Origin of the sequence: uncultured Ilumatobacter sp. (genome assembly GCF_963980585.1) — a bacterium.
Taxonomy (GTDB): domain Bacteria; phylum Actinomycetota; class Acidimicrobiia; order Acidimicrobiales; family Ilumatobacteraceae; genus Ilumatobacter_A.
The window spans coordinates 1-57671 of the sequence record NZ_CAXCAM010000018.1; the positions used below are offsets into that span (position 1 = coordinate 1).

Sequence of the window (57671 nt, forward strand, 5' to 3'; positions counted from 1 at the left end):
GATATCCCGTCGACTGTTGGCGGTTCTATCGAGATGGTTTCGTTGCGCTCAACGAATACATCGGCGGCGAACTCGTCGACGCATTCACGGATTGGGGCAATCTTGATTGGGAAGACTCGATCCTCATCCTCCGCAAGCCGAACTGGGACGCTGACGGCCGCGATCGCTTTCACCGTCGGTCGGCACTCCAACGAGCACTGCTCAATGACTCGCTGTTGGACCTGCCCACCCTCGAACAGCAGTGGTCAGATACAACCTCGAACGACGGAGCCGTGAGCGCGCTCTCCACCGTAAAGGCCGGCGCCCTGACCACCGAGCTCGAGGCACGCCGCGCGAAACGCATGGCCGCTGAAGCGTCGGCGGCCATGAACCAGCAGGCCGCGGCGACAGCGCTTGAGGCCCAGGCCGAAGAGCTCGCTGCGCTCCGGGCGCACGTGGATGCATTACACAATGCTCCTGGGCCGGCCCAACAACTCTACGGAAGCGCTCGACGCCGGATCGCTGCACTGGCCGGCACGCGCGGCCGCCACGTCTACAAACGGATGCTCGGACGGACCGACTGAATCCTCGCCGTCGTTCCACGGCACGCAACGGGTGATCGGATGCGCACCTGCTGTCAAACCTGAGCGCCAACCAGAACGACAAGCGAGAGCCCGAGCGATTCTCGGCGCGCTGCGCCCAGCAATTCGCCCCATTCTTCGCCGAGTTCGCGACAAAGGACGACGCGACAGGGGCTACGGGACGCGCATCAGACGGAACGTGTCGGTCGACGCAGCGGAGATCCCCGCCACGACCCCGATCAGATCCCCGCTGGCAACGTGGCGCTCGCGCTTTGCCTGCAACACCGCAAGGCGCACACGCTCTTCGTACTCAGCAGTCGCACCTTCGAAATACACCGGGGTGACACCCCAACTTGACGCAAGCTGACGCACCGTTGCGTGCGAGCCACTGAAGCCGAGAATCTTGGCGCTCGGACGAAAGCGCGCCATCGAACGAACGGTGAACCCACTCGCCGAGATGCAGAGCAGCGCACGAACTCGTAGCTCCTGCGCAGCCCGAGCGGCCGAGATCGTGACCGCATCGGTGATCGCGGCTTCGCTGTGATCCTGGTCGGCCATGCGCAGCGCAGCGACGCGTTCGGCCCAGCTGCCGTGGTTGAACGAATCGTCAGAGCGTTCGGCAATGCGCGACATCGTCTCGACAACGAGAGCCGGGTGGTCGCCAATCGCCGTCTCAGCTGAGAGCATCACCGCCGAGGTGCCGTCGAACACTGCGTTGGCGATGTCGGTTGCTTCCGCGCGGGTCGGCGCCTGCGCAGTGACCATCGAGTCGAGCATTTGCGTGGAGGTGATCACCGGCAGGCCGCCCGCGATGCAGTCGCGGATCACTTGCTTCTGCAGGTGCGGCAGCTCCTCGAGTTCGGCCTCGCGGCCGAGCGCACCTCGCGCCACAAGAATCCCGGCGGCGTCTTCGATGATGCTGGGCAGGTTCTCGACCGCTGCCAACGTTTCGATCTTGGCGATGACCATCGGTCCGCGAGGGTGCGGCTCGACAGTGAGCTGACGCAGGTCGCGTCCGGCATTGACGCTCATCGCCACCATGTCGACGCCCACCTCGACGAACGCGGCAAGTGCGGCGCGGTCCTCATCGGACAGCGGACGGTATTCGGCGGACCCGAACGGAATGAAGACGCCAGCGCGTCCACTCAGCGTTCCGCCGGACACGACCCTTGCCACAACCTCGTCGCTCTTGACCTGCAGGACCGAGACGACGACAGACCCGGCAAAGGTGATCTCATCGCCCACGTGGCAGTCATCAACCAGGTGGGCGTAGTCGATCTCGATCCGATCGGCCGTGCTCACTTCGTGGCCAACGACCAAGCTGACCGTGTCGCCGATCTCGAAGTCCAGACCCTCGACCGCGACGCGCCCGATTCTGATCTTCGAACCGGGCAGATCAACCAGCGTGCCGACCGTCCTGCCCATGCGTGCAGCGACGTCGCGGACACGTTGGTGCCGTGTCAAGGCCTCGTCGAGCGGCGTGTGAGCGAGGGCGATGCGCGCCACGTCCATGCCTGCTTCGATCATGGCCTCGAGCGTTGCTTCGTCCTCCGAGGCCGGGCCGATGGTTGCGATGATCTTCGTGCGACGTGCCACGTGCCGAACAGTACCGGGCGAATTGGCCGAGCGGCGGCTGGCAGAATGCTCACATGACATCGAACGTGAGCAGCACCCTGCACTGGTCCGACGCCGACACCGAAGTGCACAAGGTCGTCGTGGGGCCGTATGAGAACAACGTGTTCGTCGTGCGCTGCAAAGCCACCGGCGAGGGCGTGCTCCTCGACGCAGCCGACGAGCACGATCAGCTCCTCGCACTGTGCGATGCACTCGGAGTGAAGCGGGTACTTGAAACACACGGACACTGGGATCACATCCAAGCCATCCCTGCCATGCGCGAAGCCGGCTACGAGGTGGCAGTGACCAAACTCGACGCCCCGATGCTCGCCGAAGTGGGCTACGACGTGTTCCTTGACGACACCGAGGTGATTGAAGTCGGCAAGCTGCGCTTGCATTCGATCCACAACCCCGGCCACACGCCGGGTTCGATCTCGTTTGCCTTGGAGAACACCCCGCTGCTCTTCACCGGCGACACGCTCTTTCCCGGTGGGCCCGGCAACACCAAGTCAGACATCGGTGACTTCGACACGATCATCCGCTCGATCACCGACCGCCTGTTCACCTTCGACGACAAGACGATCGTCCTGCCAGGGCACGGCGACAACACCACGATCGGCGCCGAGCGCCCCCATCTCGAAGCGTGGATCGAACGCGGCTGGTAGCCGTGAAGTACAACGAGCGGCCCGCCGACCACACACCAATCCGTACCACCGACCTGCCGCCGACACCGGTCCGTGACCGCAACATCATGGCCACGGCCTGGATCGAAGCCCCAGCATCTCTGCTCGCGCTCGGTGACGATCTCGCTGGCCAACCGACGGCCGAATACAAGCGCCGCATCGGGCCCTGGATCCTGTGGCGTGCTGGCCCGGCCAAACACGGCGACGCTCGCTACTGGGCCGCACACTCAGATGACCTCACCCGGGCATTCACCCTGCGCCTCTTCCCTGACGGGTCAGCACAAGGTGCCGGCCCCAGCGGTGAGAAACACGATCGCTTCCGCGCCTGGAAAGAAGACCTTCGGGACCACGACTGACGGCCAGCACCCGGTGCCCTACGATCATCGGTGATGAACACACCATTCTTTGACGTCGACCCCATTCTCTTCGAGGGGCCGGACTCCGACAATCCGCTCGCCTTCCGCTGGTACGACGCCGACCGAACAGTCCTGGGTAAGACCATGGCGGAGCACCTTCGCTTCGGTGTCTGCTACTGGCACAGCTTTGCCTGGGACGGATCCGACATCTTCGGCGCCGGCACGCTCGACCGTCCATGGAACCCGGCCTCTCGGACGGGCGACGCCGCGATGGATCCCATGGCGGCCGCCAAGCTCAAGATGAGTGCGGCATTCGAGTTCATCGACAAGCTGGGCGCCCCGTTCTTTTCATTCCACGACATCGACATCGCACCCGCTGGCGGCTCATTCGCCGAAACATGCCGCTTCTTCGACGAGATGGCCGACGAGGCCGCTGGCCACATGGAACGGACTGGCATCGAGTTGCTGTGGGGGACCACCAACGCCTTTTCCCATCCGCGCTTCATGGCCGGGGCTGCAACCAACCCGGACCCTGACATGTTCGCCTACGCCGCGGCGCAGGTCGCGCATTGCATGAACGCCACCCATCGCCTCGGGGGCTCGAACTACGTGCTGTGGGGTGGGCGTGAGGGCTACGAGACCTTGCTCAACACCGACATGAAGCGCGAGCTCGACCAGCTGGGCCGATTCATGAACATGGTCGTGGAGCACAAGTACGCGATTGGTTTCGAGGGCACGCTCTTGATCGAACCGAAGCCGATGGAGCCGACCAAGCACCAGTACGACTACGACGTTGCCACCGTGCACAGCTTTCTCCAGACGTACGGACTTGCCGACGAGATCAAGGTCAACATCGAGGTCAACCACGCGACGTTGTCCGGGCATGACTTCCATCACGAGGTCGCTACCGCGGTCAACGCAGGGATCTTCGGTTCGATCGATGCCAATGCCGGCGACGATCGGCTCGGCTGGGACCTCGACCTGTTCCCCAAGTCGGTCGAGCAGATGACGCTCGGCATGCTCGAAATTCTGCGGGGCGGCGGATTCACCACCGGTGGCCTGATGTTCGACACCAAGCTGCGCCGCCAGTCGATCGCCCGCGACGACCTCTTTCTCGGCCACATCGGCGGGATGGACACGATGGCCCGCTCACTGCTTGCCGCGGCCTCGATCATCGAAGACGGCGAGATCGATCGCCGCCGCGCCGACCGCTACGCCGGCTGGTCCAACGAGCAGCGCATTCTCGATGGCGAGGTCACGCTGCAAGCGCTGCATGACGCCGTCCTCGGCGACGAGACCTTCGACCCGCAGCCGGTGAGCGGTCGCCAAGAAGCGATCGAGCACGTCGTGGCTCGCCACATCGAACGCATCCGATAGCCGCTCCCCGTTTGCGTCGCGATTACTGCCGGCCAGCGGCCCCTGGTGGGTACGCAAACAAAATGCTCGCGAGATCACCGCAATTTGCACTACGGCGGTAGGAGTAATTGCCGACGGCGCGTAGAATCAAGCCCGTGACCGCTCCCCTCTTTCGAGTTGACGACCTCCACGCACAGCCTGCCGAGTCCCCCACAAGCAGCGCAGAAGACGCACTCCTGCGTGGGCTCAACCTGACCGTCAGAGCTGGTGAGGTGCACGCCATCACGGGGCCGAATGGACCAGGTACGTCAGCGCTCGGCGCAACCCTGATGGGATCCAACCAGTACAAGGTCACCAGCGGCACGATCGAGTTCAAGGGCGACGACATCACGCAGTGGCCGGTCGACGAGCGAGCCAAGGCTGGCATGTTCCTCGCGTTCCACGACCCCCAGGTGATCCCCGGCGTCTCGGTCATCCAGTTCCTCCGCCAGGCCATGTCGACTCGCACGGGCATGGACCTCTCGGTACCCGAACTGCGCCTCGCCACAACTGATTGGATCGAGCGCCTCGGCATCGACCCAGCCTTCGCTGATCGACATCTGAACGAAGGGTTCTCCCCCGTCGAATCGGCGAACAATGAGATCATCCAGATGGCCATCCTCAAACCCGAGGTCGCAATCCTCGACGCGACCGCTGCGGGGTTGGACATCGACGTCCTACGGATCGCCGCACAGGGAATCCGCAACGTCCGCACCGACCAGCCCGACATGGGTGTCGTGCTGATCACGCACGACCCGCAACTGCTCAGCGAGGTCACTCCCGACCACATTCACATCCTCGTCGACGGCCACATCGCGGCCAGCGGCGGGATGGAACTTGCTACTCAACTTGAGCAAGACGGGTACGACGCCTTCCGTCTGGCGAGCGCGGTGCAGGCGTGAGTGACACGGCAATGGCCTTCGACCAGGACGCCATCAACGAGCAGTTCCCAATCTTGTCGAGAGAGATCGATGGTGCACCCCTCGTGTATCTCGATTCGGGCAACACGTCCCAGAAGCCACGCCGCGTCATCGACGCGATGTCGAGCTTCATGGAGAACACCTACGCACCGATCAACCGCAGCTCATACCGGCTCGCCGGCGAAGCCACTGAGGCATACGAACAGGGCCGAATCGCGATTGCTCGACTGGTCAACGCGAACTCACCCGACGAAGTGGTCTTCACCAAGAACGCCACCGAGTCGATGAACCTCATTGCCATGGCCTGGGGCCGCGCCAACCTCGACAAAGGCGACGTCGTGGTCCTCACCGAGATGGAGCACCACGCCAACATCGTGCCCTGGATGATGCTCGTTCAGGAGCGCGGCATCCAGATCCGCTGGGTCCCGCTCACCGCCGACGGCCAACTTGACCTGACCGACATCGACACCATCCTCGACGGTGCCAAGGTCTTCTCGTTCACCGCAATGAGCAACGTGCTCGGCACGATTACACCGATCACTCTCCTGTGCAACAAGGCTCATGCCGCCGGCGCGCTTGCCGTCGTCGACGCCTGCCAGTTCGTCCCCCACAACGTCACCGACGTGCAATCTTGGAACGCCGACCTCGTCGCGTTCTCCAGTCACAAAATGTGTGGACCGTCCGGCATCGGGATGTTGTGGGGACGCATGGAGATCCTTGACGCGATGCCCCCGTTCCTCGGTGGCGGCAACATGATCGACACCGTCACGTTCGACGGATTCACCACCGCACCGGTTCCGGCGAAGTTCGAGGCCGGTACACCCCCGATCGTCGAAGCTGTCGGCCTCGCTGCCGCTGTCGAGTTTCTCGAGTCGGTCGGCATGGCCAACATCCGGCAGCACGAGATGGACCTCAGCCGCTACACCCTCGACACGCTCAACGAGCGCTTCGGCGACGACATCACGATCTACGGGCCCGCCAACGTCGAGCAGCGCGGCGGCGTCTTCAGCTTCGCGTTCCGCGATCTCCATCCCCACGATGTGAGTCAGGTCCTCGACGAACGCAACGTGTGCGTACGCGCCGGACACCATTGCGCCAAGCCCCTCATGAAGACCCTGGGAGTCAACGCGACGACCCGGGCAAGTGTGTACCTGTACAACACGACTGACGACATCGATGCACTGGCCGACGCCCTCGACAGTGCCACCGATATCTTCGGGTTCTAGACCGACACTCCGGGAGCGACAGATGCCAGGCCTCGAAGACCTCTACCGAGAAATCATCCTCGACCACTACCGCACCCCACGCAATCGTGGCGAACTCGAACCACCAGCGATCAAGGCCGACGGCCACAACCCGCTGTGCGGCGACGACATCACCGTCTACCTCGACCTCGACACGTCAGCGGGCACAGGCGACGACGCCGTCATCCGCGACATCAAGATCGGCGGCCAAGGCTGCTCGATTTCACAGTCCTCAGCCTCGATGATGAGCCAGGCGATGCTCGGCAAGTCCGTCGGCGACGTGAACGCCCGGATCCGCCGATTCAAGACAATGATGGGGATCGAAGGACTCGATGAGATCGAGAGCGATGCCGACATCGACCTCGGCGACCTCGAAGCGCTGCAGGGCGTCGTGAAGTTCCCGGTTCGCATCAAGTGTGCGGTCCTCAGCTGGAACACCCTGGCCCAAGCCCTCACCCAAGCCGAATAGATACAGGGCCGGAGCCCGGCGACCCCTACGCGGGGTCGGTGGCGGTGGCCGGGCCAGCCAGTGAGAGAATTCCTACACCCACCGTGCAGCACGCCGCAGCAGCGAGATAAGGAAGTCGGTACGAGCCCGACACGTCGTAGAGCCAACCGAGCAGCAGCGGGCCGCCGGCGACACCGACCAGCGCGACGAACTGTGATCGGCTGTAGATGCGCGGATAGTCGCGCACACCAAATCGCTCGGCCAGCAGCAACGGCTGCATCATCAACAGATTGCCGATCGTCAAGCCGAACAGGATGATCGACGCGAAGATCAGTACCGTCGAACTGACGAACGCAAGCATCACCAGCGCCACGGACTGAACCCCCGCGATGACGACGGTGAACCGCATCATTGGCATCACCTGAACAGCACGGCCACCCACGAGTCGGGCCACCACGGATGTGGCCGCCAACGCGGTGACCGCAAACCGGGCCGTCGCCGGATCGGTTCGTTCTTCCACCAGCTTCACCAACTGCTGAATCCCGCCCACCTGGGAACCCAGGGCGAAGATATAGCCGACGGCAACAGCTCGATAGAACGTGGTCTTCACGGCGTCTTCGAACGTCGTGCCGCCGACTGCGGGAGCCACTTCGCCGACGGCGCGACGCTGTCCGTCAGGCGCCCAACCGATCGCTTCTGGATCGGGTTTGACCATGAACCAAGCAACAGGCACCGTGACCGCGACGAAGACCAAGCCCAACCAGGGCGTGGTCGCGGACAGTCCGTATTCGTCGATGAACCGCTTTGCAAACGGCGTGATCACGATGCCGCCCACGGACAGGCCGGTCGACGCGACCGAAAGAGCGACGGCCCGTTTGCTATGGAACCAGCGCGTCACGACGGTCGTTGCGGGCACAAGACCTGCCGCTGCGTAGCCCACGGCGAACACGGCGTACACCAGGAACATCTGCCACTGCGTCTCGACCTGACCGAGCAAAGCGAGCGACCCTCCGGCGATCACGCCGCCGGCCATCATGATGTAGCGCACGTCGAAGCGGGCGATCAGTCGGGCAATCCAGAGCCCGACGACACCGCCGACCACGAAGAAGACCGTGACGCCGAACGAGATGGTGCCGAGCGCCCAACCCTTTTCGTTACTGAAGGCGTTCAGGTAGACGGCGAGGCCGTAGAACGCGAGACCTGAGTTGACCAGCAGGACCGTGAAACAGCCGGCGACCACCCACCAACCCGGAAACCGGCCGGAACGGTGATCGACCGCGTCGGGAACGGTCATCTCGGAGTCAGGAAGTGATGTCATCGATGGCCGCTGCCATGGTGCGATCAACGTCGGTGACCGCGTTGCCCGCGTCATGCGTCGTCAACGAGATCGAGACCCGGTTGTACGTGTTCGACCAGTCGGGATGATGGCCGTGTACTTCAGCGAGCAGCGCAACACGCGTCATGAACCCAAACGCTTCGGAGAAGTCGCCGAATTCGAAGTCCCGCTGCAATCGCCCGTCGGCTTCGACCCAGCGCTGCGACGGGTCAGGAGGAGGGCTCATTCCCCAGAACCTAGGGCGGGCAGGCGCCACCGAGTGCACTGGCCGAAGCGTCGGCGACATCAACGGTCTCGTCGGCGAACAAACGCGACGAGACCAACAAGCTGCGGGCCGGCCCGAGGGTGATGCGCGTCAGCGCTTCTTGCGGAACAGGCGAGAGAACACACCCGGCTTGGTCTGCGCTGCCGCGCGCTCGGCGTCAACCTCGGCCTTGACGTCATCACCGATGGCGTTCAAGATTTCCTCTGCCGCGTCAAGGACTGCGGCAGCCGATCCATCTTCAAGACCAGCAGGCTCAGGCGGCGTCGGCGGGACGACCAGCGTTCCATGCGTCCACGCGGCATCAGCCAATCGTCGCTCGTACCCCGAGCAATTCTCGGGACATCGCCAGGGCGCATCAGGCGCCAAATCAATGTTGCATTTTCTGACCGTGTCGCCGTTTGGATACGACCGGCTCTCGAAGTTCTTGCACTCCGTCCGCATCGGCATCGGGCCAGGATAGGGGTTCGAACAGCCAAGGACCGCGCAGCATGCAGCGGGACTATCCGACCGAACCCTCCATCTGCAGCTCGATGAGACGACTCCATTCAACCGCGTACTCCATCGGCAGCGTCTTCGTCACCGGCTCGATGAAGCCATTGACGATCATGCCCATTGACTGCTCTTCGGAGAGGCCATGCGACATCAGGTAAAAAAGTTGCTCGTTGGCAATTTTTGAGACCTTCGTCTCATGACTGATCTGTGCATCATCCTCCAGAATCTCCAGGTGCGGGAGGTTCAGCGAGGCCGACTGCTCGTCGAGTAGCAGCGCCTCGCACGAAAGAACGCTCGCAGCTCCCGTGGCACCTTCGTCAACGCTGACCAAACCGCGACAGGTGGTTGTGCCGCCGTCCTGACTCATCGACTTGGAGACAATCTTCGAGGTGGTGTTCGGGGCGGCGTGCACCATCTTGGCCCCCGTGTCCTGATGCTGGCCCTTGCCGGCGTAGGCAACCGAGCGCACTTCGCCACTTGCGCCGTCGCCGACCAAGTAGATAGCGGGATACTTCACGGTGAGCTTCGAGCCAATGTTGACATCAACGAACTCCATGTGGCCGTCAGCTTCGACACGAGCTCGATTGGTGACGAGATTGTCGACGTTGTGCGACCAGTTCTGCATGGTCGTGTAGCTGACCCAGGCATTCGGCTTCACCACGATCTCGACAACGGCGCAGCGCAGCGCGTCCTGGGTGTACACCGGTGCCGAGCACCCTTCGATGTAGCGGACCTTCGAGCCCTCGTCAGCAATGATCAGCGTGCGCTGAAATTGGCCTCCGGTTTCGGAATTGGGCCGAATGTCGGACTGCAGCGGCATCGCAACTTCGACGCCCGGCGGAACGTAGACGAACGAGCCACCCGACCACGCCGAGGTGTTGAGGTCAGCAAACTTGTCGTCGCCAGGCGGGATGATCGTGCCGAAGTACTCCTGCACCATGCGCGGGTACTCGCGCACGGCAGTGTCCATGTCACAAAAGAGAACGCCCTGCTCTTCGAGGTCCGCACGACGCTCTGGGCCGACGGCCTCAGAACCGGGCAGTGCGGTGTTGCCTGCGAGGTCGCGCCGTGCGTCCCCTGGTTGCAGTGCCTCATCGATGTCCTGGAAATCGATGTCGGGCATATTGACCGCGAACCATTCGGCCATCGGCTGCTCGCCGAACAGGCCCAGCGAACGAAGCCGGAGCTGCTCCATCCACTCGGGTTCGGCCTTGGACAAAGAGATCTGCCCGACGACGCGGGCGTTGATGCCCTTCACGCCGCGGCGCTGTCTCCGGCGTTCTCGCTTCCCAGCTCGGCGACCGGGAGATCGACCTCGATGAAAATGCACTCACCCGGGCAGGCCTCAGCGGCGTGGACAACGTCCGCGACGTTGCGGCTGGTCACCCATGCGAGGCTGCCGGAGCCGCCGGGATCGTTGAGGGGAGCGCCGTTCTCAGCGACGTAGGCAATGCCGTCTTCGAGTTGAACGAACACGTCGGGGCAGTGGTCAATGCAAATTCCGTCGCCGGTGCAGAGGTCCTGGTCGATCCAGACACGCATGATGAGACTGAACGGTACCGCTGAGTGCGTACATTGGCTCGACCGTGATGAGCAAGAGTGACAAACCCCACAGCAACGCAGCCGAGCCGACTGCTCCACCGGTGGCGCCGACCCGACCACACACGTGGGATCGCCCGACCGGGACGGTCGACGACCCCTACGCGTGGATGCGCGACGTCGACGACCCGGAGTTTCTCCAATATCTCCAGGCAGAGAACGACTACAGCGACCAACACTTCGCGCCACAGGCCGACCTGATCGAGACAATTTTCGGTGAGGTCAAGTCGCGAGTGCAGGAGACCGACATGTCAACGCCCGTCCGCAACGGGCCCTGGTGGTACGTCAGTCGCACCGAGGAAGGCCTGAGCTACCCGCTCCATCAACGCGGGCCAAGCCTCGACAGCGCCGACCGCTTCGTATTGCTCGACGAAAACATCGAGGCCGAGGGCCACGAATACTTCGACCTCGGTGCCCTCGATGCTTCCCACGACCACACGATGTTCGCCTGGTCGATTGACACGTCAGGCGACGAGCGCTACACGCTCCGCGTTCGCCGCTTCGACGAAGACGGAGCAGCCTCGTCGACCGAGGACCTGATCGAAGGCATCGCCAATGCCGGGACCGGCTGGTCATCTGATGGGCAGTGGCTGTTCTATGTGCGAGCCGACGATCAAGAACGCCCCTCCCAGGTGTGGCGCCACCGAGTCGACACCAGCTCGACCGAAGACGACGAACTGATTTTCGAAGAGCTCGACGAACGGTTCTTCGTGGCGATTGGCGAGACCCGCTCGAACGAGTGGATCGTGATTCACACCGCAAGTAAGACGAGCAGCGAAGTACGCCTGGCGCCGTCTGACCTTTCCCAGCCCTTCACCGTCGTGCAACCCCGGCGCGACGACGTCGAGTACCAAGTCGACCACTGGGGTGACCGGTTCGTGATGACCACGAACGACGGCGCTGTCGACTTCCGCGTCCTCACCGCACCGGTCGACAGCGACTGGTCAGACGAGAACGCCTGGTTCGAGCTCATCCCACATGTTCCAGGCCGGCGCATCACCGGAACCGAACCGTTCGCAGCGTTCCTGGTCGTTCATGAATGGGCCGAAGCACAACCGCGGGTACGCATTTTGTTCCGCGATGACGCGTTGCCCGAGCGGTCGATTGACCTCGGCAGCGACCCGCACGACGTCGACCTCTCCTCCAACCCCGAATGGGAGAGCGACACCATTCGTTTCGTCACCTCCTCGATGGTCACACCGCCAACCCTGTTCGAAGAGCACGTCGAGACAGGCGAGCGCGTCCAGCTGCGCCAGATGCCCACCCCCAACGTCGACCTCACGAAGTACACGACCAGCCGACGCTGGGCACCGAGCGGTGCCGACGGCGAGCAGGTGCTGGTCCCGCTCGACATCGTCCACCATGTCGACACACCGCTCGACGGCACCGCCGCCGCGGTGCTGTACGGCTACGGGTCATACGAGACATCACTCCCCCCGTGGTTCTCGGTCGCGCGGCTCTCGCTCCTCGACCGCGGCCTGGTCTTTGCCATTGCGCACACGCGTGGCGGCGGCGAGCTGGGCCGTCAGTGGTACCTCGACGGCAAGCTGCTGACCAAGCAGCGCACGTTCGACGACATGATTGCGTGCTCTGAGCATCTGATCGCAGAAGGCGTGGTCGCGCCCGACCGCTTGGCAATTCGTGGTGGCTCTGCCGGCGGGCTCCTCGTCGGTGCGTGCATGACCCAACGCCCAGACCTGTACGCCAGCGTGATCGCCGAGGTGCCGTTCGTCGACATCGTGTCGACGATGAGCGATCCGACCTTGCCGCTCACAGTGACCGAATGGGAGGAATGGGGCGACCCACGCTCCGAACCCTTCGCCAGCGTGATGGGTCGATACTCCCCCTACGACAACACCGTGGCGGCGGACTACCCAGCGCTGTACGTGACCGCTGGGCTGAACGATCCACGAGTCAGCGTGCATGAGCCGGCCAAGTGGGTGGCGCGCCTGCGGTCAGTCGGAACCGGGACCAAACCACTGGTGATGCGCACGGAGATGGGCGCCGGTCATGGCGGACCGACGGGCCGGTACGACGCGTGGCGTGACGAGGCGCGAAACCTCGCCTTCATCCTGACGACGACCTGACGGGTCGACACCACGTCAGAACAGTGCCAGAACGCTCAGTGCGATGAGCGCGACGTTGCGCGCTACGTGCCGGGCACCGAGCGGTTTGGCAGACCATGCCCCGAAGCAGGCGCACGGCGGGTGCCGGCCCTGTGCCAGCTGCATCAGGATCAACACCGAGAACACAACCAGCATCGCGGTTGCTGCGAGCGCCGCTGGCTGACGTGCCACCTGGACCACCAGAACAGCGCCAATCGCGATTTCGACCCACGGCACCAGCGGAATGGTGATGGACGGAGCACCCAGTCCGCGGGCTTGCACGGGCCACTCAGCACCGGCGGCGATTTTCGACGCACCCGCAACGAGGAACACGACGCCGACGACGATCGATGCTGTGAGGGGGATCCAGTCAGCCACGCCAGGTTGCTGCAATGCCGTCGGGGTTGAGCACTCGAGGCGGCCGCTCAGACTTCGATGGTGCGGCCTTCGCGCGCTGCAAAGACCTCGACGCCGAATTCTCGACCGCACTTGGCTGCTTCTTCGGCAAGCCGATCGAGCGTGTCATCATCGTGCGAGGGGTCGTGGTGGAACAGCGCGAGCCGCTTGGCCCCTGATTCAGCAGCAATCCAGACGGCGTACTCGATCGTGCAATGCCCCCAGTTGCTCTTGAGCGCGAACTCGCTCGGCGTGTACTGAGCGTCGTGGATGATCAGATCGGCGCCTGCACACAACTCGCGCGCCCCTGGTGACATCGCAGGCGTTCCGTCCACCGGCATCTGATGATCGCTGAGGTAAGCGACCGAACGGCCGTGGGCAGTGACGCGGTAACCGAGCGTGTTGCCGACGTGCGGAATCGGCCGGCTCATGACGTCGACGTGCGTGCTCGTTGTCGTCACCTGGAAGCTGGACTCCCAGCAATCGACGAAGTCGATATCACCGGGCAGCATCGCAAGTTCAACGGGAAACAGCGGCGGACAGATGGTGTCGGCAAACACCGAAGCGAGTGTCGCGTCACCCTCCTGGCGAGGCCCGTACATCGTGACATCAGAACCTTCTTGCAGCAACGGCGCAAAGAACGGCAACCCCTGGATGTGGTCCCAATGCAGGTGACTCAGCAGGCAGGTGCCAACAAACCGGGCTCCGGGCGAAAGAGTGTTGCCGAAGTAGCGCAGTCCGGTGCCGAGATCGAACAGGATCGGATCGGCGCCCTCGATGTCGAGCGACACGCATGAGGTGTTGCCGCCGTAGCGAACGAGTTCGGGCGCATGACAAGGAGTTGACCCCCGGACGCCGTGAAAGGTCACGGCAAAACCGTCACCACGCGCAGTCGTGTTCATTCCCCGTTCCCCAATACTTCATGACGATAGAGGTTTGTGTGCTTGCGCTTCCAAACTCTGCGCTGGTGACGTGTGTAACAGGCCACCGCGGTACCTTCGACTCGTGAGCGCTTTTGCCAACCACACCGTCATCCTGCCTGATGTCGAGCTGACCTGCCTGACATCACCGTCGATTGATGATCACGATCGCCCGCTGGTCATCTGCATCCACGGCTTCCCCGACAGCGCCTACTCGTGGCGCCATCTGATGCCTGCGCTCGAAGACGCTGGATTCCGTGTCGCCGCTCCGTTCATTCGCGGTTACGCGCCGAGCACGGTCTCCGGCTCAGGCGCCTATCAGACCGGCGCCTCGGCTCTTGACGCGTGTGCGCTCCACGAGCACTTCGGCGGCGATCACCGTGCCGTCCTGATCGGGCACGACTGGGGCGCCCCGATCGTCTACGGCGCAGCGTCGATCGAGCCCACCCGTTGGGCGAAGGTGATTGCGATGGCGGTTCCGCCCGGCGGTTCGATGGGCCTCGCCTTCGTCACCAACACCGATCAGCTCAAACGGAGCTGGTACATGTTCTTCTTCCAAAACGGGCTCGCTGACATGGTGGTGCCAGCCAACGACATGGCGTTCATCGACATGATCTGGGAGGACTGGTCGCCCGGATACGACGCGACCGATGACCTCCTGCACGTGAAAGACGCGCTGCGCGAACCCGAACACTTGGCTGCGGCCCTGGGCTACTACCGGGCGGCGCTGGGCGACGCGTTTCGCGACCCGGCACACATCGAGGCGCAGAACGCCACACAGGCTGTGCCAGAGCAACCGACGCTGTACCTGCACGGCGTCAATGACGGGTGCATCGGACCCGAGGTCGCCGAGTCGGCCCGGACAATGGTCGGCGACCACGTCGAGATCCGACTCATCGACGGCGTCGGGCACTTTCTGCACCTCGAAGCACCCGACGTCATCAACCCACAGATCCTGGAGTTTCTCTCATGACCGGCAACGCCGACACAGCCCCTGCGCCAACGCTGCCCGACGGCATCGTCATCATCGTCAAAGAAGAGTGCGAGACGTGCCAGACCGTCGTGCCGGTTCTGCAACAGCTCCACGCTGCAACCGAGCTGACGGTCTACACGCAGGACAACGCGTCGTTCCCCTCAGCGCCGACCGCGGCACACGACGCCGATCTGGCGGTGAGCTGGCATCATGAGATCGAGACCGTCCCCACCGTCATCGTCGTCCGCAACGGTGTTGAAGTCGAACGAACGGTGGGCTGGATGCGGCCCGAATGGGAACGCCTCACCGGTGTCGACGGCCTGGGTGAAGGCCTGCCCGTCATGCGCCCCGGGTGCGGCTCGATGAGCGTCGACCCAGATCTTGTCGACATGCTGCGTGTTCGTTTCGGGGCATCAGAGTTGGCCGCTCGCCGCGTCGACGTGGCCGATGCCGAAGACGTCATGGAAATGATGTTCAACCGCGGCTGGACGGACGGGTTGCCCGTCGTTCCCCCGACCGAGCAACGAGTGATGGCGATGCTCGCCGGAACCAGTCGCGCCGGATCCGAGATCGTGGCGACCGTGCCACCCGACCTTGTCGACATCTCCGTCGAAAAAGTCGCGATCGCCGCTGTCATGGCCGGATGTAAACCCGAGTATCTGCCATGGGTACTGACCGCGGTCGAAGCTGCGTGCACCGATGAGTTCAACATGCACGGTCTGCTTGCCACCACCATGCCGGTCGGTCCGGTCATCGTGTGCAGTGGACCCGGCACCCGGGCCATCGGCATGAACTCGGGCGGCAACGCGTTGGGTCAGGGCAATCGCGCCAACCTCACGATCGGACGTGCCTTGCAGTTGGTCATCCGCAACTTCGGCGGCGGTCGGCCCGGCGAGGTCGATCGTGCGGCGCACGGCAGCCCGGCAAAGATCAGCTTCTGCTTCGCTGAGGCCGACGACACGTCGCCGTACGGACGGCTCGCCGGCGAGCTCGGCATTGACGACGGCGTCGATGCGCTGACGTTGTTCGCTGGTGAGGGGCCGCACTGTCTCGTCGATCAGTTGTCGCGGACACCCGAGTCATTGGTCCGTTCATTCGCGCTCAAGCTGCAAACGGTCAACCACCCGAAGTTGATCATGATGTTCGACGCGATCTTGGTGATGGGACCCGAACACGCTCGGGTCTTTGCAGATGCTGGCTGGGATCGCGAACAGATCGTTGCAGGGATCAGCGAGCACCTCAATCGGTCAGGTGCAGAATTGGTGCGCGGCGCCGACGGAATTGCGGAGGGCGTACCCGAAGCATTCGGCGACGCCGAGTCGCTCCCGAAATTCCGCCCTGGCGGGCTGATGCTCACCTATGCGGGCGGCGGAGCCGGCCTGTTCAGCCAGATCATCGGCGGATGGGTCAACGGTGACAAGGGCTCCAAGCCGGTCACACGCGCCGTGGCGTACTAGAACTGTGTCATGACAGCGCTCCTCGATCCGACCAGCGAACAAACACTCGTCGAACGCGAACGTCTCGCGCGACCGTCGACCCTCGAAGGTCTCACCGTTGGCTTGCTCGACATCTCCAAACCGCGTGGCGACGTCTTCCTCGATCGCATCGAAGAGCGATTGGTTGGCATCGGAGCCAACGTCAAGCGCTACGCCAAGCCCACGTTCGCTAAGCCGGCGCCGGTCGACCTCCGCCATCAGATCGCGACGGAGTGTCAGGTGGTCATCGAGGCCTTGGCGGATTGAGGCAGTTGCACGTCGTGCAGTGTGCACGACATCAACGATCTTGAACTGCGTGGCATCCCGTCGATGTTCATCGCCTCCGACCAATTCGTCGACGCTGCAGAGGCCCAGTCGACGGCACTCGGTTTTCCGGCCGTCTCGCGTGTATTCACCCCGCACCCGATTCAAGACCGCACCGACGACGAGATGCTCACCTACGCCGACGTGGCGTTCGACCAGATCCTGGACGCACTGACGCTCTGACCCCAACTTCGAAACACGAGGGACTCCGATGAACCCACCAACCGCGACGGACCAACAGACCAGCACCGAGTTGAGTGAGTACAACCGCATCGCCATCGAAAATGCGGCCAAGCTGCACGAGTTCCGCGCAGCGACCCATCAAGCTGACAAGACGGATCTGCCGATCGAGCAGTTGGTCGCTTCGTTCAACTCGACGGCTGCCGGGGCGTACCGCGAGTACGAGCAGATGGGCGACCGCCCAGTCTCAGAGCACTTGGAGCAGCGCGCTGCCGACCACGGCATCGAGTTCGAACATCTCGGTCTCACACTCGGCACGGTGCTGCACAACGTCGACCTGACCGTGACGCCAACGTCGGAGCTCACGCAGCTCATCCGTGACACTCTGCTTGAACGCAAGGTGATCTTCTTTCGCGATCAACACCTCGACGAAGACCAGCAGACAGCGTTCGGCAGACAGTTCGGCGGTCTTGATGCCTTCCCGTTCGGCACGCCGGGCGACAATCCGTTCATCTTGAAGATTGTCCACGGCCCGGGCAGCCCCGGTACCGAGAACGGCTGGCACACCGACGTCACCTGGATGGAGCAGCCGTCACTCGGCTCGATAGCGCAGTGCGTCGTGACTCCGCCGTACGGCGGCGACACACTCTTCGCAGACAGTCACGCTGCTTACCTCGGCCTGCCGAGTGCGTTGCGCGAGCGGATCAACCACCTGAGCGGCATCAACGACTACCGCATCTTCATCCAGGGACGCGGCCAAGGCGCGATGCCCGACGCCTTGGTCGCCGAGGTGAAGGAACGCATTCCGTTTGGAGTCACACATCCACTCGTACGCACCCATCCCGAAACAGGCAAGCCGGCGCTCTATCTCCACGGCGGGTTTCTCCGCCACGAGTCCCTGTTCGACCGTCGCACGGGCGACACGCTCGATCCGAACGAGTCGAAGCAGATCGTCACCGCACTACTCGCTCAACACGGGCGGCCCGAGTACATCTGTCGATTCCCCTGGCAGGCCGGCTCGATCGCCTTCTGGGACAACCGGGCCGTGCAGCACTACGCCGCAAGCGACTACTACCCACACAAGCGAGTACTGCGCCGCGTCACCATCAGCGGTGACCGCCCCTACAACAACCTCGACTGAGTGACGTCGGGGTCGGGAGCAGGCGTCACTCGGTGACGGCGGGGTCGGGACCAGACGTCACTACCGCAACGCGGTGATGGCGGCTGACGTGGCAAGCACACGGCGGGCACTGTCAACGTGAAGGTTCTCGATCATGCGACCATCGACAGTCACGACACCCTTGCCCTCGGCAACAGCCTCGTCGAATGCAGCGATGACTCGCTGCGCGTACTCGACTTCGTCGGCACTCGGCGCCCACACGTCGTTGGCCGGCTCGACCTGGCTGGGATGAATCAGCGTCTTTCCGTCAAAGCCCATCTCCATGCCCTGCCGACACTCAGCGGCGAAGCCATCTGGATCCTTCACGTCGTTGTAGACACCGTCGAGGATGACCTTGCCTGCCTCGCGAGCAGCGAGCAGTGCGGTGGCGAGGTGCGGCACGAGCGGATGACGGCCTGCCACGATGGGCGAACGCAGCTCTTTCGCGAGGTCATTGGTGCCCATCACGAGCACAGCGACACGCGGATGCGCCGCAATCGAACGGACGTTGAACATCGCTGTCGGGGTTTCAATCATCGGCCAGATCAACGTGCTCTCAGATGCTCCCGCTGCGTCGAGTTGTGCCGACACTGCGTCCACCTGCTCGACGGTGTCAACTTTGGGGATCACGACTGCTGACGGCGACGCGGCGCCGGCGGCTGCGATGTCGCTGGCACCCCACTCGGTGTCAAGACCGTTGCAGCGAATGGTCAACTCGCGGTTGCCGTACTCGCCCGACCGGACAGCGGCAACCGCCTGAGCGCGCGCTGCAGGCTTGGCATCGGGGGCCACCGCATCTTCGAGGTCGAAGATGATCGCATCAGCCGGAATGGCCTTCGCTTTTTCGATCGCTCGCTCGTTGGCTGCGGGCATGTAGAGCACCGAACGGCGGGGGCGAAGATCTGGCATTGAGCTGGTGGGCATCGTCGTCTCTTTCAGAATCCGTAACTGGCGGCGAGTTCAGGGTCGCTGGCAGACAGGGCCTTGGCGAGTTCGACGACGACGTGGCACTGCTTGACCGAAGCGTCGTCTTCCATCTTGCCGTCGAGCATCAGCGCCCCGGTGCCGTCGCCCATTGCCGCGATCACGCGCTGGGCATGTGCGACGTCGGTCGGGTCAGGGCTGAAGACTTTCTTGGCCACATCGATCTGGACGGGGTGGAGGCTCCAGGCGCCAACGCAGCCGAGCAGGTAGGCGTTGCGGAACTGGTCTTCGCAAGCAACCGTGTCCTTGATGTCGCCGAACGGCCCGTAGAACGGGAGGATGCCGTTCATCACGCAGGCATCGACCATGCGCGCAATGGTGTAGTGCCACAGATCCTGTTGATACGTGGTTCGATCGGCGTTGATATCGGTCTCGACCGTTCCGTCTTCCTGAGTCGCCAATGGTGGGTCGGTGCGCACCAGGTAGCCGGGATGACCTCCGCCAACACGGGTGGTCTTCATGCGACGGTTGGCCGCGAGATCGGCCGGACCGAGTGACAGGCCCTGCATGCGTGGCGACGCTGCGCAGATTTCTTCAACATTTGCCATACCCCGTGCGGTCTCCAGGATGGCGTGCACAAGGATCGGCTTCGTCAGCCCCGCCTTGGCCTCGAGCTGAGCGAGCAGGCGGTCGACATAGTGGATGTCCTCCGGCCCCTCCACCTTCGGGATCATGATGACGTCGAGTGCCTCACCAGCTTCGAGCACCGCGGCGGTCAGGTCATCCAGGCCCCAAGGCGAATCGAGACTGTTGACTCGGGTCCAAAACTGAGTGGCCCCGAAGTCGACGGTCTGGGCGACTTCGACCAACCCGGCGCGGGCGGCCTCTTTCTGGTCCGCAGGCACCCCGTCTTCGAGGTTGGCGAGCAAAATGTCGACCGTCGGCGCGATCTGCGGCACCTTCGAACGCATCTTCTCGTTCGCCGCCGGGAAGAAGTGAATCATCCGACTCGGAGGGAACGGGATCTCGCGGACGGGCGCTGGGGCACCGACGGCAAGGGGACGGAAGAAGTCTTTGGCGGGACGCATCAACTCCGACGATAGATCGGTCGGCTGGCCGGGCAGGAATTCACTCGGGCAGGCGGACCGTGTCATCCGACACGATGACGAGCCCGTCGGCAACGAGCCCGGCGATGATCCGGTCGTCGAAGTCGGCTGCGGGTCGGGCCTCGGCACCGACTGCGGCGAGGACCTTGCCGCGCGCTTGTCGGTCGCTGCCTTCGAACCGGGCTTGCTTGCCGCTCACCCCTGCTGATCCGGTCGCGGGGTCAGGGTGCGGGTGGCCTGCGAGGTGCCAGTCACACGATCCCGCAAGCGGACATGGAGTGCACGTCGGGGTCGGGCGGCACAGTGTGGCCCCGAGGTCCATCACCACCTGGTTCCAAACCCAACCCTGGCCAGCAGGAACGGCCTCATCAGCACGCTCCTGGGCTCGTTTGGGAGTCAGCCGCTCCCCTGCTGTGCGCGCCAAGATGCGCGCAATGTTCGTGTCGACCACCGCGACATCGCGTTCAAAGGCAAAGGCCAGCACGGCGCGAGCGGTGTACGGGCCAATCCCCGGAAGGGCGAGCAGACCGTCGAGATCATCGGGCAACTTGCCGCCGTGCAGGTCGACAACAACAACGGCCGCTGCCTGCAGGTTGCGTGCACGTCGCGGATATCCGAGACCCTGCCACAGCCGCAGCACATCGCCGAGCGACGCGGTGGCACAATCAGCAGGCGTCGGGAACGCTGCGAGGAACGCGTTCCACTTCGGGATCACTCGCTCGACCTGGGTCTGCTGCAACATCACCTCGCTGACGAGAATTCGCCACGGATCGCGCTCGGCGCGCCATGGCAGGTCACGCATCGTCGGCACTCCCCACCCGAGCACCGCGCCGGCGTCAAGCGGACCGCTTGGTCGTTGACTCACGCTGGAGTGGCCGCGACGAGTGGTGACCAGATTGTTGTGGTTCGGTACGGGTACGAGATCGTCTCGACATCGCTACCGAGATGTCGCTCGATCGCTTGGCGCGTGCGGGTCAGCACGGTGAGCTGTTCGTCGGGCGGCAGCACGCTGACGTAGCTCCGTGACAACATGTCCGCCAGCACGCCTTCAACGCTGGTGAGATGCTCCCAGCGGCACTCGAAGGTCTCAGCCGGCCCGAAGCCAGAGTTCGCGTCGATGATCTCGACAACCGGATGCTCTCCGATGACGGTCGATGCGGCGGTCGCTCGCTTCTCGTCGACCACGTCGGCGAGCCATGGCGCCGCGTCGACATCATCTTCATTCCAGATCATTCCGACACCGCCGCCTGGCTTGAGTACCCGAGCGATCTCGTCGAGAGCGACCTGGTGATCAAACCAGTGGAAAGCCTGACCCACGAGGACTGCGTCGAACGTGCCGGGGGGAAACGGGATCTGCTCGGCCGTTCCATCGAGTACCTCGACATCAGGCACCGCTCGGCTGAACTCGGCACGCATCTGGGCGAGGGGCTCGACCGCATGCAAGTTGCAGATCATGGGCAGCAACCGCGTCAACTTGCCGGTTCCCGCAGCAAGATCGAGGATGACGTTGTCCCGCTCGAAAGCGCCACAGTCGTCCCAGAAGGTCAGTGCCTCATCGGGGTACTCGGGCCGGCCAAGCTCGTAAGCCGCTGCTGTTGCGCCGAACGACTGCGCCAGCCGGACCCGATCAGGGCCGGAGAATTCAGGTTCAGTCGGCCCAGACATCGGTGCCGTCGTACGGCCGAGCACGATCGGGCGCGGCGTCCTTCTTCCAGATCAGCACCTTGCGCTTGAAGTAGCAGACTTCCTTGCCATCCTGGTTGAAGCCCTTGGTCTCGACCGTGACGATGCCGCGGTCGGGCTTCGACTTCGACTCCTTCACCTCGAGCACGCGGGTCTCGGCATGGATGGTGTCGCCATGGAACGTCGGAAACTTGTGCTGAAGGGTCTCGACTTCGAGATTCGCGATGGCGGCGCCGCTCACATCGGGGACACTCATGCCGAGCACCAGGCTGTAAACAAGGTTGCCGACGACGACGTTGCGCCCCTGCACCGACTCCGCCGCAAACCAGTCGTTGGTGTGCAGCGGGTGATGGTTCATCGTGATCATGCAGAAGAGATGATCGTCGTACTCTGTGATGGTCTTGCCGGGCCAGTGGCGAAGGATGTCGCCAGGGGCGAAGTCTTCGAGGCATCGACCAAAGGGGCGCTCATGTGTCGTCATGAACGGGCAACGTATCGCCCGGGTCGCCCTCTGATCCAATACCAGCGTCGCTGTCCCCCTGACCGTCGTCATCCGTACGAGCCTCGGCGAGGGCCGCGAGGTCGACGTGACTCAGGTCGACGTTGTCGACAAATTCGACACCGTCGGTCGCTGCGATCAAATCAGCGACCGGGGCGCGGCGACCCCACCGGAGCGCAAAATCGATCTTGGTCTCGCCCTTTGCCGCCTCGGTCCGAGCCAGATCGCGAAGATTTGCCAGTCGGTCGCGCTTCTCGATCTTCCACGGGCCGACGCGCAAGGATGCGTACGACACAGCCCCGAGGAAGATCGGAAAGAAGAACTGTGCGAATCGATAGGCGGCGACGCCGAGCGTTGCAACGTTCTCGGTGAGCCCGAACGAAATGAACAGCCCGACGTAGGCGATGTCGACGTAGCCCAGCCCACCCGGAGTGATCGGAACTGCAGCCAGGAGGTTGGCGAACCCGAACGCAACGATCAGGGCATCGATGTCGAGCGAACCGCCGAACGCGCGCAGGAACACCCAGAGGGCGGCAGCATCGAAGAGCCAGTTCAGCAGCGCGAAGATCACGACCCGCTTGAGCAGGGCACGATCGCTGATCAGTTCCTCGAGGCGTTCAGCAATCTGGTGCAGTGCACCAGCAAGGCGGTCTTCGTTCATTCGAAGCTTGCGCGCAATCCACCGGATGAACTGCTCGGCACGCCCCTGCCCCTCCATGATTCCGATCACGAGGAACGCGGCAATGCCGATGACGATGATGCCGGTCAACGCTGCCGTTCCGTACACCGGGTTGACGCCACGCCGGGGAATCGACACGATGAGCCCGAGCCAGAACACCAGGTTGAGCACCACTGCTGAACCAATGCCGGCGGTCGCCAGCGCGAAGCCGGCATCCGGACCCTTGATTCCGGACAGGGTGAGCAGTCGGTAGCCAAGCGCCGAGCCCGCCGCATTGCCACCTGGCACGACATTGGTCAGCGCCCTGGTTGAGAGCTGGATGCGGAACATGCGCATCCCCGACAGGGACGCGCCGGCCTCGCCGAGCGCGGCGCGAGTAAGCAGCGAGTAGAAGTAGAGCGCGATGATTTCCAGCGCAAACCCAACAGCGAGCAGAACTGGGCTGACGTTACGAAGTTCGCTGGCGGCCTGAACGAACTTGGGCAACAAGCCGATGGCGAACCAGACGACGAGTGCGAACAGCGCCATCCTCACGCCGAACCGGATCGGACGGATGCGTGGCTTCAACTTGACGTCGAGCTGCGGCAATGCGGCCAGCTCACCGGTTGGCAAGACCTCACGATCCATCTCGTGGGTCTTGTCGTGGGCGTCCGGCGCCCCCGATTCAAGCTCGTCCGGCTCGCCCGGCGCGTCCGGCTCACCCGGCTCAACAGTCACGAGTACTTCCTACATGATCAGCGGGCATGACACGACGCATTGTGGCGTGAACGGTGGCGTGAACGGTGGCGTGAACGGTGGCGTGAACGGTGGCGTGAACGATGGCGTGAACGGTTGGCTCATTGCTCCGCGCACAGCCAATCGGTTGCGGCGTGATCAGCTGAGTGTCCGGAGCATCGCGTTGAGCCGCGTGCGTAGTGCCGGCGCGACGGAAATGTCCGTCTGCCCAAGATGGACGAGCACGATCTCGGCATTCGGGACGACCACGATGAACTGGCCTGCGTAGCCGTGACATGAGTAGCTCCCTGGGAAATCGGGCCACGACCACCAGTGTCGTCCGTAGCCGAATCCGGTCTCGTCGTCGGTGGCGATCTGGTGCGCCGCATGCGCCGTCCAGCCAGGTGGAAGAATGCGCTCGCCCGCTCCGAGGTCGGCCACTCCGTCGTGACGGTAGAGCTCGCCGAACCGCATGAAGTCGCGAGCCGATGCGTAGACGTAGGACGATCCGACAAAGTCGCCTGCACCGTCGAACTTCGGTTCGGCCGATGCCATGCCGGCGGGGCCGAAGAGCCGGTCAGTGAGGAAGGCGCGCATCGAGGCCTCACGCTCGGCTGGGTCGCCACCGGCCGAACCGTTGACGATGTCCCCGATGATGCGAGCGACAATATTCGACGTTCCCGACGAGTAGCTCCACACCGTGCCAGGTTCATGAACCAGCGGTTGGCCTGCTGCGTATTCGGCGTGGCTCGGCCCACTCTCGCCGAAGAGCATTTCGAGGCAGTTCGAAGTCTCCCCGTCGACGTAGTCCTCGATGAAGTGAAGGCCCGAGCGCATCTCGAGCAGTTGCAGCGTGGTGATTTCAGCCTTCGGCGTACCCGCCCACGCAGCCACCGGTGCCGGTGCATCGACGTCAAGGAGACCGTCAGCGACCAGGATCCCGACCGCGGCGTGGGTGACCGACTTGGCCATGCTCCAAGAGATCAGCGTCGAGTCGGCGTCGAGATTCGATGCCGGCTGAAAATCGTTGGCGGGCTGAGTGCCGTACTGCTCGGCGATCACCTCACCATGCTGCTGAATCAGCAATGCGAGTGACCGACCCTCGCTTTCTGGGCGCGAGAAAAGCGCATCGACAAGGGAGGCGACTTCGGACATCTGCGCACCGTAGCTTGGCGCGCCGAGAACAAATTGGCCTGCAGCCAACCGGAGCGTCAGACGAGGCGAGCAGAGAGGTCGATGAGACCGGGGACGTCGTGGATGTCGACCTCGAGCAGCGGCAGCTCGATGATGGGGGCGTCGCCCGCCAGCACCTCGAGTTCGACCAGTTCGGCGCGCTCGGCCACAGCAAGGTGGGTCAGTTCCGCGTGCCAAGCGACGTGGTCAGCAAGGGGACCGTCGTCGAGATCGGCGAGCAGCAGTGCATCTTCGTCGGCGAGGGGCTCGGGCATCGGGTGGATCAGGTTGACCACGAGACCAGCGAAGGGGAACCTCTTCTCATGCAGCGCGTCGAGCAAATGTTTGGCTTCGCCGACGGCCTCGGACCGCGGGCTCGATACGACGATGAATGCGGTGTTCTCATCGCGCAGCAACGCAGAGACTTCCTTGGCGCGCTTGCGGAGACCGCCTTCGATGTTCGCGAGCGACCGGAAGAACCCGATGGTGTCTTCGACGATCTGCGGGCCGGCGAGTCGCTTCACTGCCCACAGAAACATGGAGGCGGCGGTGTCGGTAATCTTCGCGAATGCCCGCTGGCCGGCAGTGAGCGCACGGTAGACGGGGTGGCCGAGGAAGCCGACGAGCCGGTCAGGAGCTTCGAGTAAGTCGATGGCATGACGGCTCGGCGGGGTATCAACAATGACCAGATCCCACTCACCACTCGAGTGCAGTTGGTGCAGCCGTTCGATGGCCATGTACTCCTGCGCACCCGACAGAGATCCAGATATTGCCTGGTAGACGGGGTTGTTCAGGACCGCATCGGCTTGCTTCTTGTTGCTCGACTGATCGCGGACGAGACGGTCGAAGGTCTGCTCGGCATCAAGCATGAGCGCCCAGAGTTCACCATCGTTGGCGCCAGTGGTGATCCCGGGGACCTGGTGCGGCTCGTCGGCTTCGGCATCATCGCCAAGCCCAAGTGCGTCTGCGAGACGCCGGGCAGGATCGACGGTGACCACGACGGTTCGTCGACCTGCCTGCGCCGCAGCGACGCCCAGCGCGGCGGCCGTGGTCGTCTTGCCCACTCCTCCCGGGCCACAGGTGAGCATCAGCTTGGCCTCGGTGACGGCGACTTCGAGCGAGGTCACTGCGTCGCACCGATCGGAACAGCGCTGGCAAGCGCATCGGCGAGAAGCTCGAGATCGGCGGCATCAAGTCGCGGAGTGGCAAGACGAGGCAGCGTAAAGATCGGCTCGGCGCGAGCAGTAGCGAGTCGCTCGATCTGCTCGCGCTGTTGGGCCAGGCGGCTTCGGCCGAACGCCGCAGCGGACTCGAGCGAGGACTTGGCCGCTGCCGACAGCTTGATCTTGTGCGAGCGTGCGGCCATCGCCGGTGACTTGTCGAGGCCGGGACGGTCGGGCCAGCATGCGTTGACGACGAGCGGCAGGAGCGAGATGCCCAGGTCATCGCCGAGTTCGTTGGCCAGTTCGATCATTTCGGTGATCGGGGTCTCCTCGGGCAACGCAACGAGCAGTGCCATGCAGCGGGCAGGGTCGGCAAGCATCTCGCTCACCTCTTGGGCCTGATCGAGTACGGGACCGGACTTCACGACGTCGGAGAGCCCCGAGGCCGACCGGAGGAAGGGTGCGGCATGACCGGCGGGCGGAGCGTCGACGATGATCAGGTCAGCGGTCTTGTCCCGTTCGAGTTCTTTGATCTTGCCCAGCACCAGCAAATGTTCGAGCCCGGGCGTGGCCGCAGCAATCATCGGGAGCGAGGCGGCCGATGCGGCACGGCGCAGCAGTCCACCGACGCCCTTCAGCTCGAGATAATCGCCAAAGGCCTGCTCAGCGGGGATGCTACGAGCGCGGATCGTGCCGCCGCCAGGGCCGCCAACCTTGCGTTGCAGCACGTGGTCACGATCATTGATCTCGCGGCCGCCGAGCAGCTCACCCATGCCGGGTCGACCGTCGACGGCAATGAACAGGACGTCGGCGCCCTGCTGTGCTGCCGCGAGCGCGTGCGCTGCGGCGACCGTGGACGAGCCAACGCCACCCTTACCGGCAACGACGACGACGCTGCTCTGCGTGAGCCAGTCCGTCATCGACAGATCGATTCGTCAGCAGCGGCCATCGATGTCACGGTATCTGCAGAAATTGCCTCGTTAGGCGACCTCGGCCGACTCCGCGAACCGGGGTCCCGCAACACCGACATGGCTGGCCACTGGCCGGCCAACGGCACCGCATGCCAACGCCGCGGCATCGATCAGGCCCGATACTGAGCAGCCGGTGTCAACGCCCATGGCTTCGAGCGCGTGTGCAACGTCTTCGATGGCGACGTTTCCACTCGCTCCCGGGGCAAACGGGCAGCCCCCAAGACCGCCAACGGCAGCGTCGATGCGGTTGGCTCCGGCAGCAAGCGCTGCCAGACCGTTGGCGACTGCCAGCCCCCGCGTGTCGTGCATGTGGGCTCCGATCGACACGTCGACAGCTGACGTGACGTGCTCGACCAGGAACGTCACCTCGGGCGGCACGGCCACACCGATGGTGTCGGCAAGGCCGATCGAGGACGCACCGGCGTCGACCACCCGGCGGGCGACGTCAACCACGCGGGCCGGATCGATCCGCTGCTCGTACGGGCAGCCGAATGCTGTCGACAGCGTCATCTCGATCACCGCACCCTGATCGATCATTGGCGCGGCGAGCGCTTCGAATGCGGCAATGGCATCATCGGTCCCAGCGCCTGCGTTGTGGCGGCTGTGGGTGTCGCTGACCGAAACGACGTATTGCAGATGCGTGAGGCCCGCTGCCATGGCACGTTCCGCGCCCCGACGGTTGAGCACGAGGCCCCACCGCACGACCTCGGAGCCAGCGGTCGCGGCGCACAATTCGTCGGCGTCGGCCATGGCGGGCACTCGGTCGGGTCGCACGAAGCTCGTGAGTTCGAGTTCGCGGACGCCGGCCGCGACCAGGGCTTCGAAAAGTGCCAGTTTCGTTTCGGTCGGGACGGGGGCTTCGTCTTGCAGACCGTCACGCATCGAGACGTCGCGCAGGATGATGCTGGAAGGAAGATCGTTCACCTACACAGTCTTGCCGAACCCGATCACGCCAACCGCTCTCGCGTGAACGAGCGTCTATGACGAGCGCCACACAACTGCCGATTGGCCTCGGCGAGCGCGCACCGGTCGAATACGGTTGAGTTGTCCAGCGTCGTCCTGACCACTCGACAAATCAGCTCGTACCACCACGGAGTCACCACGTGCTCAGATCAACGTCGATGAAACTGTCCACTGCCTTCATCTCAGCAGCGCTGCTGTTTGCAGCATGCGGGTCCGACAGTGACGATGACGTCGCAGACGCATCGACCGAGTTCGACGCCGAATACGAGTACGACGACGAGTTCGGCGACGAGTACGACGATGAGTACGGCGACGAGTACGAGGGCGACGCTGCGGGAGCGGCCGGCACCGTTGACATGTCGCTCACTCGCGATGACGTCGATTGCTCTGCGGAGGGACTCGGCGAGGACGAGACGTCGACATTCACGACCGCCCACTACGTGGTCGGCGGTGCACTTGGCGCCGCATGCTTCGGCGACGACGACCCCACATTGACTCAGGCCTGGGAAGCGCTCTCGGCCATCACTCCATCACTCCAGCTCGCTGACCTTGGAGTGTTCGGCTCCTTCGAAAGCACCGAGGGCGGCGATGAAGTCACGTTGGCGTTTGTCAACACGCTCGACGACGACGGCACCTTGTTCCAGATGTCCATCAACCTCGAGTCCTACGAGGAAGATCCAAATGAAGCTCTGCTCACGATGGCGCACGAGTTCAGCCACGTGTTCACCGCACTGCCCTCGCAGATCGACCGGAGTGCTGAGTCGGAAGACAACTGCGCAACGTACGACAATGGCGAAGGCTGCTACCTCCCCGACTCGCTGATGGCACAGTGGGTCGCACTGTTCTGGGACGACGGTCTGATCGACGAGATCGATCCGAGTGAGGAGGCAAGCGGCAGCGCTGGCGAAGATCGGTGCAGCATCAACCCCGGATTCCTCGGTCCCTACGCCGCCAGCAGTCCGGAAGAAGATTTCGCAGAATCTTTCAGCGCGTATGTCTTCCAGTTGGATGCCGGCACCGATGCGGTGCAGGCCAAGCTCGATTGGATGAATGACCAACCGGGTCTGGTCGAGTTCCGCGACCGGGCGGTGACCGCAGGCATCGGCCCGCTTGAGAACAACTTCGAACCGTGCGGTGAAGGCTGATCTGAGGCGCGAGGAGCTGGACGCGTCACAATGGAGCCGTGAGCGCTGACACTGATGGCCCCCTGAGTGGCGTCCGCGTCCTCGAACTCGGCAATTTCATCGCGGGACCGTTCGCTGGTCAACTCTTCGGTGACTACGGCGCCGAGGTGATCAAGATCGAGTCGCCCGACGGCGGCGACCCGATGCGCCGCTGGGGTGTCACTGTCGACAGCGGGAGCCTCTGGTGGCCGACCATTGCACGCAACAAGCAGTCGGTCGTCGCCGATCTCAGGGATGCTGACGACCTTGCCATGGTGCAACAGCTGGGTACCGAGTGCGATGTCGTGCTCGAAAACTTTCGGCCTGGCACGCTCGCCAAATTCGGTCTTGACTATTCGACCCTCACGGTGGCGAATCCGGGAGTCATCGTCACCCACGTGTCGGGCTTCGGCCAGACCGGACCGCGTTCATCGGAGGCTGGTTTCGGCTCGATCGGCGAGGCCATCGGCGGCATCCGCCACACCACCGGTGACGCCGACCGGGCTCCAGCCCGCTGCGGCATCAGCCTTGGTGACTCACTTGCGGCGATGTTCGCCGTGATCGGCACATTGGCCGCCCTGCACGAGCGGGCAGTCAGCGGGAAAGGCCAGGAAGTCGACGTCGCGATCTACGAGGCAGTCGCCGCGCTGATGGAGTCGTCGATGGCCGACTATGACGTGGCCGGAGTGCTCCGCTCCAGGTCAGGCGGAACGTTGCGGGGTGTGGCGCCGGCAAATGCCTACCCCACCCGCGACGGCTCAGAGGTACTGATCGCCGGGAATGCCGACGCCGTGTTCGCCCGACTGTGTACTGCGATGGACCAGCCCGAGATGGCCAGTGACCCGATGTGGGCAACGCATGGCGCCCGCGGCGAGCGTGAGCATCAGCTTGACGGAATCATCGCTGACTGGACCAAGACCATCGACAGCGACGATCTGCTCGGCTTGTTGCGTGAGCACAGCGTCCCGGCCGGCCGCGTCTATACCGCAGCCGACATGCTGACCGACGAGCACTACCTCGCTCGCGAGATGGTGCAGCGGTTCACCTCTCGCGCCGGTATCGACACCGCCATGTTGGGCGTGGTCCCGAAGTTCAGCCGAACGCCGGGATCAATCCGCGACGTCGGCCCCGTCCTCGGCGAACACACAAACCTGTATCGCTGAGAGGTATCAGACCGACGGCGTTCGGACTAGAAGTCCTCGTCGAAGCTGACGTCGCCTTCGATGCCGGTCTGGTAGCTCGACACGGTTCGCTCGAAGAAGTTCGAGAGTCCTTGCACATCCTGCAGCTCCATGAAGCTGAACGGGTTTTTCGATCCGAACTCGGCGGAGTAGCCGAGCAGCGCAAGGCGGGTGTCCGCAACGTACTGGAGGTACTCGCGAGTGTCTCCGAGGCTCATGCCCGGCACGCCGTCGGCGAGCACGTCGGCGGCGAACTGGTGTTCACACTCGACGGCATCACGCAACATCTCGCGAATGTCAGCTTCGAGCTGGTCGTCGAACAGGTCCGGCTCTTCGTTGCGAACGGTGTTGACCACTTCGAGGGCGAAGTTCATGTGGCATGACTCGTCGCGGAACACCCAGTTGGTGCCGTCGGCGAGCCCGTTGAGCAGGCCCTTCGAACGCAGGAAGTAGACGTAAGCAAATGCTGCAAAGAAGAACAGGCCTTCAATGCACGTTGCGAAGCAGATCAGGTTCATCAGGAACTGCTTGCGCTGCTCCTTGGTCTCAACCACTTGGACGTCTTGGATCTGATTCATCCACTTGAAGCAGAAGTCGGCCTTGGCCTTGATCGACGGAATGTTCTCGACGGCGGCAAACGCGGCTTCGCGCTCTTTCATGTCCGGGATGTAGTTGTCGAGCAGCGTCAAATAGAACTGGACGTGCAAGGCCTCTTCATACAACTGCCGCGAGAGGTACATCCGTGCCTCGGGGCTGTTGATGTGGCTATACAAGTTGAGCACCAGATTGTTCGAGACGATCGAATCGCCGGTTGCGAAGAACGCAACGAGGCGGCTGACCATGTGCTTCTCGGCTGGCATCAACTTGCGGTCAAGGTCGACGAGGTCGTCGGAGAAGTCGATCTCGTCAACGGTCCAGGTGTTCTTGATGGCGTCCTTGTACATGTCGAAGAACACCGGATAGCGCATCGGCCGCAGCGTCAGGTCGAATCCGGGGTCGAGGATATGTTTCGCTCGCTCATTCGGCGTGTGAGTGGGCACCGGCGCCTCGGCCAACAGGCCGTGGTGCTCAGACGGGTCGGAGATAATCGGGTCGATAAGTGCCATCAGTTGCATGCCTCGCAGGATTCAGGGTTCTCAAGGCTGCATGCGAGTGCTTCCTCTTCAGTGAACGTCTTGGTGGGTTCGGGGTCTCGTCCACCACTGGGACCGCTCGGCGGGGTTGTGGCCGCTGCGGCTGTGGTGGACTTGTTGATCTTCGTCGCTGGACGACTGCGCAGGTAGTAGGTGGTCTTCAGACCCGACTTCCACGCGTGCAGGTACATCGAGGAGAGCTTGCCGATGGTCGGCGTCTCCATGAAGAGGTTGAGCGACTGGCTCTGATCGATGAAGGCGCCACGTTCGGCGCCCATGTCGATCAACTGGCGCTGCGGGATCTCCCAGGCCGTGCGATACACCTCGCGCAGTTCAGCGGGGATGCGATCGACGTCTTGGACCGAGCCTTCGGCCTGCTTGATCTCGTTGATCATCTGCTCGTCCCACAGGCCACGACGCTGCAGCTCGGTGACGAGGTAGCGGTTGATCTGCATGAACTCGCCCGACAGCGTTTCGCGCTTGAACAGGTTGGAGACCTGCGGCTCGATGCACTCGTAGCAACCGGCAATCGAAGCGATCGTGGCGGTAGGCGCAATGGCGATGACCAAGCTGTTGCGCAGCCCGTGCTCTTTGACCCGGCCACGCAGAGTGTCCCAGTCGAGCTCGGCCGGCGGGATGACTTTGACGCCGCTCTTGCGACCGCCTTCGTCCCACAGATCGAACTGCAAGTCGCCCTGTGCGGCACGAGTACCAGCGAACGACTCATGCGGGCCGCTCTCGACGGCCAGTTCGGTCGAGGCCCACAGCGCATGGAAGTAAATGTGTGCGCTGATCCGCTTGCTGAGTTCCTTGGCGGCAGGTGAATCGAACGGGAGGCCCTTCTTGAAGAAGACATCCTGCAGGCCCATCATGCCGAGGCCGACTGGGCGCCACTTGTTGTTCGAGTACTTGGCCTCAGGCGTCGGGTAGTAGTTGATGTCGATGACCCGGTCGAGGAATGGCACGACTTGGCGGACGACACGACCGAGGCGGTCGAAGTCAAACTCGCCGTCGGCGGAGACGTAGCTGCCGAGGTTGAGCGAACCGAGGTTGCAGACTGCGGTGTTTGCTTGGTCGGTGACTTCGAGGATCTCGGTGCACAGGTTGGAGAGGTGCACCACCCGAGGCGTGCCATCATCGTTGAGCGCACCGGTCTGGTTGCACTTTTCGTTCGATGCGTCCTTGAAGGTCATCCAGCCGTTGCCGGTCTGGGCCAGAGTACGCATCATCTTCGAGTACAGCGTGCGGGCCGAGACCTGTCGCTCGTAGAGGCCGGCCTCTTCGGCCGCGGTGTAGGCACGTTCGAAGTCTTCGCCGAACTTGTCGGTGAGATCGGGGACCTTCTTCGGATCGAAGAGGCTCCACTGCCAGTCCTTCTCGACGCGTTCCATGAAGAGATCGGGGACCCAGTTGGCGATGTTGAGATTGTGTGTACGTCGAGCGTGGTCGCCGGTGTTGTCACGCAGTTCGAGGAAGTCTTCGACATCGGCGTGCCATGACTCGAGGTAGACGCATGCTGCGCCCTTGCGGCGGCCGCCTTGATTGACCGCGGCGACCGAGGAGTCGAGCGTGCGAAGCCAGGGGACGATGCCGTTGGACAGGCCGTTGGTGCCCTGGATGAGACTGTTCTTTGCACGCACTCGGTGCCAGGCGACGCCGATGCCGCCAGCAAACTTCGAGAGCTTGGCGATGTCGGTGTACCGCTTGTAAATGCCTTCAAGGCTGTCCTCGGGAGAGTCGAGCAGGTAGCAGCTCGACATCTGGCTGTGGGTGGTTCCCGAGTTGAACAGCGTGGGGCTTGACGGCAGGTAGCCGAGCGACGACATCAAGTCGTAGAACTTGACCGCGGCGTCGACTCCGCCGGGCAGCTCGCCAGTTTCGGCGTCTCCGGCAACGAGGCCGCACGCAACGCGGAGCATGAAGTACTGCGGGGTCTCAATGACGTCGCGGCGTTCGGGGTGGCGCAGCAGGTACCGGTCGTAGACCGTGCGTAAACCGAAGAACTCGAACAGACGGTCACGGTCGGAGTTGATCGCCGCATTCAGTTCCGGTGCGTTTGCCTCGACGAATGCAAGCACTTCGTCGGAAACAATGCCTTGCTCGTGGGAAATCTTGATCGATTCGGAGAACCACGGGATGTTCTGGTTACGGACTTCTTTATCGATGACTGTGGCCAGCAGACGTGCAGCGAGCTTGGAGTAGTTGGGCTCTTCGACAATGAGGCCCGCAGCCGTGCGGATCGACAGGTTGTCGAGTTCTCCTGTGCTGGCGCCGTCGGCGAGGGCCGAGATGGTGCGGGTGGCGACGCGCATCGGATCAACACCGAGCAGCCCTTCCGAGGCTCGAGCAATGGCGTTGACAATCTTGTTCAGATCGACCGGTTCCAGGTGACCGTTGCGCTTCATGACCCGCATGCCACCGCCGGTGACCACTGGCGCCTCAGATGGCGCAGATTTCGCTGCGTCAGTCAACGTCGGGGCCTGCTCGGCACCCGTTTCGTCGGCGGCCGGCTCACCCTTTGTGTTCCCAACATTCTCTTCAATCAGCGTCACCGGCTACTCCATCTCAGTTCATCGCGTCGTGTATCTCGCGTTGTGCGTGTGTTCTTCAGGCTTTTCGGTGGCTGGCCGCTACCACCAGATGTCGTGGCCAGCTGTTCAGATTTCCCCCACCTGACACCACATGTCGTGTAATCACACGTGGGCGGGTTGGTAAATACAACAGTGAAATTACGGAGGTGTCAACGGTAGGGAGGGCGAATCCACAAGTTTCCGACAACGAATCGCGAAGTCCCTGCTCAGGCGCTTGCGACTTTCAAGAAATCTCGATCGCTCAGTCGTGACCGCGACTGCAGTCGTGACCAAGCGCGCGATTCCGACCGCGCAGAGGCGCTGATCACGACACCATCGCGCTCGGCTTCGGCCGTCCAGAACGGTTCGACGTCGATCAGCTGCCCATCGCCGAGCCGAACGTGATTTTCGCGAAACTCGAGGGTGGTTCGCCACCCCGCCCGCTCCAAAGCTCGCCGATCAAACTGTCGCAGCGTCGAACGATGCCGACGGCGCCGCGGTGCCGACGTTCTGCTGGAAATGAAGGGGCGGGCCATGTCTCCACTGTGCGGGCTGATGGCTGTGCGTAACAAGACCCACAACCATGTGTCTTTCGTGTGGCTTACTGCCCAATTCCTGTGCGTGACGCTGTGTACGGCATGTGGGCGGCTGTGGACAATCTGCCCGCCGGCCCGCCAGCCCAGTCAGAGACCGGGAATGAACTCTTGGCAAACGCCAAACGCCATGACGACAGCGGGGTCGGTGATGTCGATCGAATCGAGCACCTTCTCAAGCGTCGGGTCGCTCAGGATGTCAGCCACCGAGATGTCGGGCAGGCCGGCGCCTGCGTCACGAGCACAATCGAAGAATGCGATGAGTTGGTCGATCTCGCCGTCTCCTTCCGGGATGAAGAAGTCGGCGTCGGTATTGTCCGAGCACGTCGAGCCGTCGACCGGCACCGTCAGACCAATCAGATAGGCGTCGATGTCCGCCTGAACGCAGTCGATGATGCCGTAGGCCGTGTGGCCCTCAGCTTCAACGGTGTACAGGACGGCGGCGTCGAGAGAGTCGGCAAGTTCCCGCGACCACTCGTACGGAGTCGCAGGGTCACCGGTGTTGCCGATCACGACGATTGGTGCGGAGCCGGCGGCAGGGCCGATCACCAGCGGGTCGGTTGCCGCCTCGATCCCGAGGCAACCCGTCGAGGCCCGGAGCAAGTCGGCAAAGTAGGTCGACATGTCAGCAGCTTCCGTGGCGAGGATGCGTTGCTCATCAGCGTTCGGCCGGGCGGCATCATCGGCGCAGTTGATGAAACTGTTGGCCACCTGGGAATTGTCATAGGTGCCGTCAGATTGACGGCCGACGAGGGAGTCGCCGAGGACTTGCAGCAGGCTCCCGTCTTGCTCGATCGCTGCCGTAAAGAGCGCAGATGCGAGGAATGGCCACGACTCCTTGCTGTAGAGGGCAGCAGCGATACCGAGGTTGAGCTCGCCAGGCGTGAGCACCCGATCGGGGTCCTCGGTCGGGAACGATCCGACTTCGGCGATCTCGATTTCGAGCGCATCGATCACCTCGAGGGTCGGACCGATTTCCTGCAGCACACAGTCGGTATCGGCGTCACACGCCGCCGCGAAGTTCTCGAGTGCTCGATCAAAGCCAGCACCCTGCTCACGGTCGAGTTCAGCGGAGTCACGCGTCGGCTTGACGGCGGCGTCGAGCACGAGCGCACGGACGTTGTCGGGGAAGAGTTCGGCGTACGTGGCCCCGAGACGGGTGCCGTAGGAGTAGCCGACGTAGCTCAGGCCGTCGTCACCGAGTGCCGCGCGCAGCAGATCCAAGTCGCGCGCCGCGTTGTTCGTGCCAACGTGCGTGGCGAGCGCATTCGTCTCCGCCGTGCACGTGTCGAGCTGGGCAGCCGTGTCGTCGACCAACTCCTGCCACCCGATGTCGTCGCCGTCGGCGAGCAACGTCACCTGATCGTCGAGGTCGTTGTCGCACGTGAGTGCGGTGCTGGCACCAACGCCGCGCGGATCAAAACTGACCAGGTCGAAACGTTGCAGGATCTCGGGCGACATGGTGAGCGGGATGAAGCCGAGCGAGTCGATGCCTGAGCCACCCGGGCCTCCTGGGTTGAAGACGAGCGAGCCCACTCGGTCGGCCGCCGGGCCGACCGCGGCTGACCGGGCAACGGCGATATTGATCTGCTTGCCGTTCGGATCGTCGTAATCGAGCGGCGCCTTGAGGGTGGCGCACTCCAGCGAAACGGCGGTGTTCCCAGCATCGGAACACGAACTCCACTCGAGGGTGCCGGTATTGCCCAGCACGTCATCTGCCTGCACGTCGCCAGTTTCGCTGACGGTTGACTGGTCGGCCCGCTCTGACTGCACGCCCGATGAACTGCTCGTGCAGGCCGACGCAATCACTGCGCCTGCAGCGATGACTGCGACGACCTTCGTGCCAACGATGTGACGGCGCACGGCAATCATGCTGCGAAGGTACCGCTGTCCTTGGCACGGATGGGTCCACCCCGAGGGCGAATCCGGCTGCGTGACCGTGTTGACCATGAGCGCGTCAGCCGACCCACTTGCGAGTGAACGAAGGCGCCGGGCCCGCGGCAATGGCCACGGCTTCGATTGGGTCGGTGGCCCGCTGCGCCAGATCACCGTGCTCGGGCTTCATGAATCCAGCAGCCACAGCGCCGTCGATGAAGTCGAACAGTGAAGCGAAGAAGCTCTGACCATTCACGTCGACGTCGAGGAAGACAATCGGCGCCGCGACAATCCCGAGCTGATTCCACGTCAGCACCTCGAATGCCTCTTCGTACGTGCCAAAGCCGCCTGGCAGCACCACGACTCCGTCAGAGAGCTCTGCCATCCGGGCCTTACGGGCGTGCATGTCGGGCAGGACCTCAAGGTTCGTGAGATTGACGTGACCAACCTCGAGAGCAAGCAGCTGCTCGGTGATGACGCCTGTCACCTCGGCGCCTGCATCGAGAACCGCATCGGCCACGATGCCCATCAACCCGACGTCACCGCCGCCGTAGACGAGGCCATGATCGGATGCAGCGATGGCCGCACCCAACTCGACAGCAGCTGCCCGGAAGGCAGGATCGGTCCCGCTGCTCGAACCACAAAAGACACAGATGTTTGACACGAGTCACATCGTGGCAGCAGCGCACAGATTCACCTCACTCGGTGACCCATGGGTACTCTCGCCTCTCATGGGAATCGCCACTCCTGACCTGCCCGCTTGCGCTGATGCCATCGACCTCGCTGATCGGGTGGTGGGCAAAGCTGTCCGTCGCTTGTCGGCACTCGACGGTGGCGCCGACACCAACCAGGTGTTGGCCTACGACATTGCGCACGCCGCTTCTGCAGTCGCCACCGCCAAGTCGTTGATCGACTACGGCAACAAGGGCGAGACCGAAGCAAAGATCTGCTGCGCGTTCGCCGCAGACATGCTCCATGACCTTGCTGGCAAGGTGCTCGGACGCGAGGACGACTGGGGTGTGGATCGCGACCCGCTCGCCAACGCTCACGCGTTCATCGCCCAGTTCCGTGCTGCGGAGTTCTTGGCGTCGCTGGCCGACCAGGCCGGCCCGAGTCACCTGTCAAGCGACATGGAGATGGTGGCTGACACCTTCGATGCGTTTGCCCAGAACGTCATCGCCCCTCACGCAGAGCACGTGCATCGCACCAACGCTGACGTACCTGAAGAAATCATTACCGGCATGGCCGAACTCGGAGCGTTCGGCCTCAGCGTGCCCACCGAGTACGGCGGCTACTCAGAGGGCGGCGACGAGGAGTACATCGCCATGGTCGCTGCGACCGAGGCGCTGTCGAAGGCCAGCCTGGGTATCGGCGGCTCACTGATCACACGACCCGAGATTCTGACCCGGGCGCTTGTCAAGGGCGGGACCGAGGAGCAGAAACACAAGTGGCTGCCGCTCCTGGCGACCGCCGAGGTGATGCCCGCTGTTGCGGTGACCGAGCCCGACTACGGCTCCGACGTGGCCGGCATCAAGGTCATGGCCACACCGGCCGAGGGCCCGAACGGCGAAGCCGGCTGGGTCATCAACGGCGTGAAGACATGGTGCACGTTCGGCGCTCGCGCTGACGCACTGACGCTGCTGGCCCGCACCGACCCCGATCGCTCGAAGACCCACCGCGGACTCTCGCTCTTCATCGTTCCGAAGCCGCGCGGCGACGCCCACGGGTTCGAGCTGACCCAGGACATTGACGGCACGCCGACCGGCGGCAAGATGGAAGGTCGCCCGATCGACACGATCGGCTACCGCGGCATGCACTCCTATGAAATTGCGCTCGAGGACTGGTGGGTGCCCGCCGAGAATCAGATCGGAATGGAAGAAGGTCTCGGTAAGGGCTTCTACTACCAGATGGCCGGTTTCGAGAACGGCCGGCTGCAGACCGCGGCCCGGGCCGTCGGCGTCATGCAGGCCGCCTACGAGCTCGGCCTCGACTATGCCGAGAACCGCAAGGTGTTCGGTGAGTCGATCCTTGATTACCAACTGATCCGCGCCAAGCTCGGTCGGATCGCTGTCCTCACTCAAGCCGGTCGCCAATTCAGCTACGCCGTCGCGACGCTCATGGCCAAGGGCCAGGGCCAGATGGAAGCATCGATGGTCAAGGCCTACGTCTGCAAGGCAGCCGAGTGGGTGACCCGCGAGTCAATGCAGATCCACGGCGGTATGGGCTACGCCGAAGAATACGAAGTGAGTCGCCTGTTCGTCGATGCGCGCGTGTTGAGCATCTTCGAAGGCGCCGACGAAACCCTTTGCCTCAAGGTCATCGCCCGTCAGCTCATCGCCAGCAGCGAAGCCTGACCGGACAACCGCTCGCTCACTCAGAGACATCCTCGAGCGGAAGCCCGTACGGGCTCGCCACCGTCACGTAGGGCTCAGCATCGCCGGTCCAGTCCATCGACAGAATTTGTGCCGCACTTCGTCGTCCGCTGAACGCCCGCAGCAGATCAAACGCAGATCCCGTCAACACCGCGACCGGTTCACCATCGCCCGACTGCCACACCTGCGGACCCGCTTCGACCCGCACCACGGGCAGCCCAGCATGCTCGGCACGTTCGCAGAAGAACGGGCCATAACGTTCGAGTCCCATTCGCACCGCGGCCGTGTCGCGGTCACCTTGTCGCCCCAACGCCTGAAGGACGTCGTGGTAGTGCGTGATGAGGTCGGCACCCGCGCGCATTGGCATCACCGGGTTGACCTCACCCAGTGCGTCGAACCCAGGCGCCAGCGCACTCCATTCGTCACAGATCTGATCCAGCGTCTTGTCGGCCCGACTGCTGACGTGGACCTCAGTCCAGCTGTCGGCGCCAATGTCGGCCAAATTGTCCGAGAGGATGTCGTCGACGATGCCGACCACGTGCGCAATCACATCTCGGATCGCCCAGGCAGGCGACTGCGGAACCCGCAGTTCGGCTTCGGCAGCCGTCAGGCTGCGTCCCAAAGCAATCATCTCCGTCCGGAGATCGGCGTAGACGTCAGTATTCGCTGGCCGGTTCATCATGGAGGCGAGTATCACAGCGAGGACGATGCCGCGTGGCCTCGGACAACGATGCCACCACGGTCACCAGGCCAACAATGAGATCCAACATCCCTCTGCACTCTCCGCTCCGAACACTCTGTGTGATGATTTTCGAGTTCGACCCAGAACGCCGCGGATCGACAGACCGTGACCGACGTCGCCACACCTCGCGCTCGGTGCAGCGTCTGTTCGGCGCCGTTGGCCTGGCATTTGCCATCGCCGGCTGCGGAAGTGATGCCCCGGCCGCATCGGTGCAGGGCCCAACCACGCCCCCCATCGCAACCGCTGCGCCGAGCACCGAACCGGAACCTGTGCCCTTGACCGAGCCCACCACCGTCGAGCCCGAGCCGGCCGACACGATGCCAGAGACCACGCTCGCAGCGCCGTCCGAAGCGCCGGCGCGTCCATGTCGCCGACTGACCGACTTCGATGACGGCCAAGGTTGGGTCATCGTCAACGACGGCGTCATGGGCGGCCGCTCCAACGGCGCCGTCGAGTTCGCTGACTCGGCGATGCAGTTCACCGGCGACGTCGTGACGGCGGGCGGCGGCTTCACGTCAGTTCGCCTGCCGTTGGCCGGCGATGAGCTCACCGACTCCGAGTCACTCGTGCTGCGTGTTCGAGCGGATGAACGCACCTACGGACTGACGCTGGCAGACAGCGCTCAAGCCGGCCGCCGGGCAATCTCGCACGGAGCCGGCCTGACCACCGATGGACCGACCGATGCCGACGGATGGCAGACGGCCGAACTCTCGTATGCCGAGTTGCAGCCATCGGTGTTCGGCCAACCCCTCGACGCTCCGCCGTTCGAGCCCAACCTCGCGATCGAGATCGGCATCATCATCTCTGACGGCATTGACGGCCCGTTCGCCCTCGAGGTCGACTGGATCGATGCCTGCAGAGGCCAGTAGACGCACAGCGGACAATCACCGCGATCTCGCCCCGCATCGTTGTGGAAGGAGATGCAACACTGGCGGCCATGGCCGAGATCGAGCTTCGTTCAGACAATGCTGCCGCAGTCGCACCCGAGATCCTCGAGGCGGTTGCTGCCGCTAATGCCGGCTCGGCGCTGGCGTACGGCGACGACGCCGTGACGGCCCGGCTCGAGGAGGTCGTGCGTGACGTGTTCGAGCAGCCCGCAGCACGGGTCTTTCCCGTCACGAGCGGAACTGCCGCTAACGCCTTGGCGCTGACATCGATCTGCCCGCCGTGGGGCGCCGTGTTGTGCCACGAATCAGCGCACATTTTGAACAGCGAGGGTGGCGCCACCTCGATGCTTGGTGGCGGTGCAGTGATGCGCGGCGTGTCCGGCCACAGCCACCGGGTGCACCCCGACGGCCTCGAAACGGCACTCGGCGCGGTCCGCTGGGGCGACCCACATCACTCACAACCCGCGGTGCTTTCGCTCACACAACCCACCGACATGGGCACGATCTACACGGTCGACGAGGTCAGCGCCTTGGCCGACATCGCGCACGGTCGCGGGTTGCGGGTCCACATCGACGGAGCGCGCATCGCCAATGCAATGGCGCGACTGGGTTGCTCCCCCGCCGAGATCACCTGGCAGGCCGGTGTTGACGTCGTCTCACTCGGAGCCACGAAGAACGGAGCGCTCTCGGCCGAGGCAATCGTCGTCTTCGACGAGGACGCAGCCGACCAACTCGTTTACCGCACGAAACGCTCCGGCCATGTGACGTCGAAGATGCGATTCCAGTCGGCCCAGCTCATTGCGTACCTCACCGACGATCTGTGGTTGCGGCTGGCCGGTCATTCGAATCGACAAATGGAGCGGTTGGCCACCGGCCTGCTCGACGCTGGCGTGGAGTTCCTCAACCCACCCGACGTCAACATGTTGTTCGCCCGCGTCCCGGACGGGGCAGCCACACGGTTGGAGGCGGCTGGTCTGCTCTTCTACCGGATCGGCCCCGGCGTCATCCGCCTTGTCACGAGCTGGCAGACCACCGATGACGACATCGACCAGACATTGGAGTGCTTCGCCAGCGTGCTGGGCCATTCCGCCTGACAACGCGCGACCTAACGTGGCGACACCATGACCGAGATCTCCCGCCTTCACACCAGCCCGCGCGCCAGCATGATCGTCCGGCACGGTGACGTGATCTATCTGTCAGGTCAGGTCGCGCAAGATGCTGACGCGGACGTACAAGAACAGACCCGGTCGACGCTGTCACGCGTCGAGGAGCTGCTTTCCGAGGCTGGAAGCAGTCCGTCGCACATCCTCTCCGCCACGATCTACCTCCGCGACATCGCCAACGATTTCGCCCCGATGAACGAAGTTTGGAATGCCTGGGTTCCTGACGGACAGGCTCCCGCTCGAGCCTGCGTGCAAGCCCACATGGCGCGCTCTGCGCTGCTCGTGGAGATCAGCGTCATCGCCGCGGTCATCACCGACTGAACCCTGGTGTTATCGAACACTTTGGCCTCGGCCAGCCGACAGGCGTCGAGCGTCTGAGGGTCCAATCAGCTGGAGCGGTGTCAGCCTGGCGGTGCTGACGGCGGCCGCGGGACGTTTCCGGGCGAGCTCGGCGGTACGGGCATCGCTGATGGGATGGCAGTCGTGGTCGACGTCGTGGCAGTGGGTGTGGTTCGCGTGACCGTGGTGGTCGCGGCCATTCCTGATTGCAGCATTTCCTGGCGAATGCGCTCGGCCTCATATGCGGCTTCTTCGTTGTACTGCTGACGTTCGATCTTCTTGACCTTGTGGTCGAGCCACTGAATCGCGGCGTGGACGAGCAGGCCGATAATTCCGTAGATGATCATGGCGAACAACACAGAAGTATCAAAGACCGACTCAACCTGGTTGCCGTTTGTCGTTCCCAACTCGATCGGGGTGAAGATGCCGCGGAACGGCTTCATGGCGCGGTCGAGGTTCCGGTACGCCCACTCGACAAAGCCAGACGACGGGTTGGCGCCGAGCAGCAACAAGAAGAAGCCGATCGCCAAGATGACCTCGACGAACAAGATGTAGACATACACGACATACCCGATGAAACGAGCAATCATCGCTGTGACACGGCCGGTCGATCGCATCACGTGCGGCTCCGGTTCGGTCGGCGGATTTCCGTACTGGCTAGCGGGTGGAATGTTGCTCATCTTGGAGGCTCCTTGTTCCGTGTCGAATATTTCGCCCGGTGCCCGAGCAGTCACGCATCAACCGCTGAGCGGCCAATGTGATTGTATGCCGCGCCAGATGCGCGGATCATGGATGTACTTGTCGAGACATCGGCACAATCCCCCACCAACTTGAGAATCGATTCGCGGTCACCAGTGTCGAAGGTCGACGGCCCAGCGATCAACCACGCTGTCACCGTCGACGAGCCACATCTGTTCGTGCTTGGCGATCGTGGGGTCGACATGCGCGGGCTGGAGACGAACACGGTCCCCGACTTTCCATTCGTTGATGTTGGTCGGCGACAGCGTGATGTGTTCGTCAGAGAGGAAGAAGACGTCACCGTGTTCCCATGTCGGGTTGCCGTGGTCCATCGCCATCGACTTGATGCCTGCGTCAGCGATGATCCATCCCTTCGTGTTCACGGAGATGACGGTCGCGACGACGTTGAGCGCCAGCTCGAAGGGCAGGTCGAGCTTGCCGTAATCAGTGTCCATCAGCGTGTAGCTCCCTGCCTGGATCTCCGTGCACCAGGTATTGGTCAGGCAGGTGCCCGTGCCTCCACCCGACACGATGTCGCCACCGACGTCCGCCGAGGCCCGGAGCAGCAGTTCCATCGAGGCACCAACCTTGTCAGCCTTCTCCTTGGGGTCCCTGACCATCATGAGGTGGCCCTCGTACCCCATGACACCGCGCACCTCGAGTCCGGCGCCGCGCGCACGATCAGCGAGTCGGCCCGCGTCTGCCGGATCGATGCCACAGCGCGGCAACCCGACATTGACGTCGACGAGTACCGAGCGGACACGCCCAGCGATCGCAGCGTCGAGCGTTGCCTCGGAGTCAACCGCGACGGTGATGTTCGCTCGGTCCGCCAGCGCGCCAAGGCGAGCAACGTCAAGCGACTCGTTCGCCAGCAGCAAGTCGTCGCCAAGTCCGGCAGCGACCATCCCTTCGACCTCGCGGGGTGTTGCACAGCAGAATCCCCGATGACCGTCGTCGGCAAGCAATTGCGCAAGCGCCGTGGTCTTGAATGCTTTCACGTGCGGGCGGAGCTTGTCCCCTGGCAGCAACGCATCCATCGCAGCGCGATTCGCGTTGAACGTCGGGCGGTCGATCACCAAGGCTGGGGTCGGCAGGTCGCCGATCGTGGCTGGTTCGTTCTCGGTCATCTGGAGGAATCCCTATCTGCAAAGTTCGTCCGCGATGACGCCAACGGACGCGATCCGCTCGAAGTCGGCTCCGGCATGGTCGTCGTACGGGTCGATCAAGATCGGGTGGAGGCCTGCTCCCGTGGACGACCGAATATCCATGGCCACACTGTCGCCGATGTAGGCAATGCGGCTTCGGTCGAACTCAGCGAAATACGGCAGTGCGTGGTCGAAGATGGTCGGGTCGGGTTTCGTGACCCCGACCACGTGGCTGTCGACGATGCAGCGCATCGACACGAATGGGCCATCGCCGACCTGGCAGACCGACCTGTTGAGGGACCCTTCCACTTGGCCACTCGCATTCGACACCACACCCATTGGCACGCCAGCATCCGCGAGGCGGCGCAGAGCCACCAGCGTTTCAGGAATCGGCCACCGCCACAGATCCGGCGTACGCGTGCGATTCAGTACATCGGCTGCTTCGTCCCGCTCGGCGCTCCGCACACCGACGGCCGCGACGTACGCCTCGTCGTAAACGAGCCACTCGTCTTCCGACGACCCTTCGTGCGATTTGTCACGCATACCGGCATAGTGCGCACGACGATGCGCCTCGATCGAGGTGTCACCGCCATAGAAGTCGAGCAACGGCACCAAGACCGTGGGATCAGGCAAGACGAGCACGCCGCCGGCATCAAACAGCACGGCGTCAAATCGTTGGGCGTTCGCAGTCATCAATGTTCGTCCGTTTCGAGGGGCACAGGGCGGCCGCCTGTCAGCTGCCGAGTTCGGCGAGTCGATCCAGGCCGATGCCACACTCCCCGAACACGTCAAGCATTGCAGCGACATCGCCGCTCTGGACGGCCGGATCCGAGAAGTCGAGGTTGGCTGCAATGCAGCTTGACTCCTCGTTGGTCAGACCAATCGATTCGAATTGTGCGATGAGTTGGTCGCGCAAGGTGCCACCCGCCGGGTCGAAATCACTGTCGCTGCCGCCATCTTCGCTCGGGTCAGGGTCACTGCCAGCTGAGTCATCCTCGCCGAACGGGCGCCCGCACTCGCTCTGCGTATAAACATCAATTCGCTCGCCAGCGGCATCGAGATTCGCCTCCAACTCGGAGTCAGACATGAAGGACAGGTCAGCATCGGCGATGTCGAAGTCGGCGGAGGCAAATGCGTCAATCAACAGTTGCGCTCCGTCTGCGATCGTCGTGGCATCCTCGGCGATCTCTGGTGGCGCCTCGTTCGGTAGCCGTTTCACGAACTCTTCGACCCTTTTCAATCCGCTCTCGGTCTCGGCAGGGTCGACACCGAGCGAATCGAAGATCTCATCGACGACATCGGACTCGGTGACGAAATCGCACCACGACGCCGCTGTACCTCCGCCACTGCTATCGCCACCGCACGCGCTCGCAACGAGCGCGATGGCTGCGGCGCCAGCGGCGAGACGCGATCGTGCAGAAGTGTGACGTCTGATGATCATGGGATCAACGGTAGTGGGCAGCCGCAGAGGCGTGCCGTCAATCAGCCGTCAATCAGCCGTCAATCAGCCGTCAATCAGCCAAGGTGCTCGTGCAGAAAGGCCGTTGCCCCCGGCCAGATCTTCGCCGAGAGTTCGGCGTCCTGCGTGCCCAGGGCATTGTGCGGAGCCATGAACGCGTGGCCTGAGCCTTCGTGCACCGTGATCGAGGCGTTCTTGCCGAGTGCTTGGAGCTCATCGTGAAGATGCATCGCGGCGGAAGGCGGGAAGAAGTCGTCGTTTTCTGCCATGTGACCTTGGATGGCAGCTTCGATCTTGGAATAGTCCGGCTGGTCATCACCTTGCGGAAAGCCGTAGAACGGCACCGCTGCTTTGATCTTGTCGGGCCGGAGCGCAGCGAGTACGAACGTGAGCAATCCACCCATACAGAACCCCATGACACCGATGCCATCGCCAGTGGTGGACTCGTGATCGGCGAGATAGTCGACCGCACCGCTCATGTCGCGCGCCGCACGATCCGCGGGAAGCGAGTTCATCAGCTCGGCGGCTTTGTCCATCTCCGTGTGCTCAGCAAGCTCGCCATGGTACAAATCGGGAGCGAGGGCGACGAAGCCAGCCGTCGCCAGCCGGTCGGCCATTTCCTTGATGCCCGAGTCCAGACCCCACCACTCCTGCACCACGATGATGCCGGGGCCGCTGCCCGATTCGGGCACCGCGAGGTACCCGCGTGCGTTGTTGCCGTTGCTTGCGAATTCGACGATTTCAGCCATGCCCCAACCGTAGACCAACTGCGGTCAGTCTGCGCCGGGCACAGACTGACCGCGTCGCGTCAGTTGCCTCCGGCGTTCAGCGTCACCTCGGTCGGCGCATAGTCCGGTCCGAACAGGTCCAGATCCATATCGCCGAGCAGGGCCCATGCCGCCTCGACGATCTCGTTGGTGAACGCTCCGTCGGTCGGCGGTGCGGTGAGCACCGTCGAACCTTCGAGGTTTGGTGTGCTCAGGCTGGTCTCCACGGTCTGATCCCAGGCCACCTGGTCGATGAAGCCGACGCCGTTCGGCGACGGCCAGATCAGCTTGTTGACTTCGTTCATCTGCCACAGCTGATGGCTCGCGCCGAGCGTGGAACCCTGTGCGAGCACAATGTCGCGGCACGCCTCGATGTTGTCGCGGCAGAACGTCCAGCCTTCCAACGACGCGGCGACGAAGCGAGTGGCCTGGTCCTTGTAGGCGGGGTCGTTGGCAAGCCTGTCGCCGTCAGCCCAAATCGCGTCCTGGAGCATGCCGACGCCGACTTCTTCGTAGCTGATCACGTTGAAGTCGTCCGGCGTGTACAGCTCGCCGGTGTCCGGATTCTCCGCTTCGAGGACTTGTGCATACTCGTTGTACGTCATCGCCTCGGCCGCGTCGATCTCGCCTTCGAGCAATGCGACCATGTCGAACTGCTGCCCGATGAGTTCCACATCGGTCGCAGGGTCCAGGCCTTCCTTGCCGAGCGCCGCGAAGATCTCGAACTCGTTGCCGAATCCCCAGTTGCCGATCTTCTTGCCCGCGAAATCAGCGGGTGAGGTGATGCCTGAGTCGGCGAAGCTCACTTGCAGCGTGCCCGAACGTTGGAACACCTGAGCGATGTTGACAATGTTCGCGCCCGCTTCGCGTGTCGCGAGGGACTTCGACACCCATGCTGTGGCGAAGTCGACATCGCCGTTGGCCAGTTGCACCTGTGGCGTGATATCGAATCCACCCTCGACGATGGTGACGTTGAGGCACATGTCCTCGTAGTACCCCATGTCCTGAGCGGCGTAGTAGCCCGCGAACTGAGCCTGGGTGAACCACTGCAGCTGCATGCTGACGTCATCGGTCGTCTCACACGCGGCCGGGTCGGCCGTTGCAGGTTCCGTGGCAGCGGGTTCCGGTGCGGCCGTGTCAGCGGCGGGTTCGTCGTCGCTGCCGCAGGACGCGGCGACGAGCGCGAGGCCGACGACGCAGGCCGTCAACAGTTTGGCTGGATGTTTCTTCATGGTGTTCTCCCCCTAGGAGTAGTTGGTCTTCATCATGTCATGGCTGGATTTCGGCGGTGTTGCCTTGTCGTTGCCTTTTCCAACCAGATCGATGCCACGTAGAACGACAACCCGAGCAGGCAGGCGCCCAAAACGTAAGCCCACATCACGTCGTTCTTCGATGTTGACGCATTCGACGTGATCGCGGAACCCAATCCCGTCTGGGTCCCGCCAAAGTACTCGGCAACAAACGCGGTGATCACCGAGAGAGGCGCAGCGATCTTCATGGCCGTAAAGAGATACGGGATCGCGTTCGGGATGCGCGTCTTGACGAGGATCTCGCGCGGAGATGCCGCATATGACCGCATGAGTTCCATATGCGTGCCGCTCACTTGGCGCAGCCCCTTCGCGACGTTGACGAGGACGACGAAGAAGACGATCAGGACGACCATGACCCTGCGCGGAACCTGCGACCCGGCCGGATACATGTTGTTGAGGACCGGAACGATGATCACGATCGGTACCGCGTTGATCGCGACTGCGAGCGGGGTGGTGAGTTCGTTCAACACGCTGAAGCGCATGAGCACGAAGCTGACGGCGATCCCGAGCAACACACCGAGTACGAACCCGACGAGCGCGTTGGCGCCGGTGACAAGTACCGCTTCCCAGACATTCTCGAGATTGTCCGCGAACGCCGATGCGATCGCTGTGGGGGCAGGGAGCAGGAACTTCTTGATGTCGTACACCGCGACGATCGTTTCCCACACGGCGAGGAAGACCACCCCGAACACGAGTGGTGGCCAGATCGCCAGGAGTGAAGGCGCACGCCTCATCGGTCGTCGACCCCCCGGGCGGTGTCGCCGAGCTCGGCGCCACGCAGGGCCTCACGTACTTCGGTGATCTTCTTGTAGAACGTCTCGTCCTCGCGCGTGTCGTCGTCTCGTGCCGCACCGAGATCCACGTCGATCACGTCGGTGATCTGGCCTGGGCGTGGCGACATCACCACCACACGATTCGACAAGTACACCGCCTCGGGTATCGAGTGAGTCACGAACACCACCGTCGTGTCGGCAGCGGCACAGATTCTGAGCAGTTCAGACTGCATGTGCTCACGGGTCATCTCGTCGAGTGCACCGAACGGCTCGTCCATCAGCAGCAGCGGTGGATGCGAGGCGAGTGCTCGGGCGATCGCAATCCTCTGTTGCATGCCTCCGGACAATTCCCACGGCCGATGGTCACCGAACTCGGAGAGCTGCACCAATTCCAACATTTCGGCGGACCGTTCCGCTCGACGCTTCTTGTCCCAGCCCTTCAGTTCCAGCGGCAGTTCGATGTTCTTGCGAACCGAGCGCCAGTCGAATAATCCAGACTGCTGGAACGCCATGCCGTAGTCCTGATCGACCCTGGCCTGTGCCGCTGATTTGCCGTTCACCAACACATCGCCCGCAGTCGGCGACAGCAGGTTGGCAATCAGCCGGAGCAACGTCGACTTCCCACAACCGGACGGACCAATGAGAGACACGAAGTCGCCTGCCGCGATGTCGAGATCGATGTCGCGCAGCGCCTCCAACTGGCCGACGCTCCCCGGATTGAACACCATCGACGCTCCGTTGATTGCCACCGCATGCTCAGTCATCCTGTGGCCTCCTGTGGTCGGTTCCGCATGAGCGCGAATTCCATGGCAACGACGAATCCATACAGCAAAAGGCCGAGCGCGCCTGCGCCGATGAGCGCTGTGTACACCTGTGCCGGTTCACTGGTCGCCTTTGCCGCATACTGCAACGTCGCCCTGCCGATTCCACCGGCGAGGCCCGTCGAAATCTCGGACACGATCACACCGATCACCGATGCCGTCGCTGCCAGCTTCATGCCGGGCACGAGATAGCCCATCGATGCCGGGAGCCGCAGCTTGACCAATGTCGTCCACCAACTCGCGGCGTAACTGTCCATCAACTCGACTGAGGCGGCAGGGGCCGAACTCAGGCCCTTGAGCATCGCGATGCTGATGGGGAAGAACGCGAGAAACGCGCCGAGGATTGACACCCACGCCCATCGTGGGAGGCCCCAGTTACCGGCGATCGTGGCGATCTGCGGCGCGAGGGCGATCAACGGCACAGTCTGGGACGCGATGACATAGGGCAACAGACCGCGCTCCACGACCCGGAAGCGCGCCATGAGAATCGCCAGTCCGACACCGACGACCGTGCCAACGAAGAGACCGAACAACGCAAGCCGGAACGTGAACCATGCGTAACCGAGTACGGCCTGCCACACGAGCGGCGTGCCACGAGTCTCGGGATCGAAGAACTCGGCGATCATCTCCCATGTATGTGGCATCACCCGATCGTTCGACTTCGGCAGGATCGCCCAGCCGAAGACCTCGCCGCCCGTCTCGGGGCCGACAACCTTGTACAGCTCCCATGTCGCGGCGACTGCGGCGAGCGCAACGACGAACAGCGCCGATCGCCGCGCAGCCTGCCGGATCACTGACGAGCCACGGCCTGTTCACGCAGCGCTGGAATGACGTGCTCGCCGTACTGCTGCAGCGTGTGGTCCTTGCCATCGTGCTGGAGATAGACCGCGAACTGGTCGACGCCGAGCGCCTTCAAGGCGTTGAGCTTCTCCATCTGCGCCTCGATGGGTCCGAGGATGCAGAAGCGATCGACGATTTCATCGGGGACGAACGTGGTGTGGGTGTTGCCCGACTGGCCATGTTCGTTGTAGTCGTACTCCTGGCGACCCTTGATGTAGTCGGTCAATGCCTGTGGCACCGGGGCAGCATCGCCATAGCGAGTCACGATGTCGGCCACGTGGTTGCCGACCATCCCTCCGAACCATCGGCACTGATCGCGCATGTATGGCAGGTCTTCGGTCGGCCCGACGTAGGCGGGCGCAGCGATGCACATCGTGATGTCGTCCGGGTTCCGCCCCGCATCGCTCGCCGCAGTCCGGACGGCGTTGATCATCCACTCGGTGATCGACAGGTCCGCCAGCTGGAGAATGAAACCATCGCAGGTCTCGCCGATCATCTTCAGCGCTTTGGGCCCGTAGCCGGCACCCCACACTTCGAGCTCGCTCTTGGCCGCCCACGGCAGTGTGATCGTGGAGCCGTTGTAGTCGACGCTGCGACCGCAGCCGAGTTCGCGGATCACGTTGATCGAGTCACGCATTGTGGCCAGAGTCGTCGGCTTGCCGTTGGTGACACGGACCGCAGAATCGCCCCGACCGATGCCGCAGACCGTGCGATTGCCGTACATCTCATTGAGCGTCGCGTAGGTCGATGCCGTCACGGTCCAGTCGCGCGTCGCCGGGTTCGTGACCATCGGCCCGACAACGATATTGCGCGTCTCGTTGAGGATCTGGGAGTAGATGACGTACGGCTCCTCCCACAGGATGTGCGAGTCGAAGGTCCAGACATGGCTGAAGCCGTATGTCTCAGCACGTTTGGCTAAATCGATCACGCGCGCCGCTGGTGGTGTGGTCTGCAGTACGACTCCGATGTCCATGTTGTGATCCCGATTCAGTGGATGTTCAGTGGATGTACTGGTTGAGGCTGCGCTTGACAAACTGGCCGTGGCCCTTGGCTCCAAGGTAGGTGTCGTTCGCCACGACGACGCGGCCACGTGAAATCACCGTGTCGACCTTGCCGTCGACTTCGAAGCCCTCGTAGGACGAGTGATCCATCGCCATATGGTGTTTGTCGTTGATACCGATCTTGGTCTTGGTGTTCGGATCCCACACGAGAACGTCTGCGTCAGCGCCGGGCTCGAGCACACCCTTCTTCTCAAGGCCAAACATGCGCGCCGGGGTGGTGCAGCAGGTCTCGACCCAGCGTTCGAGGGTCATCTCCCCCATCACCACACCCTGGTAGATCATTTCCATCCGGTGCTCCACGCCGCCCATGCCGTTCGGGATCTTCGAGAAGTCCCCGAGACCGAGTTCCTTCTGATCCTTCATGCAGAACGGGCAGTGGTCGGTGGACACCACGGCCAACTCGTTCATCCGCAGGCCCTTCCACAGATCCTTCTGGTGGTGTTCATGCTTCGAGCGCAGCGGCGTCGAACACACCCATTTCGCCCCTTCGAACCCTGGCTGAGCGAGGTGGTCCTCGATCGACAAGTAGAGGTATTGCGGGCAGGTCTCAGCAAACACGTTGAGGCCCATGTGCTGAGCGCGCGACACCTCTTCGAGTGCCTCGGACGCCGACATGTGCACGATGTAGAGCGGAACGTTGCCGGCGACACGAGCGAGCTTGATCGCACGGTGGGTCGCCTCCGACTCGAGCTCCTCAGGCCGGGTATACGAGTGATATTTCGGGTCGCTGTCACCACGGGCGAGCGACTGGGCGACCAGCACGTCGATCGCAATCCCGTTCTCGGCGTGCATCATCATCAAAGCACCCGATTCCGATGCGTTCTGCATCGCCCGCAGGATCTTGCCATCGTCGGAGTAGAAGACACCCGGGTAGGCCATGAACATTTTGAAGCTCGTGACGCCTTCGTTCTCGACGAGGTGCGTCATTGCCTCGAGCGATTCCTCGTTCACGTCACCAATGATCTGGTGGAAGGCGTAGTCGACGTGGCATTCGCCAGCGGCTTCCACGTGTCGCGCCGCGAGGGCCTCGCGTACATCGAGCCCGACCGTCTGAGACGCGAAGTCGATGATCGTGGTGACACCGCCCCACGCCGCAGCTCGCGAGCCCGTATCGAAGTCGTCGGCGGACACCGTGCCACCGAACGGCAACGACATATGGACGTGGGCGTCGACGCCGCCAGGCACGACGTATTTCCCGGTTGCGTCGATCACAACGTCAGGTGTGATGCCGTATGCCGCAGCGTGCCCCGGAGCGAGTATCGCAGCGATCGATTCGCCGTCGATCAACACATCGGCTTCGCGCCGACCGATCGCCGAGACGACGGTGCCGCCAGAAATCAGTGTGGTCGCCACTGTCAGACCCCTCTCAGCCTTCCACCAATTCGCCATACGCCTCGGGACGACGGTCGCGGTAGAACTGCCAGCCGTCGCGGACCTCGCGGATGAGGTCCAGGTCGAATTCACGGACGATGAGTTCAGGATCGTGCGGGCTTCCCTTGTCGCCGACATACTCGCCGCGCGGCCCGATGAAATAGCTCTGTCCGTAGAAATCGTTCTCACCCAGCGGCTCAATGCCCACCCGGTTGATCGCTCCGACGTAGTACATGTTTGCCACGGCTGCTGCCGGCTGTTCGATCGACCAGAGGTACTCACTCAGACCACGGTGGGTCGCTGACGGGTTGAAGACGATTTCTGCGCCGTTCAGCCCGAGCGCTCTCCACCCCTCTGGGAAGTGGCGGTCGTAACAGATGTACACACCGACCTTGCCGACGGCGGTGTCGAAGATTGGGTACCCGCCGTTGCCTGGCTTGAAATAGAACTTCTCCCAGAAGCCCTTGACCTGCGGGATGTGCTGCTTGCGGTACTTGCCGAGGTAGGTGCCATCGGCATCAATCACCGCTGCGGTGTTGTAGTACACGCCGGGTTGTTCGATCTCATACATCGGCAGGACCATCACCATGTTGAGTTCCTTGGCGAGCGCCTGGAAGCGCTTGGTGGTCGGCCCGTCAGGGATGTACTCGGTGTACTCGTAGTACTCAGCGTCCTGCACTTGGCAGAAGTACGGGCCGTAGAAGAGCTCCTGGAAACAGATGATCTGGGCACCCTGCGCGGCTGCCTCGCGCGCCGCTTCCTCGTGCTTGACGATCATCGACTCCTTATCGCCGGTCCAGTCAGTCTGGAGGAGTGCGGCTTTCACGATATTTGCCATGTCCGGACACTAACGACATGTCAGGCACCGGGCAATGGTCAAGGGCGAGGCGCCGTGTGAAGTCTGTGTTGCGGGAGGAATCAGACGCCCTGAGTGGCGTCGTTGAGGATCCCCTCACAGGTCCGTACCAGCACTCGAGCAGCGATCGTCAGATCCGTTGAGCTCAGCGGACTCTCGGCCTTGCGCTGCCATTTGACCAACGCCTGCTGCGCTGCGGGAATGACCGTTGCCGGATCAGCATTCGCGAGATCGAGCCGGTCGGCGACGGCGGTGCCGTTGGTTCCGAGCAGCTGTGCGCCCGCATCGCGACCTCAGGTCACGCACTTAAGTCACTCGAGAGCGGCAATTGCTGGCCGGTCTCTCAGCTGTAGCGATCAGCGGCGTTCGATGCCGGTGAGCGCGATGACAAGTCGATCCTCCTCTCGCGAGGCCTCAAGATTGACGTCTCCGAGCACTCGCCACTCGTCGTGCCCCTCGGGGTCGTGAATGGTCTGACTGACCCTTCCCGCCGCCGCGTCGAAGTCGAAACGGCTCGAGTTCCGAGCATCGCCATCGATTTCGATCGCGTCGTACTCGTCCCAGTAGGGCGCCATCAATTCGCGAGCGTTCAGACCCTCGACTGACCCTCTCGGACGTTCGTGGCGCGCCAGTTGCTCGACCCAACGGAATGCTGCGTTGCGAACCAGCGTGCGGAACGCCCGAGCATCGGTAGTGATCGTGACCTCGCCGTGGGTCTCTTCTGACGGCGGACGCACCTCCCCGTCAACTTCTCCGTGCTCGTCGGGGTTCTGCAGTCGTTCCCACTCATCCAACAAGCTCGAGTCAACCTGGCGGACGAGCGTGCCAAGCCAGTGCGCTATCTCATCGAGCTCATCGTTCATCGCGTCGGCAGGAACGTTTTGGGTCATGCCCTTGTACACGTCCGACAGGTACCGCAAGAGCACACCTTCACTCTGTTTGAGCCCATAGTGGCCCGTGTATTCACCGAACGTCATCGACCGTTCAAACATGTCTCTGGCAATCGACTTTGGCTTCACGGTGTTCCCCCCGACCCAGGGGTGCCTGGTGCGGAACTCGTTGAAGTCCGAGTACATCCAGTCCTTCATCGGCCGCGGTGGCTCGACCTTGCCCAGACGTTCCATCCGCTCCTCATACTCGACGCCAGACGACTTCATCTCGGCCATCAACTCATCCTTGGCCTTGCGCAGCTGAGCGTTGATCACCACCCCCGGGCTCTCCTGCACGGCCTCGACGATGGTCAGTACTGCGATCGCCCGCTGCACCTCGCCCTTTGTCTCAGCCTCGACGAGGCGCATCGTCGACTCCTCCTCGACTGGTTCCACCTCGGTCAGTCCTGTCCGTTCCTCGACCGGTTCGAAACCGACAGACGCGTCGTTTTCGTCTGTCTCCGCCCCGTCCATCTCGTCAGTCCCGTCCGCCTCGGTGGCGACATCCAGGACCAGGCCGGACAGGGCTGCGAACGGATTGTCGTTTGCCGGCGTTTCCTGATCGACAACTTTCTCACGTTCTCGCTCGCGTCGCTCGTGGCGTTGCTCGTGTGACCGTTCTTCCACTTCGAACTCGCGGTCGAGATGTTCAATTGCATCGAGCGCCCACAGCGACAGCGGTTGATGCAACGCGAACTCGTCCTGCAGATCGAAGTCGACACGTACTCGTCGGCCGTACTCGTCGGGTTCATCGGGGAACTCGAGGAGACCGGCATCGACAAGCGAACGATAGATCGAGATGGACCGACGGATGTGGTGGCGCTGCTGCTTGCGCGATTCGTGGTTGTCGGTCATCAACGAGCGGACGGCGCGGCAGCCATCGCCCGGTCGATCGAGCAGGCTCATCACCATCTGGTGATTGACCGCGAAGCTCGACGTCAACGGCTCAGGGTCACCTTCGACCAGCCTGGTGAACGTGCCTTCGTCCCAGTGGGCGTAGCCACGATCGGGCGCCTTCTTCTTGACGAGCTTCTTTTTCTTCTTCGCGTCCTCCGCTGCCTTTTGCAGCATCTGCTGATTCATCACGACGTGCTCGGGCGCTTGGGCCCACACATCACCGCTGTCGTCAAAGCCGCGTCTACCCGCCCGCCCGGCGATCTGCTGGAACTCGCGCACGCGCAGGAGCCGCGTGCTGGTGCCGTCGTACTTGCAGAGCTGGGTGAACAACACCGACCGAATCGGCACGTTGACGCCGACACCGAGTGTGTCAGTACCGCAGATGATCTTGAGGAGCCCCGCCTGCGCCAACCGCTCGACGAGGAGTCGATACTTCGGGAGAAGGCCGGCGTGGTGCACCCCCACTCCTCCGACGAGAAAACGTCGCAAGCCCTTGCCGAACGGCGAATCAAATCGGAATCCGCCGATCAACTCCTTGACCTGTTGCTTCTCATCCTTGCTCAGCGGGTCGAGGCTCAGGTAACTCTGCGCCGCCTCGGTTGCCTCGCGCTGCGTGAAGTGCACGAGATAGATCGGTGCTCTGCCGGACTCAAGGAGCGCTTCGATCGATTGATGCAGTGTCGACGTTCGATACTCGAAGTGCAGCGGCACCGGTCGCTGCGTCGACTTGACCAGCGCCGTATCTCGACCGGTTCGCCGGGATAATTCCTCTTCGAAGAATCGCGTGTTGCCGAGCGTCGCCGACATCAGCAGAAACTGACAGTGCGGAAGTTCGAGGATCGGTAACTGCCAGGCCCAGCCGCGTTGTGGGTCGGCGTAGAAGTGGAACTCGTCTGCGATCACGATGTCGACGCCCGTGCGGTCACCGTCGCGCAACGCCCAGTTCGCGAGGATTTCAGCGGTGCAGCAGATGATCGGCGCGTCGGGGTTGATCGATCCGTCGCCGGTGATCATCCCGACACGCTCCGGCCCGAACTGCCGGCACAGCTCGAAGAACTTCTCGCTGACCAATGCCTTGATGGGGGCGGTGTACACGCTGCGTTGATCGCGCCCAAGACCGACGAAGTGAGCAGCGACCGCGACGAGTGACTTACCCGACCCGGTCGGCGTATTGAGGATCACGTTGCTGCCTGCGATCAGTTCGAATGCGGCTTCCTCCTGCGCCGGGTACATCTCGATGCCCTGCTCGACTGTCCAATTGGTAAAGCCATCGAGCAACGCCGACTCGTCGGGCGCAGGCGGCAAATGCTGCAGGATGGGTGGTAGGTCACTCATGAGGTGCCCATAGTCTGCACACATGCCGACGTTTCGCAGCGCCTGGAACTGGGTGTTCGGGAAGCACCTACCCAAACCACCGAATCCCGACAAGACCGTCGAGGCCGGCTGGGTCCCGGTTTGGCAGGGCCCGATGCTCACCGAACTGCTGAAGGACGAGGGCGTCCCGGCGGTCTGGACCGAGGACTTCAATCTGAATATGGGCGTTTACAACCGCGAAGCGATGGCCCGGATCTTCGTCACCGAAGACCGCAAAGCCGAAGCCGAAGCAATCATCGAAGACTTCACCGGCACCTCGCCTCGCCACCGCAAGCTCTGACCGCGCTGCCTCGCCGTTTGTGTTGGGATTTCTGCGGACCGGTCCGCAGAAATCCCAACACAAACGTGATGTGGACGCGTTCGCTCCGGAAACGCGAGAAGACCGCCCACTGCACAGGCATGGACAGCACGCTCGAACGTCTCGCCGAAATACAACATGGATTGGTCACAAACCGACAGATCGATGATTGCTGCGCCACACCGTGGGAGCGCCGCCGCCTGATCGACGGAGGTCCACTCCTCAAGGCTGCACCTGGCGTCTATCGGGTCCGCGGCGCTCCCGTAACGCATGAACACCGCCTGGTGCTCGGTCTGCTGGCTCTCGGCAACGAGAGCGTGGTGAGCTACGAGGCCGCGGCAGCGCTTCATCGCCTCGACCGCTCCGATCGGACCGCTGTTGAGTTCACCGTGGTCCGCGGCGGGCGACAGCCCATGATTCCGTTTCAGGTCCACACGACCAAGTGGCTGCCACCGATCGATCGCGTGAGCAGCGACGGTTTTCGGGCCACCTCGGCGACGCGAACGATCATCGATCTTGCACATGCCCGACGAACACGCCCACGGATCGAGGCGGCGATCGACAGCGCTGTTCGTCTGGGACTGTCCTCACCAACCGTGTTGGCACACCGGCTGGAAACGCTTCGGGGCTCGGGCCGGTGGGGATGCCGGCTCATCGAGGACCTCGTTGTCGACAGCGGTGGGCACTCGCCGCTC

Annotated in this window: 55 protein-coding genes and 1 pseudogene (1 of these 56 running past the window's edge); 20 read left to right on the plus strand and 36 right to left on the minus strand. The window is 63.1% G+C overall.

The window, feature by feature from the left end:
• A pseudogene (locus ACH2DW_RS07635) lies at nucleotides 1-563 on the plus strand (hypothetical protein); the annotation flags it as partial.
• Between the two features lie 171 nt (nucleotides 564-734).
• Here the strand turns inward: ACH2DW_RS07635 and pyk are convergent.
• Nucleotides 735-2156 (minus strand): pyruvate kinase, encoded by a 1422-nt coding sequence (pyk, locus tag ACH2DW_RS07640; protein WP_394929139.1) that lies wholly within the window; start codon nucleotides 2154-2156, stop codon nucleotides 735-737.
• A gap of 53 nt (nucleotides 2157-2209) precedes the next feature.
• Between pyk and ACH2DW_RS07645 the strand changes: the two genes are divergently transcribed.
• From ACH2DW_RS07645 to sufU, 6 genes are all read left to right on the plus strand, one after another.
• Nucleotides 2210-2839 carry an MBL fold metallo-hydrolase gene (locus tag ACH2DW_RS07645; protein ID WP_394929140.1) on the plus strand — a complete coding sequence of 210 codons (630 nt, stop codon included), beginning with the start codon at nucleotides 2210-2212 and terminating at the stop codon, nucleotides 2837-2839.
• A 2-nt stretch (nucleotides 2840-2841) separates the two neighbouring features.
• Nucleotides 2842-3213 (plus strand): hypothetical protein, encoded by a 372-nt coding sequence (locus ACH2DW_RS07650; RefSeq protein WP_394929141.1) that lies wholly within the window; start codon nucleotides 2842-2844, stop codon nucleotides 3211-3213.
• Nucleotides 3214-3246: 33 nt separating this feature from the next.
• On the plus strand, nucleotides 3247-4590 hold the full coding sequence (xylA, locus tag ACH2DW_RS07655; protein WP_394929142.1) for a xylose isomerase: 1344 nt from the start codon (nucleotides 3247-3249) through the stop codon (nucleotides 4588-4590).
• A gap of 134 nt (nucleotides 4591-4724) precedes the next feature.
• Complete coding sequence (gene sufC, locus ACH2DW_RS07660) at nucleotides 4725-5510, plus strand: Fe-S cluster assembly ATPase SufC (RefSeq protein ID WP_394929143.1); 786 nt, start codon at nucleotides 4725-4727, stop codon at nucleotides 5508-5510.
• A gap of 11 nt (nucleotides 5511-5521) precedes the next feature.
• Nucleotides 5522-6754 carry a SufS family cysteine desulfurase gene (locus tag ACH2DW_RS07665; protein WP_394929191.1) on the plus strand — a complete coding sequence of 411 codons (1233 nt, stop codon included), beginning with the start codon at nucleotides 5522-5524 and terminating at the stop codon, nucleotides 6752-6754.
• A 22-nt stretch (nucleotides 6755-6776) separates the two neighbouring features.
• Nucleotides 6777-7241: a Fe-S cluster assembly sulfur transfer protein SufU gene (sufU, locus tag ACH2DW_RS07670; RefSeq protein WP_394929144.1), complete on the plus strand. Its 465-nt coding sequence runs from the start codon at nucleotides 6777-6779 to the stop codon at nucleotides 7239-7241.
• A 25-nt stretch (nucleotides 7242-7266) separates the two neighbouring features.
• On the opposite strand, the gene ACH2DW_RS07675 is transcribed toward sufU, so the two are convergent.
• The 5 genes from ACH2DW_RS07675 to ACH2DW_RS07695 all read right to left on the minus strand — a co-directional run bounded on the left by ACH2DW_RS07675 (nucleotide 7267) and on the right by ACH2DW_RS07695 (nucleotide 10855).
• Complete coding sequence (locus ACH2DW_RS07675) at nucleotides 7267-8538, minus strand: MFS transporter (protein WP_394929145.1); 1272 nt, start codon at nucleotides 8536-8538, stop codon at nucleotides 7267-7269.
• Nucleotides 8522-8782: a 4a-hydroxytetrahydrobiopterin dehydratase gene (locus ACH2DW_RS07680; RefSeq protein ID WP_394929146.1), complete on the minus strand. Its 261-nt coding sequence runs from the start codon at nucleotides 8780-8782 to the stop codon at nucleotides 8522-8524. The genes ACH2DW_RS07675 and ACH2DW_RS07680 overlap by 17 nt, the downstream gene beginning before the upstream one ends.
• A 129-nt stretch (nucleotides 8783-8911) precedes the next feature.
• Nucleotides 8912-9268: a hypothetical protein gene (locus ACH2DW_RS07685; RefSeq protein ID WP_394929147.1), complete on the minus strand. Its 357-nt coding sequence runs from the start codon at nucleotides 9266-9268 to the stop codon at nucleotides 8912-8914.
• 52 nt (nucleotides 9269-9320) lie between these two features.
• Nucleotides 9321-10571, minus strand: coding sequence for a Fe-S cluster assembly protein SufB (gene sufB, locus ACH2DW_RS07690; protein WP_394929148.1), 1251 nt, complete (start codon nucleotides 10569-10571; stop codon nucleotides 9321-9323).
• On the minus strand, nucleotides 10568-10855 hold the full coding sequence (locus tag ACH2DW_RS07695) for a ferredoxin (RefSeq protein WP_394929149.1): 288 nt from the start codon (nucleotides 10853-10855) through the stop codon (nucleotides 10568-10570). The genes sufB and ACH2DW_RS07695 overlap by 4 nt, the downstream gene beginning before the upstream one ends.
• Before the next feature lie 47 nt (nucleotides 10856-10902).
• Between ACH2DW_RS07695 and ACH2DW_RS07700 the strand changes: the two genes are divergently transcribed.
• Nucleotides 10903-12999: a S9 family peptidase gene (locus tag ACH2DW_RS07700; protein ID WP_394929150.1), complete on the plus strand. Its 2097-nt coding sequence runs from the start codon at nucleotides 10903-10905 to the stop codon at nucleotides 12997-12999.
• Between the two features lie 15 nt (nucleotides 13000-13014).
• On the opposite strand, the gene ACH2DW_RS07705 is transcribed toward ACH2DW_RS07700, so the two are convergent.
• Both ACH2DW_RS07705 and ACH2DW_RS07710 read right to left on the minus strand, forming a co-directional pair.
• On the minus strand, nucleotides 13015-13395 hold the full coding sequence (locus ACH2DW_RS07705; RefSeq protein ID WP_394929151.1) for a MauE/DoxX family redox-associated membrane protein: 381 nt from the start codon (nucleotides 13393-13395) through the stop codon (nucleotides 13015-13017).
• Nucleotides 13396-13442: 47 nt separating this feature from the next.
• Entirely contained in the window at nucleotides 13443-14315 is an 873-nt protein-coding gene (locus ACH2DW_RS07710; RefSeq protein ID WP_394929152.1) for an MBL fold metallo-hydrolase, read from the minus strand.
• Nucleotides 14316-14418: 103 nt separating this feature from the next.
• Here ACH2DW_RS07710 and ACH2DW_RS07715 point away from each other — a divergent pair, with 103 nt between their 5' ends.
• From ACH2DW_RS07715 to ACH2DW_RS07730, 4 genes are read left to right on the plus strand one after another with little or no spacing between them, the layout of a single operon-like run.
• Nucleotides 14419-15306: an alpha/beta fold hydrolase gene (locus ACH2DW_RS07715; RefSeq protein ID WP_394929153.1), complete on the plus strand. Its 888-nt coding sequence runs from the start codon at nucleotides 14419-14421 to the stop codon at nucleotides 15304-15306.
• A complete protein-coding gene (locus ACH2DW_RS07720) occupies nucleotides 15303-16763 on the plus strand; it encodes a thioredoxin family protein (protein WP_394929154.1) in 1461 nt (486 codons plus the stop codon). The genes ACH2DW_RS07715 and ACH2DW_RS07720 overlap by 4 nt, the downstream gene beginning before the upstream one ends.
• Before the next feature lie 9 nt (nucleotides 16764-16772).
• Nucleotides 16773-17288 carry a UGSC family (seleno)protein gene (locus ACH2DW_RS07725; protein ID WP_394929155.1) on the plus strand — a complete coding sequence of 172 codons (516 nt, stop codon included), beginning with the start codon at nucleotides 16773-16775 and terminating at the stop codon, nucleotides 17286-17288.
• A gap of 28 nt (nucleotides 17289-17316) precedes the next feature.
• Entirely contained in the window at nucleotides 17317-18426 is a 1110-nt protein-coding gene (locus ACH2DW_RS07730) for a TauD/TfdA dioxygenase family protein (RefSeq protein WP_394929156.1), read from the plus strand.
• 60 nt (nucleotides 18427-18486) lie between these two features.
• Here ACH2DW_RS07730 and ACH2DW_RS07735 read toward each other — a convergent pair whose 3' ends face one another.
• The 10 genes from ACH2DW_RS07735 to ACH2DW_RS07780 form a co-directional block, all read right to left on the minus strand.
• A complete protein-coding gene (locus ACH2DW_RS07735; RefSeq protein WP_394929192.1) occupies nucleotides 18487-19353 on the minus strand; it encodes an HpcH/HpaI aldolase/citrate lyase family protein in 867 nt (288 codons plus the stop codon).
• A 26-nt stretch (nucleotides 19354-19379) separates the two neighbouring features.
• Complete coding sequence (locus ACH2DW_RS07740) at nucleotides 19380-20456, minus strand: HpcH/HpaI aldolase/citrate lyase family protein (protein ID WP_394929157.1); 1077 nt, start codon at nucleotides 20454-20456, stop codon at nucleotides 19380-19382.
• Between the two features lie 40 nt (nucleotides 20457-20496).
• Nucleotides 20497-21339, minus strand: coding sequence for an A/G-specific adenine glycosylase (locus tag ACH2DW_RS07745; RefSeq protein ID WP_394929158.1), 843 nt, complete (start codon nucleotides 21337-21339; stop codon nucleotides 20497-20499).
• On the minus strand, nucleotides 21336-22139 hold the full coding sequence (locus tag ACH2DW_RS07750; protein ID WP_394929159.1) for a class I SAM-dependent methyltransferase: 804 nt from the start codon (nucleotides 22137-22139) through the stop codon (nucleotides 21336-21338). The genes ACH2DW_RS07745 and ACH2DW_RS07750 overlap by 4 nt, the downstream gene beginning before the upstream one ends.
• Nucleotides 22123-22638 (minus strand): MaoC family dehydratase, encoded by a 516-nt coding sequence (locus ACH2DW_RS07755; RefSeq protein WP_394929160.1) that lies wholly within the window; start codon nucleotides 22636-22638, stop codon nucleotides 22123-22125. The genes ACH2DW_RS07750 and ACH2DW_RS07755 overlap by 17 nt, the downstream gene beginning before the upstream one ends.
• The gene (locus ACH2DW_RS07760; RefSeq protein ID WP_394929161.1) at nucleotides 22625-24052 is read right to left on the minus strand and encodes a YbhN family protein; all 1428 of its coding nucleotides are present in this window, start codon (nucleotides 24050-24052) and stop codon (nucleotides 22625-22627) included. Before ACH2DW_RS07760 ends, ACH2DW_RS07755 begins: the two co-directional genes overlap by 14 nt.
• Before the next feature lie 156 nt (nucleotides 24053-24208).
• Nucleotides 24209-25204 carry a serine hydrolase domain-containing protein gene (locus tag ACH2DW_RS07765; RefSeq protein ID WP_394929162.1) on the minus strand — a complete coding sequence of 332 codons (996 nt, stop codon included), beginning with the start codon at nucleotides 25202-25204 and terminating at the stop codon, nucleotides 24209-24211.
• A 56-nt stretch (nucleotides 25205-25260) separates the two neighbouring features.
• Nucleotides 25261-26349, minus strand: a complete 1089-nt coding sequence (locus ACH2DW_RS07770) for an ArsA family ATPase (protein WP_394929163.1) — start codon at nucleotides 26347-26349, stop codon at nucleotides 25261-25263.
• The gene (locus ACH2DW_RS07775; protein WP_394929164.1) at nucleotides 26346-27305 is read right to left on the minus strand and encodes an ArsA-related P-loop ATPase; all 960 of its coding nucleotides are present in this window, start codon (nucleotides 27303-27305) and stop codon (nucleotides 26346-26348) included. The genes ACH2DW_RS07770 and ACH2DW_RS07775 overlap by 4 nt, the downstream gene beginning before the upstream one ends.
• A gap of 60 nt (nucleotides 27306-27365) precedes the next feature.
• Nucleotides 27366-28280: a hydroxymethylglutaryl-CoA lyase gene (locus ACH2DW_RS07780; protein WP_394929165.1), complete on the minus strand. Its 915-nt coding sequence runs from the start codon at nucleotides 28278-28280 to the stop codon at nucleotides 27366-27368.
• Between the two features lie 197 nt (nucleotides 28281-28477).
• Between ACH2DW_RS07780 and ACH2DW_RS07785 the strand changes: the two genes are divergently transcribed.
• Complete coding sequence (locus ACH2DW_RS07785; protein WP_394929166.1) at nucleotides 28478-29464, plus strand: putative zinc-binding metallopeptidase; 987 nt, start codon at nucleotides 28478-28480, stop codon at nucleotides 29462-29464.
• 38 nt (nucleotides 29465-29502) lie between these two features.
• Nucleotides 29503-30645: a CaiB/BaiF CoA transferase family protein gene (locus tag ACH2DW_RS07790; protein WP_394929167.1), complete on the plus strand. Its 1143-nt coding sequence runs from the start codon at nucleotides 29503-29505 to the stop codon at nucleotides 30643-30645.
• A 26-nt stretch (nucleotides 30646-30671) separates the two neighbouring features.
• Here the strand turns inward: ACH2DW_RS07790 and ACH2DW_RS07795 are convergent, their stop codons facing one another.
• The 4 genes from ACH2DW_RS07795 to ACH2DW_RS07810 form a co-directional block, all read right to left on the minus strand.
• Nucleotides 30672-31769 (minus strand): ribonucleotide-diphosphate reductase subunit beta, encoded by a 1098-nt coding sequence (locus ACH2DW_RS07795; protein ID WP_394929168.1) that lies wholly within the window; start codon nucleotides 31767-31769, stop codon nucleotides 30672-30674.
• A complete protein-coding gene (locus ACH2DW_RS07800) occupies nucleotides 31769-34210 on the minus strand; it encodes a ribonucleoside-diphosphate reductase subunit alpha (protein WP_394929193.1) in 2442 nt (813 codons plus the stop codon). The genes ACH2DW_RS07795 and ACH2DW_RS07800 overlap by 1 nt, the downstream gene beginning before the upstream one ends.
• 839 nt (nucleotides 34211-35049) lie before the next feature.
• Nucleotides 35050-36831, minus strand: coding sequence for an alpha/beta hydrolase (locus ACH2DW_RS07805; protein ID WP_394929169.1), 1782 nt, complete (start codon nucleotides 36829-36831; stop codon nucleotides 35050-35052).
• Between the two features lie 85 nt (nucleotides 36832-36916).
• A complete protein-coding gene (locus ACH2DW_RS07810; protein WP_394929170.1) occupies nucleotides 36917-37498 on the minus strand; it encodes a TIGR00730 family Rossman fold protein in 582 nt (193 codons plus the stop codon).
• Nucleotides 37499-37565: 67 nt separating this feature from the next.
• On the opposite strand from ACH2DW_RS07810, the gene ACH2DW_RS07815 reads away from it, so the two are divergent.
• Nucleotides 37566-39188 carry an acyl-CoA dehydrogenase family protein gene (locus ACH2DW_RS07815; protein ID WP_394929171.1) on the plus strand — a complete coding sequence of 541 codons (1623 nt, stop codon included), beginning with the start codon at nucleotides 37566-37568 and terminating at the stop codon, nucleotides 39186-39188.
• A gap of 16 nt (nucleotides 39189-39204) precedes the next feature.
• Here ACH2DW_RS07815 and ACH2DW_RS07820 read toward each other — a convergent pair whose 3' ends face one another.
• On the minus strand, nucleotides 39205-39888 hold the full coding sequence (locus ACH2DW_RS07820; RefSeq protein ID WP_394929172.1) for a maleylpyruvate isomerase family mycothiol-dependent enzyme: 684 nt from the start codon (nucleotides 39886-39888) through the stop codon (nucleotides 39205-39207).
• 122 nt (nucleotides 39889-40010) lie between these two features.
• On the opposite strand from ACH2DW_RS07820, the gene ACH2DW_RS07825 reads away from it, so the two are divergent.
• The 3 genes from ACH2DW_RS07825 (at nucleotide 40011) to ACH2DW_RS07835 (ending at nucleotide 42319) form a co-directional block, all read left to right on the plus strand.
• Nucleotides 40011-40817 carry a CIA30 family protein gene (locus tag ACH2DW_RS07825; RefSeq protein WP_394929173.1) on the plus strand — a complete coding sequence of 269 codons (807 nt, stop codon included), beginning with the start codon at nucleotides 40011-40013 and terminating at the stop codon, nucleotides 40815-40817.
• A gap of 68 nt (nucleotides 40818-40885) precedes the next feature.
• Entirely contained in the window at nucleotides 40886-41929 is a 1044-nt protein-coding gene (locus tag ACH2DW_RS07830) for a threonine aldolase family protein (RefSeq protein ID WP_394929174.1), read from the plus strand.
• Nucleotides 41930-41956: 27 nt separating this feature from the next.
• Complete coding sequence (locus ACH2DW_RS07835) at nucleotides 41957-42319, plus strand: RidA family protein (RefSeq protein ID WP_394929175.1); 363 nt, start codon at nucleotides 41957-41959, stop codon at nucleotides 42317-42319.
• Nucleotides 42320-42399: 80 nt separating this feature from the next.
• Here ACH2DW_RS07835 and ACH2DW_RS07840 read toward each other — a convergent pair whose 3' ends face one another.
• The 13 genes from ACH2DW_RS07840 to ACH2DW_RS07900 form a co-directional block, all read right to left on the minus strand.
• Nucleotides 42400-43017, minus strand: a complete 618-nt coding sequence (locus tag ACH2DW_RS07840) for a hypothetical protein (protein WP_394929176.1) — start codon at nucleotides 43015-43017, stop codon at nucleotides 42400-42402.
• Between the two features lie 168 nt (nucleotides 43018-43185).
• The gene (locus tag ACH2DW_RS07845) at nucleotides 43186-44202 is read right to left on the minus strand and encodes an alanine racemase (RefSeq protein ID WP_394929177.1); all 1017 of its coding nucleotides are present in this window, start codon (nucleotides 44200-44202) and stop codon (nucleotides 43186-43188) included.
• A gap of 12 nt (nucleotides 44203-44214) precedes the next feature.
• Nucleotides 44215-44913, minus strand: a complete 699-nt coding sequence (locus ACH2DW_RS07850) for an HAD family hydrolase (RefSeq protein WP_394929178.1) — start codon at nucleotides 44911-44913, stop codon at nucleotides 44215-44217.
• A gap of 40 nt (nucleotides 44914-44953) precedes the next feature.
• Nucleotides 44954-45661, minus strand: coding sequence for a hypothetical protein (locus ACH2DW_RS07855; RefSeq protein WP_394929179.1), 708 nt, complete (start codon nucleotides 45659-45661; stop codon nucleotides 44954-44956).
• 74 nt (nucleotides 45662-45735) lie between these two features.
• The gene (locus tag ACH2DW_RS07860; RefSeq protein WP_394929180.1) at nucleotides 45736-46428 is read right to left on the minus strand and encodes a dienelactone hydrolase family protein; all 693 of its coding nucleotides are present in this window, start codon (nucleotides 46426-46428) and stop codon (nucleotides 45736-45738) included.
• A gap of 59 nt (nucleotides 46429-46487) precedes the next feature.
• A complete protein-coding gene (locus ACH2DW_RS07865; RefSeq protein WP_394929181.1) occupies nucleotides 46488-47678 on the minus strand; it encodes an ABC transporter substrate-binding protein in 1191 nt (396 codons plus the stop codon).
• A gap of 32 nt (nucleotides 47679-47710) precedes the next feature.
• On the minus strand, nucleotides 47711-48490 hold the full coding sequence (locus ACH2DW_RS07870) for an ABC transporter permease (protein WP_394929182.1): 780 nt from the start codon (nucleotides 48488-48490) through the stop codon (nucleotides 47711-47713).
• A complete protein-coding gene (locus tag ACH2DW_RS07875) occupies nucleotides 48487-49293 on the minus strand; it encodes an ABC transporter ATP-binding protein (RefSeq protein ID WP_394929183.1) in 807 nt (268 codons plus the stop codon). Before ACH2DW_RS07875 ends, ACH2DW_RS07870 begins: the two co-directional genes overlap by 4 nt.
• Nucleotides 49290-50144, minus strand: a complete 855-nt coding sequence (locus ACH2DW_RS07880; protein WP_394929184.1) for an ABC transporter permease — start codon at nucleotides 50142-50144, stop codon at nucleotides 49290-49292. Before ACH2DW_RS07880 ends, ACH2DW_RS07875 begins: the two co-directional genes overlap by 4 nt.
• On the minus strand, nucleotides 50141-51163 hold the full coding sequence (locus ACH2DW_RS07885; protein WP_394929185.1) for a TIGR03842 family LLM class F420-dependent oxidoreductase: 1023 nt from the start codon (nucleotides 51161-51163) through the stop codon (nucleotides 50141-50143). The genes ACH2DW_RS07880 and ACH2DW_RS07885 overlap by 4 nt, the downstream gene beginning before the upstream one ends.
• 25 nt (nucleotides 51164-51188) lie before the next feature.
• Entirely contained in the window at nucleotides 51189-52604 is a 1416-nt protein-coding gene (hydA, locus tag ACH2DW_RS07890) for a dihydropyrimidinase (RefSeq protein ID WP_394929186.1), read from the minus strand.
• A 13-nt stretch (nucleotides 52605-52617) separates the two neighbouring features.
• Nucleotides 52618-53460, minus strand: coding sequence for a nitrilase-related carbon-nitrogen hydrolase (locus ACH2DW_RS07895; RefSeq protein ID WP_394929187.1), 843 nt, complete (start codon nucleotides 53458-53460; stop codon nucleotides 52618-52620).
• A gap of 374 nt (nucleotides 53461-53834) precedes the next feature.
• Complete coding sequence (locus ACH2DW_RS07900; protein ID WP_394929188.1) at nucleotides 53835-56639, minus strand: DEAD/DEAH box helicase; 2805 nt, start codon at nucleotides 56637-56639, stop codon at nucleotides 53835-53837.
• Between the two features lie 22 nt (nucleotides 56640-56661).
• Between ACH2DW_RS07900 and ACH2DW_RS07905 the strand changes: the two genes are divergently transcribed.
• Nucleotides 56662-56958, plus strand: coding sequence for a hypothetical protein (locus tag ACH2DW_RS07905; RefSeq protein ID WP_394929189.1), 297 nt, complete (start codon nucleotides 56662-56664; stop codon nucleotides 56956-56958).
• 119 nt (nucleotides 56959-57077) lie between these two features.
• Nucleotides 57078-57671, plus strand: the 5' portion of a protein-coding gene (locus ACH2DW_RS07910) for a hypothetical protein (protein ID WP_394929190.1). The gene runs 315 nt beyond the window's last position; only the first 594 of its 909 coding nucleotides appear in the window; its start codon is at nucleotides 57078-57080; the stop codon falls past the right edge of the window.

Coding starts and splice junctions, on each gene's coding strand:
- ACH2DW_RS07900 (WP_394929188.1), bottom strand. CDS start 56,639: ATGAGTGACCTACCACCCATCCTGCAGCATTTGCCGCCTGCGCCCGAC.
- ACH2DW_RS07895 (WP_394929187.1), bottom strand. CDS start 53,460: ATGGCAAATATCGTGAAAGCCGCACTCCTCCAGACTGACTGGACCGGC.
- ACH2DW_RS07830 (WP_394929174.1), top strand. CDS start 40,886: ATGGCCGAGATCGAGCTTCGTTCAGACAATGCTGCCGCAGTCGCACCC.
- ACH2DW_RS07730 (WP_394929156.1), top strand. CDS start 17,317: ATGAACCCACCAACCGCGACGGACCAACAGACCAGCACCGAGTTGAGT.
- ACH2DW_RS07685 (WP_394929147.1), bottom strand. CDS start 9,268: ATGCCGATGCGGACGGAGTGCAAGAACTTCGAGAGCCGGTCGTATCCA.
- ACH2DW_RS07905 (WP_394929189.1), top strand. CDS start 56,662: ATGCCGACGTTTCGCAGCGCCTGGAACTGGGTGTTCGGGAAGCACCTA.
- ACH2DW_RS07850 (WP_394929178.1), bottom strand. CDS start 44,913: ATGACTGCGAACGCCCAACGATTTGACGCCGTGCTGTTTGATGCCGGC.
- ACH2DW_RS07765 (WP_394929162.1), bottom strand. CDS start 25,204: ATGTCCGAAGTCGCCTCCCTTGTCGATGCGCTTTTCTCGCGCCCAGAA.
- ACH2DW_RS07720 (WP_394929154.1), top strand. CDS start 15,303: ATGACCGGCAACGCCGACACAGCCCCTGCGCCAACGCTGCCCGACGGC.
- ACH2DW_RS07665 (WP_394929191.1), top strand. CDS start 5,522: ATGGCCTTCGACCAGGACGCCATCAACGAGCAGTTCCCAATCTTGTCG.
- ACH2DW_RS07710 (WP_394929152.1), bottom strand. CDS start 14,315: ATGAACACGACTGCGCGTGGTGACGGTTTTGCCGTGACCTTTCACGGC.
- ACH2DW_RS07885 (WP_394929185.1), bottom strand. CDS start 51,163: ATGGACATCGGAGTCGTACTGCAGACCACACCACCAGCGGCGCGCGTG.
- ACH2DW_RS07695 (WP_394929149.1), bottom strand. CDS start 10,855: ATGCGTGTCTGGATCGACCAGGACCTCTGCACCGGCGACGGAATTTGC.
- ACH2DW_RS07835 (WP_394929175.1), top strand. CDS start 41,957: ATGACCGAGATCTCCCGCCTTCACACCAGCCCGCGCGCCAGCATGATC.
- ACH2DW_RS07740 (WP_394929157.1), bottom strand. CDS start 20,456: ATGCGTCCCGCCAAAGACTTCTTCCGTCCCCTTGCCGTCGGTGCCCCA.
- ACH2DW_RS07675 (WP_394929145.1), bottom strand. CDS start 8,538: ATGACATCACTTCCTGACTCCGAGATGACCGTTCCCGACGCGGTCGAT.
- ACH2DW_RS07735 (WP_394929192.1), bottom strand. CDS start 19,353: ATGCCAGATCTTCGCCCCCGCCGTTCGGTGCTCTACATGCCCGCAGCC.
- ACH2DW_RS07795 (WP_394929168.1), bottom strand. CDS start 31,769: ATGGCACTTATCGACCCGATTATCTCCGACCCGTCTGAGCACCACGGC.
- sufU (WP_394929144.1), top strand. CDS start 6,777: ATGCCAGGCCTCGAAGACCTCTACCGAGAAATCATCCTCGACCACTAC.
- ACH2DW_RS07825 (WP_394929173.1), top strand. CDS start 40,011: ATGATTTTCGAGTTCGACCCAGAACGCCGCGGATCGACAGACCGTGAC.
- ACH2DW_RS07820 (WP_394929172.1), bottom strand. CDS start 39,888: ATGATGAACCGGCCAGCGAATACTGACGTCTACGCCGATCTCCGGACG.
- ACH2DW_RS07805 (WP_394929169.1), bottom strand. CDS start 36,831: ATGATTGCCGTGCGCCGTCACATCGTTGGCACGAAGGTCGTCGCAGTC.
- ACH2DW_RS07870 (WP_394929182.1), bottom strand. CDS start 48,490: ATGAGGCGTGCGCCTTCACTCCTGGCGATCTGGCCACCACTCGTGTTC.
- xylA (WP_394929142.1), top strand. CDS start 3,247: ATGAACACACCATTCTTTGACGTCGACCCCATTCTCTTCGAGGGGCCG.
- ACH2DW_RS07845 (WP_394929177.1), bottom strand. CDS start 44,202: ATGACCGAGAACGAACCAGCCACGATCGGCGACCTGCCGACCCCAGCC.
- ACH2DW_RS07875 (WP_394929183.1), bottom strand. CDS start 49,293: ATGACTGAGCATGCGGTGGCAATCAACGGAGCGTCGATGGTGTTCAAT.
- ACH2DW_RS07645 (WP_394929140.1), top strand. CDS start 2,210: ATGACATCGAACGTGAGCAGCACCCTGCACTGGTCCGACGCCGACACC.
- ACH2DW_RS07800 (WP_394929193.1), bottom strand. CDS start 34,210: ATGCGGGTCATGAAGCGCAACGGTCACCTGGAACCGGTCGATCTGAAC.
- ACH2DW_RS07785 (WP_394929166.1), top strand. CDS start 28,478: ATGAAACTGTCCACTGCCTTCATCTCAGCAGCGCTGCTGTTTGCAGCA.
- ACH2DW_RS07840 (WP_394929176.1), bottom strand. CDS start 43,017: ATGAGCAACATTCCACCCGCTAGCCAGTACGGAAATCCGCCGACCGAA.
- ACH2DW_RS07700 (WP_394929150.1), top strand. CDS start 10,903: ATGAGCAAGAGTGACAAACCCCACAGCAACGCAGCCGAGCCGACTGCT.
- ACH2DW_RS07865 (WP_394929181.1), bottom strand. CDS start 47,678: ATGAAGAAACATCCAGCCAAACTGTTGACGGCCTGCGTCGTCGGCCTC.
- ACH2DW_RS07815 (WP_394929171.1), top strand. CDS start 37,566: ATGGGAATCGCCACTCCTGACCTGCCCGCTTGCGCTGATGCCATCGAC.
- ACH2DW_RS07775 (WP_394929164.1), bottom strand. CDS start 27,305: ATGACGGACTGGCTCACGCAGAGCAGCGTCGTCGTCGTTGCCGGTAAG.
- ACH2DW_RS07750 (WP_394929159.1), bottom strand. CDS start 22,139: ATGTCTGGGCCGACTGAACCTGAATTCTCCGGCCCTGATCGGGTCCGG.
- ACH2DW_RS07860 (WP_394929180.1), bottom strand. CDS start 46,428: ATGGCTGAAATCGTCGAATTCGCAAGCAACGGCAACAACGCACGCGGG.
- ACH2DW_RS07680 (WP_394929146.1), bottom strand. CDS start 8,782: ATGAGCCCTCCTCCTGACCCGTCGCAGCGCTGGGTCGAAGCCGACGGG.
- ACH2DW_RS07855 (WP_394929179.1), bottom strand. CDS start 45,661: ATGATCATCAGACGTCACACTTCTGCACGATCGCGTCTCGCCGCTGGC.
- ACH2DW_RS07755 (WP_394929160.1), bottom strand. CDS start 22,638: ATGACGACACATGAGCGCCCCTTTGGTCGATGCCTCGAAGACTTCGCC.